Below are 57,671 nucleotides of genomic sequence, written 5' to 3'. Positions count from 1 at the left end.
CTTTATCTTTATTAGAAAATTTTTGATTAGCTTCTGTTTTGTTTGTAGTATAAACTTTTTGTAATGAAACGCCAACTGTAATTAATTGGTCAACATTCATTCGTTGATTATTGGCTCTGCAAAATTCTTCAAACATTATTGGAGCGCTTACAAAATATTCTGTTTGGCTGTTTCCTATAAACAATATACGTTGAGGTGCTTTTGTTTCTGGGGGTTTAGGATGTGGAATGTTTTTTTCAGATGTTGTTTTAGGTGAAGTATATTTATTGCAGGAAATAAAAAAATAGCTGCAATGCTGAAAATTAATATGTGTTTTTTCATTTTTAAACCAATTAAAAGTACTTTCAAATATTTTGTAGAAAATACCTGCAAAGATCTTTTTAATGGGTAGGATCAATTAGCTATAAAAGTTTTAAAATTTGTGTTTTAAGACAATCTTTTATTCGATAAATAATTAAAAATAAAAACAACAAAAATAGCTTCTTGTTACCCTTCCAAAAAATCAATTTCTAAAAGGTGTAACAAAAAGCTATCTTTAGTTAAAATTTAAGTCTACGCTGACTAATAAATATTATTTAATGCCAACGGCTTCTTCAGTATGCAAAATTTTGTCCAATTCATTATCTCTTTCATAAACATCCTGATAGAAACCAACTTCACCATTTTCATTTACCAATGAAGTAAAATAACTAATGTAGATTGGCACTTTTTTAGATAATTTAAAACTGTTTTCTTTTTGGCCATCCATAGCTTTATCAATTTTAGCAGGAGTCCATTCCGGGTAATCTGCAAGCATTGCAACCGCTAATTCTTTTGCTTTTTGTACATTTATACAACCATGGCTGAAAGTTCTTTTTTCAAAATCAAACAAAGTTTTAGATGGTGTATCATGCATATAGATATCATCCGGGTTTGGAAACATGAATTTTACCAATCCTAAAGAGTTGTCCGGACCTGGTTTTTGTCTTACCTGACCATTTACTATTTCCATATTTTTTTCAGCCAGATAATTTTTATCTTCAGCCATTTTACTTTTTAATTCATTGTTCACAATACTTTGCGGAATCGTCCAATATGGACTAAAAACAATTCTGTCAATTTCACCATTAAAAATGGTTGTTTTAGTTAATGGCGCACCAACAAATACATTCGAGGTCAATTGTATCTTTCCATTTTTAACATAAACTAATTCGTAAGAAGGAATATTTACCAAAACATATTCATCGCTGCTGGCAATTTGAGCCGAAATAGCGCGACATCTTTCCATGTTAAGTTTTAGCGTTTCCATTTTATCAGAAAGCGGCACATTCATTTCTTTAATATGTTCTTCTGCTAAAATATAGTTGGGTTTAAACCCGTTGCGAACTTTATATTTCATTACGGCATCCATCAGTTCACGATCGTAAACATTACTTTTAGAATCATTTTTTAAATCTCCTAATAAATACAAACGAGTTCTCACTTGTGCTATAGTGCTGGAAACAGCATCGGGACGCAAATCTTTATAAGGCACTTCTTCCGGAACAATAGGTTTCCATTTGTTTGATCGGTCTAATTTTTTATATTTTTTAAGAACGTCTTGTAATTTGTAATATTGATCATATTCTACCTTAACATTTTCTGTTGTTGAAGCAGTTGCCTGTTCGATAGTGCTATAGTTAAGGAAATCTTTTAGCGTATCATTATAGGATATTTTTTTCTTAGAATCTGAATTATTTTTTTGAGTATAAATAACATATAAAGAACTTAAGAGCATATCAGCATCTATTTTAGATAGTTTTGTTTCAGATGAAGAAAAAAGCTCGTCAATTTCTTTTTGATATGGAATATTCAAATCATTTGTTTTTTTTGCTTTTTCGTATAATACAGAACCAAATTCATTGATCTGATCTTCATCAAACCAAATTGTTCCCAAGGCTCTTTTTTTGTACAAAGACATGATATCAGATTTATACTTTTTTAAGTCCGAATATCTTTTAAAGAATTCCTTTGATAGCTTCTCCAGATTATCAGTATCTGAATTGTAAACAGCTGCAATATTTGTGGTGTTTTTAGAAGAATTAATGTCTTTTTCTGCTCTGTTAAAAGAAGATAGAAAAAAACTTGCAGCTATAATTAGTGATAGTGGATATAATGTTTTCATTGTGTTTAAAATTTTTACGTTAATTACTTGACGGTAAAAGTTTTGGGTAAAAATTTGGGGGATTTTTTACATTGCTAAATTACTTCAGTATGCTGGTAAACAGTTTGTTATATTAAATTTAAATCTTTCAAGATTGCCATGTTATTAACATTTTTATAAGACTTATATAAGATAAATACGATAGATATAAAAATTGTTACCCTTTGTGTGTGAAATGTTAAGTGTGAAATATGAAATGAAAAGAAAATGAGGAATGGATTTTTTTATTAACATAAAGCTTCAGGTATAAACAAATATTAAAATATTTTGTAAATTGCTCCCTTAAAATTATCATATTCATAAAATGGAACAACAAATACCATATATTCCTAAAAATAAAGTAAGAATTGTTACTGCTGCATCTCTTTTTGACGGACATGATGCTGCGATTAATATCATGCGACGCATTATTCAGTCAACCGGAGTTGAGGTAATTCACCTGGGACATGACAGAAGTGTTGAAGAAGTGGTCAATACCGCCATTCAGGAAGACGCCAATGCTATTGCCATGACATCCTACCAAGGTGGGCACAATGAGTACTTTAAATATATGTATGACTTGCTTCATGAAAAAGGAGCGGGGCACATCAAGATTTTTGGCGGTGGGGGCGGAGTAATCCTTCCAAGCGAAATTTCTGAATTACATGAATATGGAATTACAAGAATTTATTCTCCTGATGATGGCCGTTCTTTGGGTTTACAAGGAATGATCAATGATTTGGTAGAACGTTCTGATTATCCTATTGGAGATAAACTAAACGGAGAAATCGATCACATCGAAAATAAAATCCCAACGGCTATTGCGCGATTAATTTCGGCAGCAGAAAATTTCCCTGAAATTGCAAAACCTGTTTTTGATCAAATTCACCAAAATAATGCCGATTCTAAAATTCCTGTTTTGGGAATTACCGGAACGGGTGGAGCCGGAAAATCATCTTTGGTTGACGAATTGGTTCGTCGCTTTTTAATTGATTTCCCGGAAAAAACAATCGGATTAATTTCTGTCGATCCTTCGAAAAGAAAAACCGGAGGTGCGCTTTTAGGAGACAGAATCCGTATGAATGCCATAAATAATCCACGAGTTTATATGCGTTCACTGGCAACGCGTCAGTCAAATTTGGCATTGTCTAAATATGTTGCCGAAGCAATTCAGGTTTTAAAAGCCGCAAAATACGATTTGATTATTCTGGAAACTTCAGGAATTGGGCAATCAGATACCGAGATTATGGATCATTCTGATGTATCCTTATATGTAATGACACCGGAATTTGGAGCTGCAACACAATTAGAGAAAATCGATATGCTTGATTTTGCTGATTTAGTAGCTTTGAATAAATTCGATAAAAGAGGTGCACTTGATGCGATTCGTGACGTTAAGAAACAATACCAGCGCAATCATAATTTATGGGATAAAAATCCGGACGAAATGCCGGTTTTTGGAACCATTGCTTCGCAGTTTAACGATCCTGGAATGAATACGCTTTACAAGGCGATTATGGATAAAATTGTCGAAAAAACAGATTCAAATCTAGTTTCGACTTTTGAAATCACGCGAGAAATGAGCGAGAAAATCTTCGTGATTCCGCCACACAGAACGCGTTATTTATCTGAAATTGCAGAGAACAACAGAAGTTATGATGAAAGTGCGCTTTCGCAGCAAAAAGTAGCGCAGAAATTATACGGAATCTTCAAAACAATAGAATCTGTTTCAGGAAAAATTCCACAAATTACAAAAGCTGGGATTGACGATTCAACAGTTTTGCCAAGCGCAACCGAAGCACATGATGAAAATAGAATCTTCCTTAACCTTTTACTAAATCAGTTCGATAAAGTAAAAATGGATTTGGATCCGTACAATTTGGAAATTATCCTGAATTGGGACGAGAAAGTAAACAAATACAAAAATCCGGTTTACTCGTTTAAAGTTCGTGATAAAGAAATCAAAATCGCGACACATACCGAAAGTTTATCGCACATCCAGATTCCGAAAATAGCTTTGCCAAAATACGAAGCCTGGGGCGATATTTTACGTTGGAATTTACAGGAAAATGTTCCCGGAGAATTCCCGTTTGCTTCGGGATTATATCCGTTTAAACGAGAAGGCGAAGATCCGTCGAGAATGTTTGCGGGCGAAGGCGGACCGGAAAGAACCAACAAACGTTTTCATTATGTGAGCGCAGGATTGCCGGCAAAACGACTTTCAACCGCTTTTGACAGCGTAACTTTATACGGAAACGATCCGGATATTCGTCCTGATATTTACGGAAAAATTGGAAATGCCGGAGTTTCGATTTGTTGTCTGGATGATGCTAAAAAACTGTATTCAGGTTTTGATTTGGTTCATGCGTTAACCTCTGTAAGTATGACCATAAACGGGCCAGCGCCAATGTTGTTGGGCTTTTTTATGAACGCGGCAATCGATCAGCAATGTGAGTATTATATTAAGGAGAATGATTTAGAAAAAGAAGTTGAAGCGAAAATCAACAAAATATATAAAGAAAGCGGATTAGAACGTCCTAAATATCAAGGTGATTTACCGGAAGGAAACAACGGTTTAGGATTAATGCTTTTGGGCGTTACCGGAGATCAGGTTTTGCCTTTGGAAGTTTATAATGAAATAAAAGCCAGAACATTATCACAAGTTCGTGGAACCGTTCAGGCTGATATTTTAAAAGAAGATCAGGCGCAAAATACCTGTATTTTCTCAACTGAATTTGCGTTGCGATTAATGGGCGACGTTCAGGAATATTTTATTACTAAAAACGTTCGTAATTTTTATTCCGTTTCAATTTCAGGATATCATATTGCCGAGGCAGGAGCAAACCCGATTACACAATTGGCTTTCACGCTTTCAAATGGTTTCACTTACGTGGAATATTACTTAAGTCGTGGCATGAGCATCAACGATTTTGGACCAAATTTATCATTCTTTTTCTCAAACGGAGTTGATCCTGAATATTCGGTTATTGGTCGTGTGGCACGTAAAATTTGGGCAAAAGCCATGAAAAACAAATACGGAGCCAACGAAAGAGCGCAAATGTTGAAATATCATATTCAGACTTCTGGACGTTCGTTACACGCACAGGAAATTGATTTTAATGATATTAGAACGACTTTGCAGGCTTTGTATGCGATTTATGACAACTGTAATTCATTGCACACCAATGCGTATGATGAAGCGATTACAACACCAACAGAGGAATCTGTGCGTCGTGCTATGGCGATTCAGTTGATTATTAATAAAGAATTAGGTTTAGCGAAAAACGAAAACCCAATTCAGGGATCGTTTATCATCGAAGAATTGACAGATTTGGTAGAAGCAGCCGTTTTACAGGAATTCGACCGAATTACAGAACGTGGCGGAGTTTTGGGTGCAATGGAAACGATGTACCAACGTTCTAAAATTCAGGAAGAAAGTTTGTATTACGAAACCTTAAAACACAACGGTGATTTCCCAATTGTGGGTGTAAACACTTTCTTGAGTTCAAAAGGTTCTCCAACGGTAATTCCGGCAGAAGTAATTCGCGCCACCGAAGAAGAAAAACAATACCAAATTACAATGCTGGATAATTTACACCAGTTTCACGAAGCAAAAGTAAATGAGCATTTAAATAAACTGCAAGAAGCCGCCATTAAAAACGAAAACTTATTTGACCATTTAATGGAAGCTACAAAGGTTTGTTCGTTGGGGCAGATTACTTCGGCTTTGTTTGAAGTTGGTGGGCAGTATAGAAGGAATATGTAATTTTTACGGTTTTGTAGATTTTAGAAAACCTCTCAGAAATGGGAGGTTTTTTGTTATAAGTATTAAAAATGTTGTGCTTTATGGTTTTTCTCAATTTTGAAGGACAATCTTTATATATATTAGCTGACGTTTTAGAAGATTACAAATTAAATATTTATTAGATGGGTACTTTAAGGCTTATAATCGAATGTGATGACTGTTCAAAAAAATATAGAGTGAGATATGGACTCGGAAATAATTACCCTCAAAAAGCAAGTTTTAATTGTAAAGATTGTTCAAAGTTAATTGAATTAGGATATAAAGATTATGAAGATGGTTTTATTAATGGAGCTCAGTTTTTACATGATGAAAATTTAGTTAATGATGGTACTCTTACAGTTCAAAATCTTCATCCTGAAATAGCCACTAATAAAGAAAATGAAAATGATCCATACGTTTTTCAAACAATGGAATTATTTGCAAAACTTAATAAAAGTAAAATTGATATTAATGATTTTAAAGAAGAGCAATTTGTAATAAATCTTTTTTAGATCTTGGGATCTTATTGAAAAGCAACTTAGAGTTATTTCTACTAAGGATGAATTAAAACTAAAACAAATTTTTAAAATCAATTTAAAACAGTTTTCCTTTAATTTTGATAAATGGTCAAGCTTGTATCTAAAAGGCTATCAGTTGAATAATCTTATCAAAGTTGAGGAAGAGTTTTATGCAATTGATAACGCAGAAATTATTAATTATATAAAAGAAGAAAAACAGTTTTTAAAAAAATATATAATCTCTGCCACACTTACATGAGTTGTCGTGATCAATTGCAGTCGGCAATCTTCAATTTAAAATATAATTTAGATATTGAAAATGAATCCGTAGTAAATGTTAACTGGGATGAAATAAGTAAAGTATATGGAGATTTATATGAAATTATTGGCGACTTGTTTATTATTCCGACCATGATAAATAATGTAAGAGATGGAAGAAAGTTTAATGAGTTTAGTTCACAAGGTTTTGATTTGAAAAAGTATCTGGAAACAGACAAAGCAAATAGAGGAAAAAATTTTGAGAACAATAGTAATTTATCCTATTTACTTATAAGCTATCATTCCTGGTTAAGAAATGGGACACATCATAATAATTCAACTTTGGATATTGAGAATAATGAAATTGAATTAGGCATTGGTAAAGGTGGAGGAATAGCTAAAAAAATTAAGTTGGTAGAATATGTTAAATGTTGCAATGAGTTGTTTGGTATTGGGCTTTATATTGCAATGATGATTATTAATATTAAAAGTATCGATAAACCTTAAATATTAAAAATTTAATGGATAGAATAGAACCCAGCTCTTCAAAGTCTTCATTCGTAAAATTTGACGATCGCTGTGCGAAGTCTCCCGACTTCGTACCCACTCCAATAATCTACAAAGAGAATAAAAATAAATTTGGAATGAAATATAGCAACGTGTATGAAGTCAGGAGACTGCGCACAGTAAAGTAATGGTAACTAATGATGTAAAAAAGTGTAGATTAAGAAGATTTGTAATCAATGATATATAAAGGGTTTGAGTGGTTAAATTTAAGTTATTGAAAATTTTAAATTCTCCTAAAATAAATTTATTGGAAATAATTTGGAAAAAGAAACTTTTGATTAGCTGTTGTATTGTAAAATTCATTAGTTTTGATTTGTAAAGAATTCATTTATTGTATTTTATCAAGTAAAAAAATATGTTGCAATGTCTTTAAAATGTTGTATCTTTATAAGAATTAATTATGTACATTTGCACTCTTTTTAGAAAAGACTATATTTATATATTATGTTAGACAAAGAATTTGATTTTTATTTAGCCAATCAGAAGGATTTACTTATTAAGTATTTGAATAAATATTTAGTGATTAAAGACGAAATGGTTGTGGACGCATTCGATACAAAAGAAGAAGCGTATGACTTTGCTACATCAAAATTTACGTTAGGAACATTTTTGATTCAACAATGCTTACCTGGTGATTTAGGCCATTCGCAAATTTTTCACTCACAAGTTGTCTTTGCTAAAATCTAATATATGCCAATATCTGCTGTAACGGTAAAGTCAAATGTTGGCTTATTAAATCAACTTACCTCTATTGTTGAAATTAATGTACCAAATACTACTACAAAAAATGAATATAAAGCTATTTGGGATACTGGAGCATCTGGTACAGTTATTACACAGCGTATAGTAGATAATTTGGGACTTGTTCCGACAGGGATGTGTATGGCTTACACAGCTAATGGTCCCACTAGGCAGAGCACTTATATTATAGATATTTCATTAAGTGACGGTATAACAATCAAAGATGTAACTGTATCTTGCGCTACTAGTTTTAGTGGGGGAAGTGATGTTTTAATCGGTATGAATATTATATCTCAGGGTGATTTTTCGATCACAAATCTAAACGGTCTTACCTGTATGTCTTTTAGAAAGCCCTCTCTACATGAAATTGATTTTTGTAAAAACCCTAAAATGAAAGCAAATTCAAATCCAAATAGAGGAAATAATAATACTCCCAAAAAAAGAAAAGAAAATAATTTCTTATTTAAATAATTTAATTAAGTATATAAGAACTTTGTTTTTATTAATTTTTCCCGTCCACCTTGTTCATTAATAAAAATCGTGAACAACGTGAACATGAACATTTTATTTGTTGAAGTATTTAGATACTGCACTTAATGAGATACCTAACTCATCTCTAATTTGTCTCTGTGTTTTCCCACTAGCACTTAATTCTTTTATTTTTTTCAATAAGTTCCCGCTCGTTAACATCACTGTGCACACGAGCGGGACGCTCGCGTCAGCAAAATAGCAATATTTAATTGAAAGAGGGTTTTCCATTCACTCAAACTCCCCACCAAGCATCTCATTAATTTCAGTTATCAATTCAAATTCATCTGTAGGAAACAGTTCTAAAACCATTTCTAAAATTAGCCCGACATTAATAGGTGAATATTTTGTAGTTTCCGGTTTATGTGCATCATAATCTAATGCTATAATGCATAACTTTAGAATTTCGGTAATTGTTGCTGCAAGTTCATAATAATTTAGCATGTTTATTTTAGCCGTGTAAGTTCCTTTTTTGTCAGGAGATGGCGTTAGCGTATTGCAATATCGGGCAGTTAATATTTTTAGATTCTCTAGTTTTTTAATTTCATTTTCCATGGCGTGTATGTTTTTAAATTGTATCGATTAATCTTTTACAATTTCACTTTTCAAAATATATTATAGAAAGAAAAATCGTACTTTTGTTTGACTCGGCGAAGAAAGCAATAGATTGTACGGTACCAAATCATTTTTTGCCGTATTGTACAGCGCTAAATATGTTTTTTACATTTTGCCGGTTATGACACTTAATTATTATCTTTGAATTATGAGCACACTAACAAAACCAAATCATATAGGGCGAAAAATAAGCCGTATTCGTGAACTTCGAGATATGAAACAGGAAGCTTTGGCACAGGCTTTAGGAACCAACCAACAAGCAATTTCGGCTATAGAAAATAGCGAAACTATTGATGAAGAAAAATTGATTGAAGTTGCAAAAGCACTTGGTGTAACAGTTGAAGCCATTAAGAATTTTTCGGAAGAAGGAGTGATTAATTATTTCAATAGTTTTAATGAAGCTGTAAACAATAGCCATTTTGGAAATAATAATAATTGTACTTTTAATCCATTAGATAAATTAATGGAAACGGTTGAAGAAAATAAAAACCTTTACGAACGTTTGCTTCAGGCAGAAAAAGATAAAATCGAATATTTAGAAAAATTATTAAAAGGGAAATAATATTTTTAACTATTATTCATAAAAATAAAAAAGCATCAGCCGCGGCTGATGCTTTACGTTTGAGGCAAACAACGATTAACGACGAAATGCAGGACTTTCGTTTACTGACTCATCTAGCACAACTGTTTTTACCTTTTTAGTTGAAACTGTAATTTTGTGTTTTACTACTTTACCATTTTCGTTCAATTGTAAATAATAAGTTCCGGCTGGATAAGCCTCTAAACTTAAAGTTTTTGAAACCTCTAAATTGTCTTCATCAGAAGATGGAACTCCTGCATACAACAAAGTATTGTTTTCGCTTAAAATTGAAAAATTTGCTTTTTCAACGGTATTTAAAGTAAAGCTTACTACTTTTCCATTTCCGGTTTTTATATACAAGATATAATCTCCTTTTCCGTCAATTGCATAAGTAAAGATAGTTGTTAAAAATACGGCAACAACTAGGCCCATTTTGGTAAATTTTGTCATGTTTTTTTAAATTAATTATTAATCGTGGATGTGTAAAACTAACAAATACAATTTGAATTTTATGCAAAAAAATCTATTTTTTAAAGACATAAGTTGCTGAATTAAAACTCTTTCTGTGCTTTGTTTGAACTATGTACGTATTTGTTGGGGTTCTGGATGTTTTGTCCTGAACTTTTTTTTATGCCTCTTACAAGGCTTGTTTTCATTTATTAAGAATAATTTTTCAAAAAAAATGGAGTCGGTTTTTTTAGTAAAATTTAGGCATAAAAAAAACAGCTCAATATCCACAATGAGCTGTTTTTAAAACAATATCTTCAAATTAACTTCACAATTTTATACTAAATAGTATAACTTTTTTAGCGTGTTGCTACGCTTGTGTTTTTGGCAGAAAAACCTGCTTTATAAACTGATGAAACTGCTTTTGATGATAAAACATAAGTTCCGTCATTTATTGTAATTTCATGTCTCACTTTTTTTACATTATCTTCAATTTCTAAGAAGTAAGTTCCTTCCGGAAATTCTTCTAAACTAAAAGTTCTCAAAATTCCATCTTTACCAGAAGCGGTTTCAGAATAAATAAGAGTACCGTCTGTATCATAAATTGCTAATTTTGCTTTTTGTACTCTGTTAAGGGCAAACGTAATTAGCTTTCCATTTCCTTTTAATACATGAAGATTAAAATCCGCATTCCCATCGATTGCATAAGTACTCATTCCTGTAAAAAGTACTGCACATACTAAACTTAATTTTAAATTTTTCATAACATCAGTTTTTTTAGTTTATTAGCTTTAATTCTCTGATGCTAAATTACTTATGTAGTTGCTTTTTTCTCACAACTCTATTGGCTAATTTCGATGCTATATTCTCATTTACGAAACCGTTATAGGTTAAAATTTAAATTATATTTATCGGTTATGTTAATATGATAAATATTTTATAACATTTTGTTTAAAATTAGATATATTGTATTTTGATTTTTTCTTACAAATATAAAATGCCGGAAATAATCAAAACTGGTTTATAAAAGGCAAGAATTTACATAAAGCCGAATAAATAAAAGCTTTGTGCCTTGGTGTCTTCGAGGCAAAATATAAAGCATAAAAAAACAGGTCAATAACCACAAAGACCTGTTTTAAAACAATCACGTTTTTTACTTTACTAACTATCTAACCTCATTTTTATACTGTATGTAGAGTATAAAAGTTTTTTAGCGTACTGCTACGCTAGTATTTTTATCTGATGATTTGTATACTGTAGAAATTGCTTTTGAAGATAAAGTAGCGATAGCATTGTTTACAACAATTTCGTATCTCACTTTTTTTGCATTGTCTTCAACTTCAAGGAAATAAACTCCATCAGGAAAATCCTCTAAACTAAAAGTTCTTAAGATTCCTTCTTTACCTGAAGCAGTTTCAGAATAGAACTGATTTCCGTCCTGATCATAAATTGCCAGGTTTGCTTTTTGAACCTGATTAAGACCAAACGTTATTAATTTTCCATTTTTTAACACATGAAGGTTAAAATCGGCATTTCCATCAATTGCATAAGTACTCATTCCTGAAAGAAGCACTGCGCATACTAAACTTAATTTTAAATTTTTCATCGTATTAGTTTTTTAAATTAATAGTTCTAATTCTATGATGTAAAATTACTTTAGTATTACAGATTTTATCACAACTCTATTTGCCAATTTCGATGCTATATTCTCATTTACGAAACCGTTATAGGTTAAAATTTGAATTATATTTATCGTTTTTGTTAATATGGTTATTATTTTTTAATGTTTTGTTTAAATCATGGGAATGTAAATTTATTGTGATTTCTTACAAAAATATATTTGAGATTTTACCGCAAAGAGCGCAAAGATTTACGCATCCCGAAGCCTCGGGACGCAAAGCTTAATAATTAAACTTTGTGTCTTAGTGCCTTCGTGGCAAAAAAAGTATAAAACAAAAAAAACAGCTCAATAACCACAAAGAGCTGTTTCAAAACAAAAAATTGTTTTTTACTTTACTAACTATCTAACCTCATTTTTATACTGTAAAAGTATAAACTCTTTTAGCGTACTGCTACGCTTGTATTTTTATCTGATGACTTGTAAACTGAAGAAATTGCTTTTGGAGATAAAGTAGTAACATTATCATTTACAGTAATTTCATATCTTACTTTTTTTGCATTGTCTTCAATTTCTAAGAAATAAGTTCCGTTAGGGAAATCTTGCAGACTGAAAGTTCTTAAAATTCCATCTTTACCTGAAGCATTTTCAGAATAGAATAATGTACCTTCTTTATCGTATATAGCTAAACTAGCTTTTTGAGTTTGGTTTAAACCAAATGTAATTACTTTTCCGTTTTTCAATACATGAAGGTTAAAATCTTCATTTCCATCAATTGCATAAGTACTGATTCCTGAAAAAAGCACTGCGCATACTAAACTTAATTTTATAATCTTTTTCATGATTGTCTTTACTTTTAAATTATTAGTTCATTTCTGTGATGTAAAATTACTTCAGTTATCTGTTTTTTATCACAACTCTATTTTCCAATTTATGTGCTATATTCTCATTTACGAAACCGTTATAGGTTAAAATTTGAATTATTTTAGGTGTTTTAGTTAATTCAGTTATTATTTTTCAATGTTTTTTAAAAATTAACATTTTTACAGAACATGTAAAATTCTTACAATAATAGTATATATGTATTAAAAGAGAGAATTAAATACGATATATTGAAAAAAAGTCAATAAAAATATGGGTAGTGGAAAAAAGGGCTAAAAGCTGATAATTTTAAGTTTTGTAATTAGATCATTTTAATGCAATATCCTCAGTTACGAAACCGTTATAGGTTAAAATATGAATTATTGTAGGTGTTTTTGTTAAATTTGCTATTATTTTTTAAAGACTTTTATCATGAAGACAATCGCCCCAGCTCTCGAAGTGATATCCAACTCGTATGGAAGTTCTTTTACGTATACCAAACATGCTGAAAAGACGAACGTTAAGTCTCATTTGTGGCATTATCACCCGGAAATTGAATTGGTTTATATTAATGGTGGCGCAGGAAAGAGACAAATAGGTAGCCATGTTTCTTATTATACAAATGGCAGTTTGATTTTGATAGGTTCTAATTTACCTCATTGTGGTTTTACAAATGAACAAACAGGAAATGTAAATGAAACCGTGATTCATATTAAACCTGATTTTTTGGGTAGTGGATTTTTTGCAGCGCCGGAAATGAAAAAGGTTCAGAATATTTTGGCTCAGTCTAAAGGTGGAATCGCTTTTGGTGGAGAAACCAAAAAGAGAATAGGTAAAAAAATTGAGATGATGGATGATCAGCTTCCGTTTGAACGTTTGCTGACACTCCTGAGTATTTTAGACGAATTAGATTCATCAGAAGAATATACAATATTAAATGCCGATGGTTTTGCGATCGAATTAAATACGCAGGACAGTGATCGAATTAATGTGGTTTTTAATTACGTAAAAGATCATTTTCAGGAATCTATTGCTATAGATGAAGTTTCGAGTTTGGTAAGTATGACAACGCCTTCGTTTTGCCGATATTTTAAAAAAATATCAAACAAAACATTCACGGAGTTTGTTAATGAATATCGTTTGGTTCACGCCTCAAAACTTCTGGCCGAAAAACCAATAACAATCAACGAAGTCTGCTACGAAAGCGGATTTAATAATTTTAGTCACTTTAGTAAATCTTTTAAACAATATACAGGTAAAAGTGCGTCGCAATACCGTAACGAGCACAAGATTATTATTAAATAATTTTTTTGTTTGCCACGAATTGCACCAATTTTCACTAATCATCTAAATAGTGAATAATTTTAAAATACATAGAGACATAGATTCTTTCTTTGTCTAAATAAGTAAACAAGGCGTTTCACTTTGTAATAACACATAGTTATGTGTTTATACGCAAGTGAAACGCCTTTTGCAGTATTTTATGAATCTATGTTTCTATGTGTTTAAATAAAGACAACGAAATTAAATTAGTGAAAATTGGTGCAATTCGTGGCAAACAATTTTTAATCTTTACTCTGTGGTAGCAAAAAACATAGACTAAAGTTGATAATCAAACCTGTTGATAAACTAGTCGGATTTTTCATATATTTTATTCGGAAAAAGGTATATTTACAATCCCTAATCAGAAAAAAATATCAATATGAAAAACTTTAAATTCCTTGTATTTGCTGTATTCCTGTGTGTTTCTTCTATGAGTTATGCTGCAAAAGTAGATACATTGCAAATTGCCAGTACAGCAATGAGTAAAACCTATAAAGCTGCCATTGTATTGCCAAATTCTTATAGTAAAAGTAAAACTGCTTTTCCGGTAATGTATTTATTACATGGTGCTTACGGTCATTTTAGCGATTGGTTAAAAAACACTCCAAACAAAAAATTGGTTCAAAGCTTATCAGATCAATACAATATAATTATCGTAATGCCCGAAGGAGAAACTTTTAGTTTTTACTTAGATAGTCCGGTAAATAAAGGGAGTCAGTTTGAAACTTTTATTACACAAGAAGTGATTCAGAAAGTAGATAAAACATACAGAACAATTAGCAATAGAAACGGAAGAGTTATAACCGGACTTTCTATGGGCGGACACGGTGCTTTGTATTTATCTGCCAAACATCCCGATTTATTTTGCGCTGCCGGAAGTATGAGCGGAGCAGTAGATATGAGTGTAATGTTAAACAGAGATTCTTCTGCACAAGTTGTGAAATTAATGCAGCCCGTTTTTGGAGACAAAAGTGATAGTTCTGAAATGTATGAGCGTTATGCGGTTATCAATATGCTCGATAAAATAAAAGCAAACAAATTACCTTTAATAATAGATTGCGGTGTTGATGATTTTTTAATAGAACCCAATAAAGAATTACACCGAAGATTGGTATATAATAAGGTAGAGCATGACTACACAGAAAGACCAGGAGCACACACTTGGGATTACTGGGAAAATTCATTGCCATATCACGTATTATTTTTTAATAAAATTCTGCTTAAGAATCAGTTGGTTGCAAAAAAATAAGGAGATTTTTAACAAAGAATGATGTAAATATTTTTTTTGGTTTGATTTTTGAAATACCTTTATGTATATAACCATAAAAAATAAAAATTATGAAAAAGATATTTATACTTTTCGCAGTTGTTGGATTAGTTGCATTTTCAAGCTGTGAAGGAGATCAAGGGCCAGAAGGACCACAAGGGCCAGAAGGACCAGTTGCAGAAGTTTTTGAAGTGCAAATGGACTTTAATACGGGCAATAATTTTGGAAAAACGTTTCCTTTAAGTCCAAAGATATATTCAGGTGATAATTTATTAGTTTATGAATTAGTAAATACTAATAATGGTATTGACACTTGGGCACTATTACCGCAACTTTATTATTTTGCAAATGGTACTGCTCAATACAATTATGAATTCTCTTTTGATCAGTTTTCTATATTGATTGACGCTAGTTTTCCTTTGACTCAGTTACCATCTAGTTTTACGACAGCGAAAATTTTTAGAGTTGTTATTGTTCCTGGAGATGATGGAGTAAATACAGGAGGGCCAAATTCAAAATCAATAAATAAAGCAGATTATTCAGATTACAATACTGTAATTAAAAAGTATAATATTGATGACAGTAATGTTAAAAGAATCAACTAATTATTAGTTTGTAAATAAGAAAAAAGGAAATCGTAAGATTTCCTTTTTTTATGAATATATGTCTCAAAAAATTATTCCTGATCTAAATCTGTTAATTCTTTTTCTTCTCCAAATTTAAGAGAAACCAAGATTCCAACTAAAAGAGATAGCGCGATAAATCCTAAAGAAGCCCATTCCGGAACGTGAATCCAATCGTGAAGCAACATTTTTAATCCAACGAAACTTAAAATTGCGATTAAGCTGTATTCTAAATAACTGAATTTTGCCAACATATTTGCCAGGAAAAAGTACATAGAACGCAAACCTAGAATAGCAAAAATATTCGAACTAAATACTAAAAACGGATCTGAGGTAATAGCCAGAATTGCCGGAACACTGTCTACGGCAAAAAGCACATCCATGACTTCAATTACAATCAAAGCAACGAATAGAGGAGTAGCCGCTTTTTTTCCTTTTTCGGTTAAAATGAAGAATCTCTCTTTATCAAATTCAGAAGTAATCGGAATCACTTTTCCTAAAGCTTTATAAATAAAAGAATCTTTTGGATGAAAATCTTCATCATCACCAGAAAATAACATTTTTATCGCTGTAAATAATAAGAAGGCACCAAATAAATAAGTTGTCCACGTAAATTTATTGATTAGCATAACTCCGAAGAAAATCATTAATCCGCGGAACACTACGGCACCAATAATTCCCCAGAATAAAACGCGGTGCTGGTATTTTTGTGGTATTTTGAAAGAAGCGAAAATAATAGCAATAACAAAGATATTATCAACACTTAAAGAAAGTTCAATTAAATAACCTGTAATAAACTTCATAGAAGCAACTGCAGGTTTTAATCCGTCAGGGTTTGCAATATAATCTGTAGTATAAAGCCAGTAGATTACTCCGGAAAATAAAAATGAAAGTGTAACCCAGATCAGGGTCCATTTGCTTGCTTCTTTGGTACTAATAATATGAGGGTTTTTATTGAAAACTCCCAAATCTAAAGCAAGAATAAGTACAACGCCTACTAAAAATAAAATCCAAACCATTATAAGATAATTTTTAAATGATTTACAAAGATAAGTTTTGATGTTTAACTTAAAAATTAATTATTAGAAAATAACTTTCAATTTTAGTTAAGATTTAGGTGTTTTATGTCGCAATGGATTTGTGAAGCTAAACCCGACAGGTTTTTAAAACCTGTCGGGTTTAATTGCTCGTAAATCTTTGTCGATCAGCTAGTGTAATTTCTCGTTCCTCGCAATGACAAAATCAGCAAAAACATTCTTATGAAAAACGATTGCCCTAGCCCCGATAGATTCTGTGTTGATTTCAAAATTTAATCTATATTTTTTTTAATTTTACTATCAAGTCAGTTTAAAACTAGACTCCATAGCGTGTTAAGCCATTTGTGTTTGCACGCTATTTTTGTATTGTTTCTCATAAGTGGTTTTATTTTTATATAGTATATAGGTCATTTCAAGTAGTTTTCTTTGAATCGATACCAAAGCCTTCATTTTTATTCCTTGTTTAGATACCAATCTGGCATATGATTCTCTGTAATGATCATCCCATTTAACAGCTGACATTGCTGGAAAATACATTGCCTTTCTAATGCTTCTGTTTCCTCTTTTTGATATTCTGGGCTTTCCCTTTATTGATGTTCCTGATTGTTTTTCTTTCACATCTAAACCTACATAGCTAACGAGTTGTTTTTTATTTCGTATCAATTCAAAGCCATTGGTTTCTGCTAAAATAATAACAGCCGTTAGGGCTCCAATTCCAGGAATGGAAGTCATTCTCTCTATCTCAGCCATTAGTTCGGCATTGGCTTTTACAATTTCAGCAATATCTAACTTGATTTCCTTTTCCTGGCCATTCAAAAAATTGATTCTTAATTGTAGCCTTCCTATACTTTTTAAATTTGGAATGGCTTCGGATTGCTCTGCATGCAGTTGATTTTTCACAACAACTCTTTCATTTACAATCTGATCGCGTTCTCTGGTCAATTGCTGCAATTCCCTGTAAGCATCTTTTGGTTTTATCCAATACTCTAATTTTCTCTCTAAACCAAATCTTGCTATTGCCTCTGAGCAAGTCTTGTCAGTTATAGTTTTCAATTCTAAAGTCCGTATATAGTTACTTATTTTATTAGGTAAAACAACACTTACTTTGAATCCATTATCATTTAAATAATAGGCAAACTTTTGATGGTAAACACCAGTAGCTTCCATTACATAATGAACTTTAGAGGCTTCATCTTTCAATAGCTTTTGAACCCAATTTATAAGGGACAGGATTCCTGATTCGGAATTCCTAAAAACCTTATAGGCATATAAACTGATTGAAAAGTCTTCATACATTTTGCCTAGCGTAACGACTAGTTCTTTTTGGGCAACATCAACTCCTAATACATGTTTTAATTCTTTCATAAACCTAAATCCGATAAATAAAGTGATGAATCCTCCTTCGTCTTTTCTCCTGGCTGGATATTCTGGATATCGAATCTTGTCCGATTCCTTACATTCTGTTCAGACTCTAAAAGATAAAGGAAAATGAGGCTCTTTCTATCGGCGAATATGTCTCGAAGACTATTTTGAAGTGAACCTGCTCTCATTTTCTTTTCACTTAAAAGTCAAATTTATCAACTTAAAACATCAAACCAATAACTTTCGTAAACATAGGAGAAGTGGAAATCCTTTTATGCCGGGGTTCGGCATAAAAGATTGAAACGGATAGCGGGATTAGCTCCTGAAAAAAAAATGACTCTTATTATAAAACCAAAAGGATAAAAATACGTCAAAAAAAAGTGCCATCAATTAAGATGGCACTTTCTATATAATATAAGCTTAAAATTACAACGCTGATTTTACAGTTTTGATAATTCTTGCAGCGATTTTGTATGGATCACCGTTTGAAGCTGGTCTTCTGTCTTCTAACCAACCTTTCCATCCTTTTTGAACAGTCATTAAAGGAATTCTGATAGAACATCCTCTGTCTGAAACTCCGTAAGAGAAATCGTGGATAGATGCAGTTTCATGTTTACCAGTTAAACGTTGGTCGTTGTAAGCTCCGTAAACCGCGATGTGCTCAGCAGTAACAGGGCGGAAAGCCTCACAAATTCTTTCGTAAGTAGCTTGGTCTCCACATGTTCTTAAAACTTCGTTAGAGAAGTTAGCATGCATTCCAGAACCATTCCAGTCAGTATCTCCTAGTGGTTTTGGATGATATTCGATATAGTAACCATATTTTTCAGTCAAACGGTCTAATAAGTAACGAGCAACCCAAATTTCGTCTCCGGCTTTTTTAGCGCCTTTAGCGAATAATTGGAATTCCCATTGTCCGCAAGCAACCTCTTGGTTAATACCTTCAAAGTTAATTCCGGCAGCGATACATAAATCAGCATGTTCTTCTACTAATTTTCTTCCGTGTGTGTTTTTTCCACCTACAGAGCAGTAGTACATACCTTGTGGAGCAGGATATCCTCCAACAGGGAAACCTAATGGCAATAAAGTTTTAGTATCCATGATAAAATATTCTTGTTCGAAACCAAACCAGAAATCTTCATTATCATCATCAATAGTAGCTCTACCGTTAGAAGGGTGTGGAGTTCCATCAGCGTACATAACCTCAGACATAACTAAATATCCGTTAATACGTGTTGGATCAGGGTAAATTGCAACAGGAACTAATAAACAGTCTGAAGAACCTCCTTCGGCTTGTTTTGTTGATGAACCATCAAATGACCAGTTTCCAAGTTCTTCTAATGTTCCTTTGAAATTTTCGTGTTCTTCAACTTTAGTTTTACTTCTAAGATTTTGAGTTGGTTCATATCCATCTAACCAAATGTACTCTAACTTAATTTTAGCCATAATAATATAAATTTATTTTTTTTGTTTTTTCGCTGGGTCAAATATAGATTTATTTTTTTAGTCCTAAAAATTAGGGGGCTATTTTGTTGAGCGGACTATAATTTTTTAGAGAAGCGCAATTTTGATAGGGGTATATTTTGAAAAAAGTAATTTTTAACACCTTAAAAAAATAAATTCGTAAAAATAACGTGCTTTTCCTGAGTTTAAAGGTTATGTAATTATGAAAAAATGTTTATTTAATGAATAATACTGAGTTAATTTGTTATATTTCTTCAATTCAGATTAATTATTCTTTATAAAATTGATTATCTATTGAAAAATCCTTGTATAAAAATCTACTATTTATCTTTCAAACAGGCTTTTTTATTGTTTATCTTTGTCCTTCTTTTTTCAATAAAAATAATTACGAATTTTTAAAAATTATATACATGTCAACATTACGTTTCCAAGCTTTAAAAGAAGCTTCTACAAGAAAGCCGGTACATTTTGAAGAAATTGATAGAAAATCTAACATTTTTGGTTCAAATGTGTTTAATGAGAAAGCAATGAAGCAATTTTTAACTTCAGATGCTTTAAAAGGAGTTAGAGATGCCATTCAGCACGGAACTAAAATTGACAGAAAACTGGCAGATTATATTGCCATGGGAATGAAAGAATGGGCTTTGTCAAAAGGAGTAACACATTATACGCACTGGTTTCAGCCACTTACGGGAACAACTGCAGAAAAGCACGATGCTTTTTTTGAAACTTCGTATGACGGAAGTGATCCTGTAGAGAAATTTGGCGGAGCACAATTGGTTCAGCAAGAACCGGATGCATCTAGTTTTCCTAATGGCGGAATCAGAAATACATTCGAAGCCAGAGGTTATACGGCTTGGGATCCAACTTCTCCTGCATTTATTTACGGAACAACTTTATGTATTCCAACAGTTTTTATTGCTTACACAGGTGAAGCTTTAGATAATAAAATTCCATTACTAAGAGCGTTATCTGCAATGGATGAAGCTGCAACAGAAGTTTGTAGATACTTTGATAAAAACGTTAAAAAAGTTACAGCAACTTTAGGCTGGGAGCAGGAATATTTTTTGATTGATAAAGCGTTGGCAAATTCACGTCCGGATTTAATGATGACCGGAAGAACTCTATTAGGACACACATCTGCAAAAGGGCAACAGCTTGATGATCATTATTTTGGATCTATTCCAACTCGTGCATTAACGTACATGAGAGATTTAGAACAAGAATGTATGTTGCTTGGAATTCCGGTAAAAACGCGTCATAATGAAGTAGCGCCAAATCAGTTTGAGCTGGCACCTATATTTGAAGAAACGAATCTTGCCGTAGATCACAACTCCTTATTAATGGATGTGATGCAAAGAGTGGCAGAACGTCATGATTTTAAAGTGTTATTTCACGAAAAACCATTTAAAGGAGTAAACGGATCAGGGAAACACAACAACTGGTCGCTGGCCACAGATACGGGAGTTAATTTATTAAGTCCGAGTAAAACGCCAATGAGCAATTTACAGTTTTTGACATTCTTTATTAATACGATAAAAGCGGTAAACGATTACGAAACTTTATTAAGAGCTTCAATCGCAACAGCAAGTAACGATCATAGGTTAGGAGCAAATGAAGCGCCGCCGGCTATTATTTCGGTTTTCATTGGAGCGCAGTTAACCAAAGTTTTGTCTGAATTAGAAAGTGTAACAACTGGAAAATTATCTCCGGAAGAAAAAACAGATTTAAAACTAAATGTAGTTGGAAAAATTCCGGATGTACTTTTAGACAATACAGACAGAAACAGAACTTCGCCTTTTGCCTTTACAGGAAATAAATTTGAGTTCAGAGCCGTTGGTTCAAATGCGAACTGTTCCAATGCGATGACAACTTTAAACGCGATTGTAGCCAAACAATTAAAAGATTTTAAATTAGAAGTAGATACTTTGATCGAGTCGAAAGACATGAAAAAAGACGATGCAATTTTTAATGTTTTAAGAGAATACATCAAACAATCGAAAAAGATTCTTTTTGAAGGTGACGGTTATTCTGATGCCTGGGAACAAGAAGCTGCTAAAAGAGGTTTAAGTAATTTTAAAACGACACCGGAAGCGATTAAAGCTAAAATTTCTAAACAAGCACTAGATTTATTTGATGAATTAGGAATTTTGAATCATGTTGAAGCAGAAGCGCGTTACGAAATCGAATTGGAAGAATACACTAAAAAAATCCAGATTGAAGGAAGAGTTTTAGGTGATATTGCCAGAAATCATGTAATCCCGACAGCAATTCGTTATCAAAATACGTTGATTGAAAACGTAAAAGGACTTAAAGAAATCTTCGGAAAAGAGTTTGAAACTATTGCAAAAGAGCAAATTGTTTTAATTAAAGAAATCTCTGGTCATATAGAAGGAATCAATTTTAAAGTATTGGCAATGACCAATGAAAGAAGAATTGCAAATCACTTAACCGATGCTCAAAAAATGGCAGAGGCGTATTGCAATAAAGTAAAACCTTATTTTGAAGATATTCGTAATCACTGTGATAAATTAGAATTATTAGTAGACGACGAAAGCTGGACACTTACTAAATACAGAGAATTGTTATTTACTAAATAGTTTAAAATAGTTTTGCCACGAATTACACAAATTTACACAAATTCATTCTGATGATTTGGTAAATATTTTTGAAATATTCATAACAAAATCATCCGCTAAGGATGATTTTTGTTTTTAAGAAAAAAATTAGTGAAAATTAGTGTAATTCGTGGCAAAAACTTTTTTTACAATCAAACATCTCAATAAACCCAAGAATTAAAAAAGGGATTATCTTTGCACCACATCAACACAAACTAATTTTCATGAGTTCAGATTCTAGCAAAAGGTACGCACAAAGAGGTGTTTCGGCATCAAAAGAAGACGTACACAACGCCATAAAAAATATTGACAAAGGATTATTTCCTCAGGCATTCTGCAAAATTGTTCCTGATTATCTTACCCAGGATTCAGAACATTGCTTAATTATGCACGCTGACGGAGCCGGTACAAAATCGTCTTTGGCGTATATGTACTGGAAAGAAACCGGAGATATTTCTGTTTGGAAAGGAATCGCGCAAGATGCGTTAATCATGAATATTGATGATTTATTATGTGTTGGGGCAACAGATAATATCTTGCTTTCATCGACAATCGGAAGAAATAAAAACTTAATTCCTGCAGAAGTTATTTCGGCAATCATTAACGGAACCGAAGAATTAATCAACGAATTAAAAACTTTCGGAGTAACCATTCATTCAACAGGAGGTGAAACTGCCGATGTTGGAGATGTTGTTCGTACTATTATTGTAGATTCTACGGTAACAGCACGCATGAAACGAAGCGATGTTGTTGATAATGCAAACATTAAAGCGGGAGACGTAATTGTTGGTTTGGCGTCTTTTGGTCAGGCAACTTATGAAAAAGGTTATAACGGAGGAATGGGAAGCAACGGCTTAACCTCTGCACGCCATGATGTTTTCGGAAAATATTTAGCTAAAAAATACCCTGAAAGTTTCGATGCTCTTGTTCCGGAAGAATTGATTTATTCTGGTCAGGTAAACCTAACGGATGAAGTCGAGAACAGCCCAATAAACGCAGGTCAGTTGGTGCTTTCTCCAACAAGAACTTACGCGCCAATTATCAAGAAAATTTTAGATAAATATACACCAAACGATATTCACGGAATGGTGCATTGCAGCGGTGGAGCGCAGACTAAGATTCTACATTTCGTTCAGAATTTACATATTATAAAAGATAATTTATTCCCGGTTCCACCATTGTTTAAACTAATTCAGGAACAATCAAAAACAGACTGGAAAGAAATGTATCAGGTTTTTAATTGCGGTCACCGTATGGAAATTTATGTTCCCGAAAATATCGCACAAGATATTATTGCGATTTCAAAATCATTCAATGTCGATGCACAAATCGTGGGTAGAGTAGAAGCAGCAGATGCTAAGAAATTGACAATTATAAGCGAATACGGAACATTCGAATATTAATTTTTTTAAGTTACAAAGGTTCAGAGGTTCTGAGTTGCAAAGGTTTTTTATACTGGAGTTTCAACGGGACCTTTTTTATTAATAATTAGTTTTTTTAGGAGCTAATCCCGCTATCCGTTACAATCTTTTGTTTTTTAAAGAAAAAAACAAAAGGATTTCCACTGCTATCGGGGCTAAAAACCACAAGAGTTATGTACGAGTTACTTTTTTGGAGATATTTAGATGAGATTTATTTAAATCATCACGAAGTTTACGAAGCACTTCTTGAAAAAGAGGAAGTTGAAGGATTAGAAACACTTCCTGTAGAAGTAATTTTTAACCGAATCGCTTCTGTATTTTCTGAATGGGAAAAAGTCGATGAAAATAGCTGGCAAAATACTAAAGGAAAGGGTGCTTTTCAGGTAATTTCAACTCCACAAAGTATTAAAATTGACTGTTATGGAACCGAAGGAAAAACCATGAATAAATTAGTCAGTTTAATGGAAGAATTCAAATGTCCGTTGTATGATCCGCAAGTTCCGGAACGTTATGATGAAATGAGTGAGTAATTTTGTTTCATTAAAAGTGAAATTTTATTGATCATTTCAGTATATAAAATAAAAGCCTCTAATCTATTTAGAGGCTTTGTTTTTATAATCAAAAAGGAATAGTTTACTGTATATTCAACTATTTCCAAATAATATCGTTTTTCATAATCTTAAGTTTTAAAGTATAAATTTACAAATATAAATAGTAGGTTACATTTATATAATGTTAAAGTTTTCGCCCGAATCAAAGCGCCCATTTTTGATCGTGTTCTTTACATCTGTATACTTTTGTACATGTACAAGTCTTCTTCCACTTTTAGAATGTGTACAATCAATTTGTAATTCCAAATATTCTTTCCTTCCATCCCAAAGTTTTTCTAAATCTTCATCAATTAACATCTGTACGCAGTTATTGTGAATTTCCTTGTTTTTTCTCCGCTTACCAGGAATGTTTTTGAAATCATATCTTTTAAGTTTCAATTCTTTGCCAATAAAATTTTTACCACTTCCATGAATATAATCTTCGATAAGTAATAAATTTATAGATACATTTTCAATATCTGAATACGTTTTGTTTATAAATTTAAAATAATATCTTGTTTTAGTTTTGTCATCAAAAGTTTCAATTTCTTTGCAAAGAATACTGCAGGTTTTTATATTGGGTTTAAATATGCGAAGTGCCAAATAAAATATTAAACAAGATAATACTCCTGTAAATAAGGCAATTAATAAGTCGTACCAAAAAGTATCTCCAAAACTCTTTTCTAATACTATTTCTGTGGCTAATAAAATATTCAAAAATTTTAAACTTTAAATGATTGCAATAATACAAATAAAGAAAGAATAATCTTATATTTAATTCCGTAAACTATTTAAAATTTCATTAGTAGATGAGATTAATTTTTTAATCTTGAATTTTTTCAAATATCTTTACTAATCAGTACTTAATCAGAAAATTTTTTTCAAAGAATTTCAATTATGAATCCAACATCAAATTTCAATTTCTCAGACAACATTATTTTAGAAGACGATTTAGTTTTATTGCGCCCATTGCAAGAATCAGATGTCGATAATTTATTGGAATTTTCTATAAACGAACCAGAAACCTGGAAATACTCTTTAGTTGGTGCAGATGGAAAAGACAATTTGATCAATTATATTCAATCGGCTATAAAAGCAAGAGAAGATAAAAAAGAATTTCCGTTTATAGTTTTCGATAAAAAATCTCAAAAATATGCAGGCTCAACACGTTTTTACGATATTCAGCTTGAATATAAAACCGTGCAATTAGGTTACACTTGGTACGGATCTGCTTTTAGAGGAACCGGACTAAACAAACATTGCAAATTTTTATTATTGCAATTTGCTTTTGAAACTCTTGGAATGGAGCGAGTAGAATTCCGTGCTGATAATAATAACGACAGAAGTATTGCCGCAATGAAAAGTATTGGCTGCAAAGTCGAAGGTGTTTTGCGAAGCCACATGCCAACAGCAAATAGAGAAGTGCGCCGTGATTCGATTGTTTTAAGTATCCTAAAAGAAGAATGGTTTGCCGAGGTAAAAGAAAATTTAAAGCGAAAGCTTTAAAAATACTAACGGCAAAAAGAGCCATAGGCTCGACCAATATTGTAGGGCTGTCCCGACGCTTCGGGATTAATCCAGTTTAACCAAACAAGCAGATATATTGAATTTCAGTTTTGAAAAAATTGCTATTGAATTTTGACATTGACATTGAAATTGACATTTAAAACATTACCCATCTTTCAATAATAAATCTTGTTCTTTTCGCAGTTTTACAACTAATTGATCAACGTAAAGTTTTATTTTTTGAGGTAAGGAATTCCAGTTTGAGTCTTTCTTAAAACTTCTGCAAATATCAAGATCACATTCTACAGCACGAACTACATATTTCTTGTTTTTATACACGGTAATAATTTTAACCCGTCTTATTTCATCATTTTCATTTCTTGTTCCATATACAATAACAGGTTCTATATAGCCATCGCCATCAATATCTTTGATGCTGCAATATTTTGTCCAGAACCAAATGTTGGTTTCTTTAGGCTCGTAATCTTCAAGTAAATCGTTAATTCTCCATTTTTCAAGAAAACCGCCGTGATCGTTCATACCGCAAATCGCCTGGATTTTTGTATTTAATGTATCTTTTTTATTTGTTTGATTTTCACATAAAACCAATTCAAAAACTCCGCCTTTATCCTGATATTCATAAGCTCTGTAAATAGGGAAGTCAGAAAGATTCTCTAATTCTCTTTGTTTTATTTGTTCTTTATCTAAAATAGAACTTTCTGTTTTTTGCGAAAAACCAAAGATTGAATGTAAAAGGAAAAGGAATGAAATAAATCGTTTCATGTGGTATATAAATTATAAATCAAAGATATCTAAAAGCTTTTCAGTTTACGAACATTTATATTTTTTAAATTCCATTTTTGTCGTAATTTCCTAACGTGAAATTGAAATTGATTCAGTTTTACAAATAATATCAAATACACACCAATGAATATTATAAAAACAAAACATCTTCTTTTTGGATTATCAGTTTTGCTATTTCGTTTTACGAATGAAGTAAATGCTCAAAAGAAAGCAGACAACTTAAAAAACTTGATTCAATACGTTGACCCAATGATTGGTACAGCCAAAATGGGACATACGTATCCTGGCGCAACAGTTCCGTTTGGGAGTGTACAATTAAGTCCTGAAACAGATACAATTGCTTATAGTTTAAACGGAAAATACAATGGTGAAGTTTACAAATATTGTGCAGGCTATCAATATGAAGATAAAACGATTGTAGGTTTTAGTCATACTCATTTCAGTGGGACAGGACATTCTGATCTTGGTGATTTTTTAATTATGCCAACAACGGGAAAATTACAACTAAACCCCGGAGTAGCTTCAAAACTATTATCCGGATATCGATCTGCATTTTCGCATTCGACCGAAAAAGCAGAACCGGCTTATTACAGCGTTCTTCTTGAAGATCATGATATTAAAGCTGAACTTACGGCAACAACGCGCGTAGGAATGCATCAATATACCTTTCCAAAATCTGATGAAGCACATATTATTCTTGATTTAACTTCGGGAATTTACAACTATGATAAAAAGAATGTCTGGACCTTTGTTCGTGTAGAAAACGATACTTTAATTACCGGATATCGCCAGACAAATGGCTGGGCAAGAACAAGAACCGTTTATTTTGCTATGTCTTTCAGCAAACCAATTAAAAGCTACGGTCAGGCGGCGCAGGAAAAAAATGTGTACAGAGGTTTTTGGGGAAGGTTTGATCAGACCAAAAATTTTCCGGAAATGGCAGGTCAAAACCTAAAACTGTTTTTTGATTTTAATACCGAAGAAGGCGAAAAAATCAAAATAAAAATGGCTTTATCTCCGGTGAGTTCTGCCGGTGCGCTTGAGAATATGAAAAAAGAAGTTCCGGGTTGGGATTTTGAAAAAATAAAAAAACAAAGTCAGGAAATTTGGAACAAAGAATTGAATAAAATTCATATTGAAACTATTCAGAAAGAAGATTTAGTGAATTTTTACACGGCAATGTACCATGCATTTCTAGGTCCAACAGAATACATGGATCTTGATGGAAATTATAAAGGTTTGGATATGAATGTTCATAAAGCTGAAAACTTTAAAAATTATACAAGCTATTCATTATGGGATACATATAGAGCCTTACATCCTTTATTTAATTTGGTTCAGCCAACCCGAAATTCAGATATGATTAGCTCGATGCTGGCACATTCAGACCAAAGTGTACACAGAATGCTGCCAATCTGGTCGCACTATGCTAACGAAAACTGGTGCATGATTGGTTATCATTCTGTTTCTGTCGTTGCTGATGCGATTGTAAAAGGCAACACTAATTTTGATTCTGAAAAAGCACTTCAGGCATGTGTAAATACTGCGAAAGTTCCGTATTACGATGGTTTAGAATATTATATAAAAAAAGGATACGTTCCGGAAGATAAAAATGGATCTTCGGTTTCTAAAACTTTAGAGTACGCTTATGATGATTGGGCAATTGCGCAGGCAGCCAAAAAATTAGGCAAAACTGAAATTTATAATGAATTTATCGAAAGATCTAAAAACTACAAAAACGTTTATGATGAAAAAACAGGTTTTATGCGTCCTAAATTAGACGACGGAACTTTCAAAAAAGAATTTGACCCGCTAGACACGCACGGACAAGGTTTTATCGAAGGGAATTCATGGAATTATAGTTTGTATGTTCCGCAGGATCCTGCTGAAATGATTAAGATGATGGGTGGAAACGACAAATTTAATGTTCGTTTAGATTCGTTATTCAACATGCATTTGCCGGACAAATATTTTGAGAATACCGAAGATATTACAAGAGAAGGAATTATAGGTAATTATGTTCACGGAAACGAACCTTCGCATCACGTTGTTTATTTGTACAACTGGACAAATTCTCCATGGAAAGCACAGGACAAAATTAGAATGATCCTGAAAAAAATGTACCGAAATGGAGCCGACGGTTTAGGCGGAAATGACGATTTCGGGCAAATGAGCGCCTGGTATATTTTTAGCAGTTTAGGATTTTATCCGGTTGCACCCGGTTCTGATGAATATGCCTTAGGAAGTCCGTTAGTTAAAAAGGCGGTTTTTAATTTAGAAAATGGAAAAAACTTTGAAGTTGAAACCGTAAATCAATCGGATAAGAATGTTTTTGTGAGTAAAGTACTTTTGAATGGAAAAGGGCTTTCAAGACCCTTTTGAAACATTCGGACGTTGTGAATGGCGGGAAAATTACTTTTTATATGAGTTCGAAACCGAATAAGAGGAATTACTAGGTTGTGTTAAAATTAGGATTGATTTTTGACTTCCTGCAAGGTTTTCAAAACCTTGTAGGTCTATTTTGGTGATGGATATAAAATACCTACAAGGTTTTGAAAACCTTGCAGGATGCGTGGCGAAAAAATACAGCAAACAAAAACTCTAAACATAACCAACTTTATAAAAACTTCACGAAATTTGCACTTCAAATATTAGAACAATAATTATGAAAATAAATCTAAAATCAGGAATTGATAAATTGCTTTTCGGAATGAAGCAAAACGATGTAACGGCTGCTTTAGGAAAACCTGATAAAAATTATAAAGACGAAGATGATAATGTGATTTTTGTATATAATGCACAAAAAATCAGATTGACATTTTATCAGGAAGAAGATTTAAAATTAGGATATTTAGTAGCTTCAAGTACTGATTTGGAAGTTTTTGGATTCAAGTTAATTGATAGAAAAATTGCGGATGTAAAGAAAGATTTTGCTGCAAAAGGCATTACAAAATACACTCAGGAAACCTTTGATACTTTCGAAAATTATTTCAATGAAGACAATTGGTTTATTCTTCAAACAGAATTTGATGAAGTTGTGAAGTTTGAAGTAGGAGCTATCATTAATGATAAAGATGAATTTGACTGGAAGTTTCCGGTGAAGAAATAAACTCAATTTTGTCATTTCGAGGAACGAGAAATCAAATCCAGAGAGCGACGAACTGTATGTCCTTACTTTATGTGATTTCTCGTTCCTCGAAATGACAAAATGAGAATAAAAAAAGCTCCAATCTTTTGATTGGAGCTTTTTGTCTTTGTAACTAAAAAAGAAATTTACCCTTTCAACCACGCAGTTTTAAGTTTCTCTTTTGAAGCATCTGTAGCTTTAAAAGTTTCTTTTTCTTCGTATGGAAGTTTCACAGTTCCTTTTATAGTTTGCTCTTTTCCATCACGCTTTATTTGAAGAGTAATAGGATCATTTTCTTTCCAGTTTTCACTTTCTGTAATCAAATCGTAGATGTTGTCAAGGTTGTAAGTTTTACCATTTACAGTTGTTATACCATCACCAGCTTTAAGATTTAAGCTTGTAAAAAATACATTTAAGTCAACATCAGGGCGAATGCTTATTGCTTTTGTCGCTTTATCAACACCAATATATGGCTGCTGTCCTTTAATGAAAATTGTTCCAGGCGCTTTTTCAACAGATTTTGTTACGCCTACTTTTGCTAAATAAGTTTCATAAGGAATAGGAGTAGTTCCGGCAACATAAGTTTTTAAAAATTCACCAACTTCAGGATATGTCAATTGAGTAATTTTTGCAAAAAGCTCATTATCGTTAAATGGTTTTTCAACGCCATATTCGCTGGATAATTTATGCATTAAGTCAAGAATTCCTCTTTCTCCATTACTTTTTTCTCTAATAATGATGTCTATACACATACCAATTAAGGCTCCTTTTTGGTATACATTTAAATATTGGTCTTTGTAAGGTTGCTCTAAAACATTTTTGCTCATTACCGTAAACGACATTGTATCGTTCAATCCTTTAGCCTGTTCTATTTTATCAGCAATACGAGTATAGAATTCGGCTTCGTCAATTAAACCCTGATTAATTTGAAAAAGGTTTGCAAAGTATTCAGTTACACCTTCATACATCCATAAATGTTCTGACATTTTTGGTGCATTATAATCAAAATACTGGATTTCTTTTGAATGTACAGTTAGGGGAGTTACGATATGGAAAAACTCATGAGAAACTACATCTTTCATAGATTCAACCAATTTTTCTTTTGGCATTGATTCCGGCAAAACAACTGTTGTAGCAGTTGGGTGTTCTAAGGCACCAAAACCGTGTGCATCATCTTTTGCCATGCTTGATAAATACAATAAAACAGTATATTTTTTAGTCGCATTTACTTTTCCTAAAAAGTTTTTTTGCGCCGTCATCATTGTTTTCATTTCCGGTGTTATACTTTCGGCTGTAAATTTTCCTGTTGGAGAATAAACGGCGATTAAAATATCCATTCCGTTTACATTGAAAGTTGTATAGTCAGGTTTAGAATACATAATTGGATTTTCAACCAAAACAGCATAACGTGGAGTTGTAAAAACGTCACTTGTTTTGCTTGCATCTTCATCATTCATAGAAGTTGCTCCCCATAGTGTTTCAGGATGCGTAATGGTAACTTTATACGGAACATCTAATTTATCCTGAAAATACCCCACAAAACCGTGTGTATTGACCATAAAATTGATTCCTGCGTTGATATTAGTTCCTGCTGGTGAGAAAACGTCATCATTACCAAAGCCGGTTCCTTTTTCAGTATCAAAAGTATCACCAACTAAATAAGTTATTTTTGTTAATGTTTTGGCATTTGAAATGGACCATGAATTATCGTCGATTCTTTTTACTGTTAAAGCGTTTCCTTTAGCATCAAAAGCTTTAAAATCATCAGAATATTTACCGTAATTATCTGTAGAATAAGTTCCGGGAACTGTTTTTGGGATACTATAAATAATTTCATCTGTTTTTATTTCCGGCGGAGTAACGGTTACCAAAACTTTATCGTCTTTTACATCGACAAGATTAATAGTAACGGCCACGGTATTACTTTTTGCAGCTCCGGAACCCGTACCGGTTTTACAGCTCCAAAACGTTACCGCAAGAGCTAATGTGTAAAGTATTTTTTTCATTTGTTTATGTTTAGTTATGTGTATTTGACTTATAAAATGTAATAATGTTACATAAAATTAAAAATAAAAAAACTCCCGATTCACAGGAGTTTTATGCTAGTCAAGTTTGTTCTTTATGTAATATTTTCCATCCAAATCTTCATCAAAATCATCTATTTTAACGGGTTTTGGTTTTGGTTTATTTGCGATCGCCTTCTTTTTCCACATTTCAAATTTTTCGAGTGGCATTTTCTTTTTCATGATTTCCAGAACTTCTTTTTCTGCCAATCCAAATTCTTTTTTTATAATTTCAAATGGATTTCTTTCTTCCAATGCCAACGAAACAAGTTTTTCCGTTTGTTCCCAGCTCAACTCTTTGCGGTTACTCTTTTTCATCACGTGAAAATTAATTCAAAATAGGGGTTAATGATTAATAGATTGATTTTCAATTTAAGTATCAATATTAATAAAAAAATAATTAGTTGGTTCGATCAGGTGTGTTTTTTTTAATGATTTTGCTTGTTTTTTTCGGATCTTGATTTTTGAAACGGAATTTTTAATAAATTTTTCAATTTGTTATGCTCATCTGCTGCCATGTGCGTATCTACTCCGTATATTAATTCTTCTTTTGGCAACGTTGTAAAAGTGCCAAAAAGTCGATCCCAAACAGAAAAAATGTTTCCATAATTGCTGTCAGTATAGGGTAAAACATAATGATGATGTACTTTGTGCATATTAGGAGAAACGATAAAATAACTCAGAATATTGTCTAATTTAGGAGGCAGCGAAATATTAGCATGATTGAATTGAGAAGCTATGACAGATAATGATTGATAAAGAAAAACCATCCACATCGGACTTCCGACTATTAAAACGCCTGCAGTTGTAAATAAAAAACGAATGATGCTTTCTCCCGGATGATGTCTATTTGCCGTTGTAGTATCAATCCAGGTATCTGTATGATGAATTAAATGAAAACGCCATAAAAATTTTATTTTATGTTCGATAAAATGCGCCAAATAAGCACCAATTAAATCTAATAAAAGCAAACCAATAAGGGTATAAAGCCAAATTGGAATTTTTGGGAGCCATTGCAAAATTCCAAAATTATTTTCGGTTGTCCAGGCAGCAGTTTTAATTAGTATAAAAGCTAAAATGAAATTTACGATAATAGTTGTAATCGTAAAAAAGATATTTATTCCTGCGTGATGCCATTTTCTATATTGCATCCGGAATAGTGGAAATGTACTTTCGATAAGCCAAAAAATAGTTATTCCTCCAACCAAAATTAAACTTCGGTGTGAAGATGGAATCGTACTGAAATAAGCAATGATTTCATTCATAATAAACTATTAATTTAAAATAGAATAAACTTTGTCGCTTTATAAGCGTATTAAAATTACTGATATTTCATAAAAAAAGAGAAAATCAAATATAAATATATAAGATTTTCTCTTGAATAAATTATCTTAATAAAGATTTATTACTTTTTGATAAGGCTGATAATAAATAATAAAACCCAGGCTCCTCCAACAGCTATCAGTATTTGCCATAAAAGGCCGCCTCCGCCAATTCCAAGTTTACCGGCAATCCATCCACCGATGAATCCACCAATAATTCCAACGATGATATTACCAATTAATCCAAAGCCAGCACCTTTCCAAACCTGACCCGCTAACCATCCTGAAATTGCTCCAATAAGTAAGAAATATAAAAATTCCATATTTTAAATTTTAATGTTATTTGTAAATAATACTATTCTGTATCGTCTTGTTTTTGTAATAATGTTTTATAAATAAATCCGGCAACAATAGCTCCTAAAATTGGTGCAACCCAAAATAGCCAGACTTGCGAAAGCGGTTCTCCACCCACAAAAATTGCCTGAGACAATGATCTTGCCGGATTAACAGAAGTATTTGTGATCGGAATGCTTATTAAGTGAATTAATGTTAGGGCTAAACCAATTGCAATACCAGCAAAAGAGGTGTTTGCAAATTTATCTGTAGCACCTAAAATGATTAATAAGAAAAACAGCGTAAGCACAAATTCAGCAATAAAAGCTGCTGCCAAAGAATATCCGTCTGGAGAAAAAGCACCAAAACCATTTGATGCAAATGCTCCTGCTTTGGTTGCATCAATTACAAAACCTGCTTTTCCCGAAGCAATGGTATATAATGTACCTGCTGCTGCAATTGCACCTATACATTGTGCGATTATATAAGGGATCAAATCTTTTGCCGGGAATCTTCCTCCGGCCCACAAACCAAACGAAACAGCGGGGTTAAAATGTCCGCCTGAAATATGACCAACAGCATATGCCATTGTTAATACCGTTAAACCAAAAGCCAATGCAACACCTGCAAAACCAATCCCTAATTCAGGAAATCCTGCCGCAAAAAGTGCACTTCCACAACCACCAAAAACCAGCCAATAAGTTCCGAAGAACTCTGCAAATAATTTTTTCATAGTAAATAAATTTAATTAATAGTTTGTTTGTTAAAGGGTATATTTATATGCCCATAAAATCAATACAATTTGTAAGGGCAAACGTATTAATAAAATAATTTTTAACAAAGAAAAACTTCCTTTTTTCTTACAAAACATATGAACATTTGCAGGAAAAACAGCAATTAATAATGCTATAATTCCCCAGGCAGCCAATTTTGTCGTAAAAGGAACTATTAGCAGGATGCCTAAAATAATTTCGGCAGCTCCACTTAAAATATTTAATAGTTTGGGGTTTGGCAGATAGGAGGGAATGATCTTAATGTACATTCCCGGATTTTTGAAATGATTAATTCCTGCAATTATATAAAGAAAAGCCATTAAATATAAATGCCAGGGTAGGTTCATGATATGATTATTTATCACGAAATTATAAAAAAAATTAACAAAAATTGATTTACAATTACTTTATTTTTAATAGAACGTAAATTTGTTAATTTTTACGTTTGAAATTTATATTCATTATAATAATGGCAAGAATGATTAAAACAATTCCAACCCATTGTAAAAAGATAACTTTTTCATTTAATAAAACATATGCCATCATTACTGAAACTGGTAATTCGAGAGCAGAAACAATGCTTCCTAAACCAATTCCCGTTAACGGAAACCCTGCATTCATAAGCATCGGAGGAATTATTGTACCAAATAAAGACAAAATGATTCCCCATTTCATGAAAATGGCAAGATTAAAAGCAGTTGTCTGAGTAGCAAATGCAAATGAAAATACAATTACTGCTCCTCCTAATAACATATACAGACTACGCTGTGCAGATGAAATTTCAGTCGCAACACGATTTGCAGTAAACATAGTTGTCGTAAAAGATGCTGCTGCCATAATTCCCCATGCAATACCCCTCCAATCCAATTTTATATCATTATTGATAATATTGGTCGCCAAAACAGTTCCGATCAAAACAATAAATACGGCAATGACTTTTTGTTTTGAAGGTAATTTTTTTCCAGAATCATTTCCAGCAAAACACCCATCCAGACGGTTTGCATTAATAAAACGATACCAATAGAAACCGGAATATATTTTACAGCCAGATAATAGAATAAACTGGTCATTCCTAATGAAGTTCCCGCAAGCATTAAGCTAAATATGTTTTTTGGTGTTGCTTTTACAACATTATCTTTATGCTTTATTTTTTGAAATGTATTAATTAATAAGATACCAATAATTCCCAATACAAATTGAGATGTTGTTACTTCGGCAGTAGTATATCCTTCAGAATAAGCCATTTTTACAAAAGTAGCCAGCATTCCATAAGTTGTAGCACCAATTGCAACTAAAAATACTCCCTTTAATACATTGTTTTGTGACATCTTGAATTGTTTTAATTAAAAATAAAAGCCGGCAAAGGTAAGCTATTTTGTTTAGGATTTAATAGAAAACAGTTGTAAACATTATTAGTGTTGCGATTTTAGGTTTAATTTTAGACGTAAAATTATGAATTTGTTAGATTTATGTTTGATTTAATAAAATAAAAAACCCATCAATAATGATGGGTTTTTATATCTAAAATTTAAAATAAATTATTTTAAAGCTGGTTGATTTTGATAAGTTTCGATTTCAAAAACCAAAGTTGCGTTTGGCGGAATTACCCCTCCTGCACCTTTTTCTCCGTAAGCTAAATTTGAAGGAAGAAAGAAAATTGCTTTTTCTCCATCGGTCATCATACCTAATGCTTCTAAAAAACCAGGAATCATTCCGTCTTTTTTACCAACTGTAAAAGGAAAAGCCTGATATCCTTTTTGAGCATCTCTGTTAGCATCATATTTACCATATGCTTTTGCTACCTGAGACATGCTGCTGTCAAAAAGATTTCCGTCTTCAAAATATCCTGCATAGTGAAAATAAATTGTAGATCCGTCAGCTCCTTTTACGCCGGTTCCTTTTTGTGTAATAACATATTGTAGACCAGATGGTGTTGCAGTTGCTTTGGCTTTAGTAGCAGCAAAATAAGCCGCCTTTTCAGCAATTACTTTTTTACTTTCCGCTTTTTTAGCTTCATCTTTTTTCGCATCATCAGCTATAACTTTTAAAGCATCAAATTTTTTAGCCGCAGCACCTTTACGAGTAATAGTAATTTTTGTCATGATATCGTCCTGAACAATTTTATTTACATTGTCCATTCCTGAAACTACGTGACCAAAAATAGTATGTTTTCCATTTAACCAAGGTGTTTCTTTATGTGTGATGAAAAACTGGCTTCCGTTTGTTGCCGGACCTGAATTTGCCATGGCTAAAACACCGCCTTTTTCAAATTTTAATTCTTCAACAAATTCATCTTTAAATGAATACCCTGGTCCTCCGGAACCGTTTCCATCAGGATCTCCACCCTGAATCATAAAATCATTGATAACTCTGTGAAATTTCAAGCCGTCATAAAATGGTTTTCCTTTTAGTCTTTCTACTTTTACATTAGGATTTGTACCTTCTGCCAAAGAAATAAAATTAGCCACAGTAACTGGCGCTTTTACATATTCTAAAGACAAAACAATATCACCTTTAGTTGTAGAAATAGTGGCAAAAATTCCCTCATTAGGATTGGCCTGTGCAACTGCTTTTGTTGTAGCTGGTTTTTTTGCAGTAGTTTTTTTTGTTGCTTGTGCCTGAACATTGATTATTGCAAGGCAAAATAAAAATAGAAATTTAAATTTCATCGTGTTTTAGAATTTAAGTCTGTAATAATGTTTCAAAAATAAGAATATTATTACGGTTTTTCCAGTAATTGTACTTCAAAAATAATATTAGCATTTGGAGGAATAACTCCACCAGCTCCCGCAGCTCCGTAAGCTAAATGAGAAGGGATAAAAAGAACAGCTTTATCACCAAAAGAAAGCTTTTCAATACCCTCAATAAATCCGGGAATCATACCGTCTTTTTTACCTGCCTGAAAAGGAATTGGCGAATATGCTTTTGCTTCGGCTCTTGCAGGATCAAATTTTCCAAAAGTTTTGGCAACGTCTTCAATACTTGTGTCAAACAAAGTTCCGTCTTCTAAAAATCCTGCGTAGTGAATGTATAACTGTGTTCCTATTGCAGGTTTTTTACCAGCCCCTTTTTCAGTAATTACATATTCTAAACCTGTTGAAGTTTTAGTTGCTTTTGCTTTTTGAGCAGCATAATAGTCAATTTTTTCTTTTTGAACTCCTGCAAATTTGCTTTTTTCTTTTGCTATATCTGAAAAATAATCATTAAAAACTTTTACAGCATCAAATTTTTTAGCAGCTTCTCCATTTCTGATAATAGTAACAGAAACGATAGTATCGTCTTGTTTTACCTGATTGACAACTTCTTGTCCTTTTTCAACCACATGACCAAAAATAGTATGTTTTCCGTTTAACCACGGTGTCTCAACATGTGTGATGAAAAACTGACTGCTGTTTGTTCCCGGACCATTGTTTGCCATTGCCAAAACACCGGCTTTGTCAAATTTTAAATCAGTGAATTCGTCTTTAAATTTATATCCTGTATCACCAGAACCTGTTCCTTCAGGATCTCCTGTCTGAATCATGAAATCTTCGATAACTCTGTGAAACTTTAATCCGTTGTAAAACGGTTTTCCTTTTAGATAATCTTTGGTTACAAATTCATTTTTCCCTTCGGCCAAAGTCACAAAATTTGCAACAGTAACAGGTGCTTTTTTATAATCTAATTCAACAATAATATGACCTTTGTTGGTTTCAATATCTGCATATAAACCGTCAGGCAAATTGCTATGCTCGTCTTTACAAGAATAAAATGAGGAAACGGCTAATAGTAATAATAAAATACTTTTTTTCATTTTTAAAATATTGTTTTATGGTTTTACAGTGTCTTTTTTAGTTTCAGTGGCTGCTTTTTTAACTGCCGGTTTTGTTGGTTGAACCGCTGGATTTTTTGTTGCAGCTGCAGTTGTTGTACCTGTAGTTGCAGGAGTTGCTGTTGAAGTTGTTGCAACGGCCGGATCCGGAACAAAATTTCTTAGTGTAACAGTACAAATCAACGATTCATTGGTTCCGATTTTTTTATTATCGCCATGATATCCGTATGCAATATGTGATGGGAATAAAAAAGTAACGGTTTCATTTTTATGCATTAGCTTAATACCGTCGCGTAATCCCATCATGATATCTTGTTTGTCAACATAATAAGTTTGCGGGCCAAGCTCTGCTTCAGAATAAATAATTTTACCTTCAATATCTTTTATTTCTAAATTAAAATAAGCGATATCTCCTTTTTTGGGAGTTTGTGTATCGGTTAGATTTTTTTCATCATAAGAAAGCCAGTAACCTTTTCTGGTTGCATAATATTTTACTTTCGGGTTGCTTTTGATGATTTTTTTAATAACATCTTCTTCGCTTGCAACCAGTTTTTTATTACGGTCAGCCGATTTTTTCATAAAAGAACCTGAAGATCTCGAAATAGGTCTTCTTGCTTCTTCGTGTTGTTTACAGCTAACCAATAAAACAGCAAAAAGTAGGGTGTAAATGCTTAGTTTTAAGTAGTTCATTTGGGTTATATTTTTAGTTTTGTTACTAAATCTTCAAATTTTTTCACCGTTTCTTCCATAGAAACTTCAGATCTTCCTCCGGCGGCGTTGCTGTGGCCTCCTCCATTAAAATGATCTCTGGCGAATTGATTTACGTCAAATCCTCCCTGCGAACGGAAAGATATTTTAATAATATTTTCGTCTTTATTTTCAATAAAAATAGCAGTAAAACAGATGCCTTTTATGCTTAATCCGTAATTAACAATTCCTTCTGTATCGCCTTTTACATAATGAAAAGTATCTAATTCTTGTTGGGTAAGTGTTGTATAAGAAGCTTTATATTCTTCAAAAACTTTCATGTTTTGCAATGCGCGACCCAATAATTGCAAACGGCTGTAAGAACTATTATCAAATAAAAGAACCGGAATTTGAGTATTTTCAACACCCAAATCTATCAATTCGGCAATAATGCGGTGTGTATTTCCTGTTGTTCCCGGAAAACGAAATGATCCGGAATCAGTTAATATTCCTGTATAAATGCAAGTTGCAATGGTTTTATCTAAATCTTGTTTTTTATCTAAAAAAGAAATGAAATTATAAACCATTTCGCAAGTAGAACCAAACGCGGTATCAGAGTACATATAAGTAGCATAATCATCAGGTTTTTGGTGATGATCAATCATGATAAATGGCGCAGTTAGTTTTGCTAAAGTATGTTCCATTTCGCCTGTACGATGAAAAGCATTAAAGTCAAGTGTAAAAATCAACTCAGCTTCTTCTAATATTTTGGTACAGTTTTCAGTGTCTTTTTCGAATATTTTTACGGTTTCAGAACCTGGTAACCAGGCTAGGAAATCAGGAAAATCATTAGGCGCAATCACCGTTGGCTGATGATTGTTTTTTAATAAAAAATGGTATAAACCTAACGTAGATCCCATGGCGTCGCCATCTGGACCTCTGTGCGGAATTATGGCGATTTTCTTTGGGGTTGCGAGCAACAATTGTATCGCTTGAATATCTTGTATTTTCATAGTGTGCGAATTTACATTTTTTTAATGTAATGTTGAAATCATTTTGCAGATTAACACACTTTTATAAATTAGAAGTTTTGAGTTATGAATTATGAGTTTGAAATTTATTACTGAATGATTTAAATTGTGAAATAGTGACACGGATGACGCGGATTTATTTTAGATTTTGATGGTATTCCGCAGAGATTCTCAAAGGATTCGCAGAGATTCACGAAGATTTTGGATTTTGAGATTTATTTTTTGGAATTTAATTGAAACGAGGATTTATTTAGATTTTGATATTCCGCAGAGATTCACGAAAGTTTTGGAATTTGGAATTTAATTTTTGGAATTTCGTTTCCTATTGGATTTTGGAATTTAAAAATTGGAATTTAATCCCCGATAAAGTCTGTATTTTGCCCCTTTTACAATCTGAGATTTATAAATTCCAACAGAACCCGAAGAAAAATAAGCAACAATACAAGCAATTGCAATAAAAATTCCGGGTTGAAGACCAAATAATTCCAGCCCCATAATGGTGCAGGCAATAGGAGTGTGGGTCGCGCCCGAAAATACGGCTACGAATCCTAAACCTGCCAAAAGTGCAATTGGCATTGGAATAATTGGAGATAAAGCACTTCCTAAAGTGGCACCTACAAAGAATAACGGAGTTACTTCTCCGCCTTTAAACCCGGCTCCTAACGTAAATCCGGTAAATAATATTTTGAGTAAAAAATCATACCATTGGTTTTGATTTGAAAATGAATCAACAATTTCAGGAACTCCTAATCCTGAGAATTTTGTAAATCCAAAACCTGCTATGGCTATGGCTAAAATGATTCCGCCAATGAAAGGTCTTAAAGGTGGAAATTTAATTTTTGAAAAAAGCGAACCCCAAAAGTGTGTGCTTCTCGAAAATAATAAAGCAGCAAGTCCGGATAAAACGCCAATGATAATGGTATAAAATATGGTGGAAATTGAAATTTGTGGAATCTCAGGAATACTATAATGTGTATGTTTTACCTGCCAGAATTCTACCGTAAAATAAGCGGCATAAGCTACTAAAAAGGATAGAATAATGCTTTTGAGATTTATTTTACTGAAATATAAAACTTCTAAAGCAAATATAGCGCCCGCCAAAGGTGTTCCAAAAACAGATGCAAAACCAGCGCTGATACCGAGAATAATTAAGATTTTGCGTTCGGAGTTGTCTAGTTTGAAAATTTTCGTGAATTGATCTGCAATTGCGCCGCCCATTTGTACAGCCGTGCCTTCGCGGCCTGCAGAACCTCCGAATAAATGAGTAATTAAAGTTCCAAAAAGAACTAACGGAGCCATTTTAAACGGAATTATTTTTTGCGGATTTTCGTATTCTTCCAGCAATAAATTATTGCCTTTTACAACCGATTCTCCCCAATAATAATAACTCAGTCCGACTAATAATCCGCCGAAAGGCAAAAACCAGACAATCCAGTCGTGATGAATTCTAAATTGAGTAACAAATTCTAATGAAACTAAAAAAAATGCCGACGCAGATCCTGAAAAAATACCTATCAAAACGCAGATCAAAATCCATTTGAAAGTGGTAAGGAATATTTCTTTTAGTTTTTGAGAAGTCATTAATGTAAATGCGGGCAGATTTTTCGCCACGAATTCACGAATTTAGAAAAAAATATCTGTTTTGATCTTTTTAGAATAGTAATTCGTGAATTCGTGGCTAAAAAAATATTATTTTATCACAGCTGTAAATTCAATTTCAACTAAATATTCAGGAGCAACCAGTTTGCTGATTTCATAAAAACCGGTTGTAGGTTTTACATCTTTAAAGAAAGCAGAATGTGCTCTTGCAACATCTTCAAAAGTTGAAATGTTGGTTGTAAAAATACGCGTTCTGATTACATCTTTCATTCCAACATTCAAATCTTCAAGAACTTTTTCAACACGTTCCAAAATATTATACGTCTGAGCATAAGCATCGTCAGCTTTTACTTTTTCGCCATCAACAATTGCCACAGTTCCTGAAACTTCGATAATATTACCAATTCTTACAGCACGGCAATATCCCATTTTATCTTCCCATGGTGATCCTGTCAAGATGTTTTCTCTTTTCATTTTGTTAGTTTTTCTGAATCGTTTTTGTCAGTTTTAAAAACAAATTCGGGTTAATTAATTCTGCTGCAATTTATAAAATATGTAGCTGAAAAGGAGGTTTTTTATTTAAAATCCATCTGTGAATTATTGTTTTTTGTGATATTTTAAATCGTAAAATTGAAATGATTATTCGATTTGATGCTGTTTAAAAAGGCGAAGCTTATTTTGTGTTGCCGTTAAGTTTTGCTGTAAAGTTTCAATTTTATTCAGCAAATGATAAATAGCATCAATTCCCTCCAGATTGATTTTAAGATCATAATGCATTCGTATCATTTTTTCTATTGCAGGCAATTGTTCCGGCTGTAAATATTCATCTTCTTCCTGAATAATAATTTCAACTAAACCATAATTATTCAGCTCTGTTATAAAAGTATTTTCAATTTCGTGATACAGGCAAAATTGTTTTATCTGGATTAAATTTTTACTATTCATGATTTTTGATTTTAGCTAATTCTGCGAATAATTCTTTTTCTTTCTGAGATAATTTTGTTGGTGTTTTTACATTATAAGTAATGTATAAATCGCCAAATTGATTCTCTTTTTTATAAACCGGAAATCCTTTTCCTTTCAGTTTCACCTTCGTTCCGGTTTGGGTTTCTGCAGGAACTTTAATTTTTACTTTTCCATCAAAAGTATTCACATAAATTTCTCCGCCTAAAATTGCGGTATACAAATCAAGATCAACATCTGAGTATAAATTATTTCCTTCGCGTTTAAAATCAGAATTGTTTTCGATATTAAAAGTAATATACAAATCACCATTCGGGCCACCGTTTGCACCGGGTCCGCCATGACCGGGAATTTTTATAATCTGACCATTTTCGACACCTGCCGGAATTGTGATTCGGATATTCTTTCCGTTCACAGCCAAATTTTGTTTGTGTGTGGTATATGCCGAGGCTAAATCTAATTGTAATTCTGCATTAAAATCCTGGCCTCGATATTTTGCCTGACTTCTGGAACTTCTTCCTGCAGATCCGTACATGGAATTGAAGAAATCTGAAAAATCACTTCCCGAAAAATCGCCACCAAAACCAGAAAAGTCTCCGCCCGAAAAATCAGAACTGCTTTGTTGTCCTGATCGTTGTTGATTTGGGTTGTAACCCGCTTTCTCAAATTCGTCTGCATGTTGCCAGTCTTTGCCGTATTTGTCGTATTTTTTTCGATTTTCGGGATTGCTTAAAACCTCATTAGCTTCGTTGATTTCCTTAAATTTTTTCTCCGCTTCTTTATCATTCGGATTCAAATCAGGATGGTATTTTCTGGCCAGTTTTCGATACGCTTTTTTAATCTCAGTTTCTGTGGCTGATTTTGAAACATCTAATGTTTTATAATAGTCTATATAATCCATTTTCTGTGTTTTTTTAGTGGAATAATTAAGGTATTGAAGTTAGGAATAAGTTGATGATTTTCAAAATTTTATTTTGGTACTTTCTTAAAAAAAATAATTTCTCATTACGTTAAAATAAAATAATTCTTACAATTTAGTTTTATTAATATAGGATTTTGTCTATTATTGCAAAATAATATAGACTATTGTCTATTTTTTTAAGGCAATTAAAAAATTATAAAGAAAAATAAAATCTAATATTTTAGCTATGAGAAAATTATCTTTTCAAAAAACAATTTGGAATGTTGTGCTATTAGTTACAATGTCGTTATTATTTATTAATTGCAGTTCAAGCCATGATGACGAAGTTATTCCATCAAATAATGCAGCGTTTAATGTAGCCGATTTTTCTTTGAACATAACAAGAAAACAACTTTATGGTGATTATCTCGCCATAGATTTTGATGTAAAAAACATTTCAAAAACATCATATAGTGTTTATGAACAAGGAACATTCTCTGTAAAATTCACTGCTAAAAGTACTGATGGTGAGGTGTTTCAACGAACTACGTATGTAGATTATTTGGAAACCGGAGTTACTTATTCTGATTATGTCCATCTGACTTTTAGTGCAAATAAAACCTTAGATGTTTCTACGCTAACAGCCGTAATTGTTAAAGATTGAAGCAAAATAACAAATCCGACTTATGAAAATGAGTCGGATTTTTTTATTTATATAATTTGAGAGAGTAAAATTACGATCGCTTTTTTTGGCAGGTTTTTTGATTCTAAAAATTAGCCTAATATATTGTTATAAAAATCTTAAAGCTGTAGTGCCTAACTAAATTATGCTATTTTTGTGAAGCTACTTTTTGGGTTTGTAAAATTTTAAAAGCCGATTCGATAATACTATTTCAATGAAACATATTTTATTTTTCATATTATTTTTTACTGCCGCAGCAATGTCGGCACAAACTGAATTTAGTACTAAATACAAAAGTATTCCTGCACCAAAGTTTAGTGCAAAGCCAAAGAAAATTCCTGAAGTAAAAGATCCTCAGGGAGAAAATTCAGATATTCCGAGTATAAAAACACCCAACGTTTTTGAGAATACAAGTATAACTCCAAAATCAAAATTTCAGATTGGAGAAGAAAAAAGTAAATTCACCATGTCTACAGAAAACGATTTTGCCAATCCCGGCGATCGTTATGTGCCGAAAATGGAGAAAGAACTGGATAAAGCCTTAAAAGATGCCGGACTAAAAGAAGGAAGGGGAGAATTGGTTAAGAAAAATATTTCCCTTGGAGATTTCAGAACCAAATCTGAATATTTTATTGTGAAATTCAGGGATTTTGGTGCCATTGACGGCGATTTAGTTCGCGTTTCATCCAATGATAGAGTTATTGCAAATCAATTATTTCTTGATGCCAGCTTTAAGCAAGTAAAAATCGACCTTGTTAATGGTTTTAATAAACTCGATTTTGAAGCCTTAAACATTGGAACATTAGGAGGAAATACTGCAGAAATTCAGGTATTCGATGATAAAGGAGCTTTAATAACCAATGATTACTGGAACAACCTTGCTGCAGGTTTTAAAGCTTCGATTGTTGTTACGAAAGAGTAAAAAGGTCAAAGCGACAAAGGTTCAAAGGAACAAAGTGCTGTACTTTGAAACCTTTGAACCTTAGTTACTTTGCAACTTTGAACCTTATAGGCCTTCTTTCAAATGTTTATAATTTGATTTAACGGTATCTAAAACTTCATCCATTTTACCGCCCAGCATTAATTTTGTCATAGATTTTGCCATACCCACAACTTGTTCCCATTCTACTTTTGGAGGCATTGCCAGCGCATTCGGATTCGTAAAAATATTTAGCAAAATAGGACCATTATGTCGGAATGCATTTTCAATTGCTCCTTCAACTTCTTCGGGTTTATGTACGTTTACACCCTGAAAACCCATCGCCTGAGCTATTAAAGCAAAGTCAGGATTAGTCATATCCGTTTCGTTATCCGGCAATCCCTGAACTTCCATTTCGAGTTTTACCATTCCTAACGCACGATTATTAAAAACAATAATTTTGATCGGAATATTATATTGATGAATGGTTGCTAAATCACCCAATAACATAGACAAACCACCATCGCCACACATGGCAATAACTTGTCTTTCAGGATGTGCGAGAGCTGCACCAATAGCCATTGGCATTGCATTTGCCATCGATCCGTGATTAAAAGAGCCCAGCATTTTTCGTTCTCCGGTTCCTTTAATAAAACGAGCTCCCCAAACACAGGTCATTCCCGTATCTACGGTAAATATGGCATCTTTATTGGCTAATTTATCGATAATATGAGCGACGTATTCGGGTTGAATTGTGTCTTCTCCGCCATTGTCATCGATATAAATGTTCATGTTTTCTTTTACACTCGCATAAATTTTAAGCTGAGCCTGTAAAAAACTGTCGTCTGTTTTGTTTTCCAGCAAGGGCAGCAAAGCTTCTATTGTATCGGCAACATCACCGCATAATCCCATGTAAAGATTGGCTCTTCTTCCTAAACGTTCAGTACTGGTGTCTATTTGAATGATTTTATTATCATTAGGCATGAATTTATCGTACGGAAAATCAGTTCCTAATAATAATACCAAATCTGATTCGTGCATACTATGATAGGCAGAAGGCTGACCAAGTAATCCTGTCATTCCAATTTCATTAGGATTATTGGGCTGAATACTCATTTTTCCTCTAAACGAATATCCTACAGGAGCTTTAATATGTTGTGATAATTGTACCACCTGATCGTGTGCTTTTTCAGCTCCAATTCCGCAGAATAAAGTGATTTTTGTACTCTCATTTATGGCTTTTGCCAAATGCTGTAATTCATTATCAGAAGGGCGGATAACGGGATTACAATGAAAAAACTGAGTCGATATATTACTTTCAACGGCTTTTAATTCAGAAACGTCGCCGGGCAGACCAATAACAGCAACGCCTTTTTTGCCTAAAGCGTGTTGTATGGCAGTTTGTATGATTCTTGGAGCTTGTTCAGCCGTCATAATCATTTGATTATAACAACTGCAATCATCAAAAAGTTTGATGGTATTGGTTTCCTGAAAATAATCCATCCCCATTTCTCCTGTATTTATTGTGGATGCAATGGCTAACAAAGGCACATGTGAGCGATGTGCATCATATAATCCATTAATTAAATGAACATGTCCCGGGCCGCAACTTCCTGCACAAACAGCAAAACCGTCTAATTCGGCTTCGGCAGCAGCTGCATAAGCGCCCACTTCTTCATGGCGAACATGAATCCATTTTATTTTTCCGTTTCTTCGTATCGCATCATTAAAATGATTTAAGCTATCACCGGTAACTGCGTAAACACGTTTTACTCCAGCTTCTACCAACATTTCAACTAATTGTTCTGCAACTATTTTACTCATCGAATGTGTTTTTTAGAATTCCTCTTAAAGGTAACACTCATTTCGATTGGGTTTGTTTTATATTTAAAGAATTATATTTTATAATCTACATTAATTTAGGTTCAAAGTGGCAAAGGTTCAAAGGAACAAAGCTGTAAAAGCCACTACACTTTTTAAACTCTGAACCTTTGGCGCTTTGTAATTTTAGATGCTAACAGAAAACTTAGAATCTTAGCATCTTAGAACCTTAGAAATTTAGAACGGATCCGCAGTAACTCCAAACTTCATATCTGCTTTTACGGTTACATCTTTTGTAAGTGTTTCTTTTAGGGTAACTTGTGTTCTAATTTTATATTGATCAGCTTTTATGTATTTGTCTAATTTGGCGTTGGTGCTAATTAGTTTAATCATATTCGTTGTTTCGGTGATATTATCCTGATACGCCAATTCTATTTCATCAGAATCTGTAGTTGAAATATAAAGGTGAATAGATTTTAGAAATGTAAAAGTTTTTCCGTCAGGATTTGTGATCGTTAGGTTGAGCGATTTTAGTTTTACATCTTTCACTAAACCCGCTTCCGTTTTATTGTTTTTAAATTCTGCCGATGAATTTGTTGTAACATCCGGCGTAATAATTTCCGTAGGTAAATTAATAGGCGAAGTACTTTTTATCTGAATTGAGGCTTCGTTTGAAATTGTAAATGACAATAAATCGTCAATAGCATCGCAGGAAGTGAAAAATAAGGATAATAAAAGGGTTGAGGCAATTAGTTTTGATTTCATACTTGAATGGTTTTTTGCATAGATACGAAGTTTTGGGATTATTGGATTTTTGTTTTTTAGATACAAAGTTTCAAAGACACAAAGGTTTAAAGGAAAAATCCTTCAAATCATAAATTTTAAAATCTTCCAACCTTTGTAAATCAGATTCTTTCAATTTAAAATTGAAAATAAAAGAAATATATATTTTAAGGCAAAAAGATTAAAATTAATAAAGAGATAAAGAAAAATCTTTCAAATTATGAGATTTAAAACCTCAGAACCTTTGAATCTCAGAACCTTTGAACCTAAAATCGGAACTGTGAAAAAAAAATATTTTTTTTTCACAGTTCCGATTTTTCAATTTCGAATATAAAAAGTATTTTTGCGCATGCAACACAACGTACTTATTTTAGATTTCGGATCGCAATATACACAGCTTATTGCGCGTAGAGTTCGCGAATTAAATATATTCTGCGAAATTTTTCCTTACAATCACTTTCCTAGTGATTTATCACCTTATAAAGCCGTAATTTTAGGAGGAAGCCCATTTTCTGTTCGTGCAGAAGATGCTCCACATCCTGATTTATCTCAAATTCGAGGCAAATTGCCAATGTTGGCAGTTTGTTACGGAGCACAATATTTAGCGCATTTTAGCGGAGGTGAAGTAGCAGCTTCAAACACCAGAGAATATGGTAGAGCAAATTTGTCTTATATTAAAGACAATGAAACTTTCTTTGAAGGTGTTTCAGAAAATAGCCAGGTTTGGATGAGCCATAGCGATAGTATCAAAGCTTTGCCAACCAATGCTGTGAAATTGGCGAGTACTCACGATGTAGAATATGCAGCTTATAAAATTGATGGCGAAACTACTTATGCTATTCAATATCATCCAGAGGTTTTCCATTCTACAGATGGATCAAAAATGCTGGAGAACTTTTTAGTAAAAATTGCCGAAGTTCCTCAAAACTTTACACCAAATGCTTTTGTTGAAGAAATGGTGGGAGAATTAAAAGAGAAATTAGGAAACGATAAAGTTGTTTTAGGACTTTCTGGCGGAGTAGATTCTACTGTTGCTGCAGTTTTATTGCACCAGGCAATTGGAAAAAACCTGTATTGTATTTTTGTAAATAACGGTTTACTTCGTAAAAACGAATTCCAAAATGTATTAGATCAATACAAAGGAATGGGATTGAACGTAAAAGGAGTAGATGCCGGAGATCGTTTTCTTGGTGAATTAGCCGGAATTAGCGATCCTGAAACCAAACGTAAAACAATTGGTCGTGTATTTATCGAAGTTTTTGATGATGAATCACACTTGATCGAAGATGTAAAATGGTTGGCACAAGGAACTATTTATCCAGACGTTATCGAATCGGTTTCTGTAAAAGGACCATCGGCAACTATTAAATCGCACCATAATGTGGGTGGATTGCCGGATTATATGAAATTAAAAATTGTAGAACCGCTTAGAATGTTGTTTAAAGACGAAGTTCGAAGAGTTGGTGCTACTTTAGGAATAGATCCTGAATTATTAGGAAGACACCCTTTCCCAGGACCAGGATTATCAATTAGAATTCTTGGAGATATTACTCCGGAGAAAGTTCAGATTTTGCAAGATGTTGACGCCGTTTTTATTGACGGATTAAAATCATGGGGATTATACGATAAAGTCTGGCAGGCAGGAGCAATCCTGCTTCCGGTAAATTCTGTTGGTGTGATGGGCGATGAGCGTACTTATGAAAAAGTAGTAGCACTTAGAGCTGTTGAATCTACAGACGGAATGACTGCTGACTGGGTTCATTTACCTTATGAATTCCTGATGAAGGTCTCAAATGATATTATCAACAAGGTAAAAGGCGTGAATCGTGTAGTTTACGATATAAGTTCAAAACCACCTGCAACAATTGAGTGGGAATAGTACCATTTTTAAAATTAAGGTCTTACATTTGTAAGGCCTTAATTTTTTATAACCTACTATTTATGAGAGAACTTTTAACGATTTCTCTTGTGTTTATTTTGTCTTTTAACAAAATAACTGCGCAAGATTCAATTATTGAACACAAAATTCAAAAAGGAGAAACGGCTTATTTTATTGCCCAAAAATATAAGGTTTCTGTTGATGAAATTTACAAACTCAACCCCGAATCGCAAAGCGGAATAAAAGACAACCAGATTCTTAAAATTCCGGTTCATGCTGCAGAAAAACCAAACCAAAACCAAACAACTCATATTGTTGGTGCAAAAGAAACTCTTTTTGGTTTATCAAAACAATACGGGATTTCTGTTGAAGCGCTTCAAAATGCAAACCCAATTCTTGCCAACGGACTTCAGATTGGTCAGGAATTAGTTATTCCGCAAAATGCTTCAAATATTTCAAAAACTGAATTTACAAGTTCTTCAAAAGCAACCCATTTGGTTGTGGCCAAAGAGTCTTTGTTTAGCATTGCCAGACAATACAATGTTTCGGTTCAGGATTTAGAAAATTTAAATAAAGATTTACTGCAAAACGGATTACAGATTGGTCAGACAATTGCAATTCCGAATAAAAGAAAAACCCTTGACGGCAGAGTTCGTGTAATTAATCAGGAAACTGTTTTTCATGTGGTTGAACCAAAGGAAACCAAATTTTCGATTGCTAAGAAATACGGAATTTCAATTGATCAGTTAGAATCTCAAAATCCCGAAATTGTAAACGGATTGGTTGTTGGCAATAAATTGGCCATCAATACAAAAGAAATAAAACCGGCAAACGAGAGTGAAGAATTGATGCTGGCTCTTGCCGAAAAACAAGTTGTTGTCGAAAAAACAAAAGCCAAAACGGTTGAAATTGATGATTTAAAAGACAGATTGGTTGTTCAGAAAGAAATGAATCAGAAAATTATAAAAATTAATGATTTGAAACTGAATCTTGATGATATGAGTGGTTCTAAGGATAATTCGGTCGAAAAACTGAGATTGGTTTTAGAAGCGAATAAAAATGTTCAGGATATTTTAATGGGAAAATTAGATTCTTTGGTTAATACAATGAACAATGATTTGGTTGAATTGAAAAGAATGGATGTTTTAAATATTGACCAATCAAAACGATTAGAAAAACAATCGTATGAAAGCATCGGAAAAACAAACGAATTATCTTCTCAATTAAAGAAAGAACTGGCTGAAAATAGAAAAGCATATGCCGGTTTAATGAATAAAGTAGAAAGAATCGCTGTCGAGGAAAATCAGGAGTACAAGAAGAAAATCCGCGAAAGCGAAAAAAACACCAACAAAACAGGATTGCAGCAACGACTTTCGCTTGACGAAATAAAAAGATATAAAATTGAGCAGGAAAAAGGCGATGCCCAAAATCAATTACTGATTTCTAAAATTGATTCTTTGGATACTCAAAAAACAATCGAAATAAAACGTCATATCAGTAAAGCCTCTTATTATAGCATGGAAGCCAGAAAATTTGATGATAAAGTAGCTTTGATTAAACTGAAAAAATATCAGGATGAAGCGATTAAAAATCAGAGTAAAGAAAATTCAGCTGTAGTTTCTAAATCAGTTTCAACAGAAGAAATGAGACAGGAATTAAAAGAAAACCCGCTGAAAAATGTAAAAAATGTTAAGATTGAAGTTTTTGATAATCTTAAAGAAGTTTCAAATGGCTATTACTTAGTTTTAGGTATATTTACCGATGCAGCGCCAAGAGATAAGTTTATTATGCAACTTATTGATTCTGGTGATTTTAATGCTAGTTTTTTCTTTAATATAAACAGTCTTTCCTATTATGTTTACTCGGATAAGTATCAAAATATGGAAGAAGTTTTATATCAATGCAAGAAAAAGGAAGAAGATGAGTTATATAAAAACATCATTATTGCTAAGGCCGAAATAGATCTTAGATAATTATTGTGTAAAAATTAACACTGGCCCGAATCTTGCTTTAAGCAAAATTAGTATCTTGTTTTTGAATTAAAAATTAAATTGTTTTAGCCATATTATGAAATATTATTTAGCATTATTATCTCTTGTTTTTTTATCAATACTTCTGCCTTTTCGCAGGAGAAAGTGGTAAAATATAAAGTTTCTGCTGGAGAAACCATCAATCAGATTGCAGAGAAATTTAAGGTTACACCTTATGATATTTATTCATTAAATCCTGATGCGCGTACTGGAATTTCGCCAAATTCTGTTTTGTTGATTCCAACGAAAGCAGGAAAAGCAGTAGCTAAAGCAGAATCTGTTTCTAAAAATGTTGTTTCAGAAAATGGTAAAACGCACGAAGTTCAGCCAAAAGAAACATTATTTGGAATCGAAAAAAAATATGGTGTTTCTGATGAAGCTTTAAAAGCGGCAAATCCGTTCCTGGTTACAAATGGTTTGCAAATTGGGCAAACGTTGGTGATTCCTTCAAAAGGATCAGCCGCAAAATCAGTAACTGCAAAAACAGAAAAACCGGCAAAATCATCTGCTGCTGAAAAATATGTCTATCACGATGTTGTGGCAAAAGAAACGAAGTATTCTATTGCTAAACAATATAAAACGACAGTTGAGGATTTAGAAAAACGTAATCCCGAAATTGTAACAAGTTTACCAGTTGGCTACCGTTTAACGATAAAAGGTACGGCGCCAAAAACAGAAACTTCGGCTGTAGCTACTGTTGCGAAACCTTCTGAAACTGCTAAAAAAGGAACCACTTACATGGATTATCAGGTAAAACCAAAGGAAACTTTTTATAGTTTAACACATACATTTCACATTACTCAGGAAGAATTAACAGAATTAAATCCGTCGCTTTCTGAAGGTGTTAAAGAAGGAATGGTTTTAAAAGTGCCGTCTGGATATGTGGCTCCAGTGCCAATTATTGCACAGCAACAACCAGTAATTGAAAAATCGGTTGAAAAAACGGCTGATAAGCCAGTTGAAAATACAGGCGGAGGAATCAGAATTCTTGAAAAAGTAAAATCTGAAGAAGTTTCTGTTAATCCGGAAGTAGTTGAGTTAACTAAAAAAAGAGGACAAACGGAACGTCAAAAATTGGTTTTACTGCTGCCATTTAATATTGCTAAAATGCAAAATGACACAACAAGTACAGCAACTCGCCTGAAAAAAGATAAGTTTTTGAATATGACACTTGATTTTTATTCGGGAGCTATGATGGCAATCGATTCGGCGAAAGTTTTAAAATTACCAATTGATGTTGCTATATACGATTCGCAGGAAACAAAAAACACGTCGAATATTTCGAGCCTGATTTCACAAAATAAACTTCAAAATGCAAATGCTGTTATCGGACCATTTTATCAAAGTAATGCCGAAGCTACAGCTAATTCATTGCGTTTGTATAATGTGCCTGTAATTTCGCCTTTATCAAAAGATACGGCAAACCCAATTGATAATTTATATCAGTCAATACCAACAAATGATGTAGTTAGAAACGCTATTTTTGACTATATGCGAAATAAAAACGGAAACATTGTTGCTGTTGTAGATAAGAAGAAAGAATCGGTTATAAATTATATCAAGCAAAATCAAAAAGGAGTTGTATTTGCAGCTTTGTCTGAAACCGGAGGTTTGGGTGTGGCGAATTTAAAAAGCCTATTATTGCCAAACAGGCTTAATTATGTTGTAATGGAAACGGCAAATACAGCGATGATTAAAACGACTATAAAAGCTTTAATCGATGCTCAAAAAACCTGTCAGGTTCAATTGGTTATTTTAGAACCAAACAGCACACTTGATACAGATGAAATTAGTTTTGATAATTTGGTAAAATTAAATTTAATGTATCCTTCTGTAACTCGTGAAAGTGATGAGCAGCCCGTTTTAATTTTTGAAAAAGAATACAGACTGAAAAATAAAGTGAATCCAAATTCGTATGCTACTCGTGGTTTTGATGTTACTTTTGATACGATGATGCGTTTGGTACAAGGAAAAACCTATCAGGAAACGACAGATTTAATGACAACGGAACAAGTTGACAATAAATTTCAATACTATAAAAAAGATGATGGCGGACACGCAAACAAAGGTGTCTACATTTTATATTACGACTCAGACTTAACTTTAAAAGTAGCAAATTAATGACATCGAAAGTAACCTATTTAGGCGATTTAAGAACAAAATCAATTCATGTGCAATCAGGAAGCGAAATTATTTCGGATGCACCACTAGATAATAACGGAAAAGGAGAAGCTTTTTCTCCTACAGATACAGTTGCCAATGCTTTAGCAAGCTGCATGTTTACCATTATGGGAATTAAAGCCCGTGATATGAACATTGATTTACAGGATTCAACAGCAGAAGTAACTAAAATAATGAATGCGGAACCAAGAAGAATTGGTGCAATCGAAATTGTTTTTGAATTGAAAGGCGCAGCTGATCAAAAAGACAGAACTATTCTTGAACGTGCAGGAATGACTTGCCCGGTATTTTTAAGTTTGAATCCGGATATTGAAAAACGAATTACTTTCAATTGGAAATAATGTCATAAATACAATTTAAAAGCCGTCAAGAAATTGACGGTTTTTTTATGACAATAGATTTTTTTTGTTTTTCAGCTGAGAAATCAAGAATTAACAAAATTTTCATTGCCGGATATTAGTTATAAAGAACTAATTGGAGTAATTTTGTTATGCAAAAAAAATGCAGATTAATGCGTAAAAAATGCAAAATATACACTTATTATTTTTTTAAGTTATCATGTTCTCTCACAATGATTTACTTTAAAAAGTCAGATAATAATCTTTTTGTTATTCAAATTTAAAGATGTTATCTTTATATGGAATTGATTATAAGTGTTTTATCTTAAAATAAACGACCAAAAAAGAATTTAAAAAAACTATATCATGTTAAAAAGTAAAATCGACAAAGCAACAGGATTCGAAAAACGATTCGAAAACATCAATACTGTTGTTTTTGAAAATTCAACAGATGCCTCAAAAGCTGTTGCACAACAAATTGCAGCTTTAATTCAGGAAAAACAAAAAGAAAACAAACCTTGTATTTTAGGTTTGGCGACAGGATCTTCTCCAAAAGGGTTGTATGCTGAATTGGTGCGTTTGCATAAAGAGGAAGGTTTGAGTTTTAAGAACGTAATTAGTTTCAATCTGGATGAATATTATCCGATGGAACCAAACTCAATCAACAGTTATGTTCGTTTTATGAAAGAATTATTGTTTGATCATGTCGATATTTTACCTGAAAATTACCATGTTCCGGACGGGCTTTTAACCAAAGAACAAATTGCGGATTATTGCCATGATTATGAAGCTAAAATAGAAGCTCTTGGCGGAATTGATCTTCAAATTCTTGGAATTGGTGGTAACGGACACATTGGTTTTAATGAATCTGGCTCACTTCAAAATTCAAAAACGCGTTTGGTAGCTTTAGATCATATTACAAGAGTAGCAGCGAGCAAGGATTTCTTCGGATTGAGCAATACGCCAAGAACGGCAATTACTCTTGGAGTGAAGAAAATTATGGAAGCCAAACAAGTTATTCTTTTGGCTTGGGGTGAAGGTAAAGCCAATATTGTAAAAAAATCTGTAGAAGATGAAGTTACGAATCGTGTACCCGCTTCATTTTTGCAGGAACATAATAATGCCGTTTTTGTTTTAGATAAAGAAGCGTCTTCTAAACTAACCAGAATCAACAAACCGTGGTTAGTTGAAAAAGTAACATGGACAGATAAACTTAGCCGTAAAGCGGTTTTAGGATTAGCACTTCAGCTTAAAAAACCAATTTTAATGTTAACAGATGCTGATTATATCGAACACGGAATGAGCGATTTATTAGCAGATTCAGGTCCGGCATACGACATCAATATAAAAATATTCAATAAGTTACAAAACACAATTACGGGCTGGCCAGGCGGAAAACCAAATGCCGACGATTCAAACAGACCGGAAAGAGCAGAGCCTGCTAAAAAACGTGTCTTGATTTTTAGTCCGCATCCTGATGATGATATTATTAGTATGGGAGGAACTTTCATGCGTTTGCAGGAACAAGGACACGAAGTGCATGTTGCATATCAAACTTCTGGAAACATCGCTGTTGCGGATGATGAAGCGTTGCGTTTTGCAAGATTCGTAATTGATTATAATGAGAAATTCGGAATCAAAAGTGCAGAAGCCGATAACATTTACCAAAAAGCACAAACGTTTTTAGAGAACAAAAAGAACAGTGAAATTGATATTCCCGAAGTTCGTTACATCAAAGGATTAATCAGAAAAGGAGAGGCGAGAGCTACAAGTCATTTTGTTGGTTTGAGCGATGATCAGATTCATTTTATGGAATTGCCTTTTTATGAAACCGGAACAATTGAGAAGAAACCTATTGGACCAGAAGATATTCAGTTAACAGTTGATTTAATTGAAAAGATAAAACCACACCAAATATATGCAGCGGGAGATTTGGCAGATCCACACGGAACGCACAAAGTTTGTCTGGATGCTATTTTTGAAGCTGTAAAAGTGTTGAAGCCAAAATCGTTTATGGATGATTGCTGGTTATGGTTATACAGAGGAGCTTGGCAGGAATGGGGAATTGACGAAGTTGAAATGGCTGTACCAATGAGCCCTGATCAGGTTTTAGCAAAACGTCATGGAATTTTCAAACATCAATCTCAAAAAGATGGTGTTGTTTTTCAAGGAACTGACGCCAGAGAATTTTGGCAAAGAGCCGAAGACAGAAATGCAGAAACTGCTGATTTGTACCAACAATTAGGTTTGGCAACGTATGCAGCGATGGAGGCTTTTGTAAGATGGCATTACTAGAAAAAGTTGCTAAGCTTCATAGGTTTTAGCACTTTGAAATATTCGCCACGAATTCACGAATTATATTTAAAACTAATTCGTGAATTTGTGGCGAAATCATTTAAATCTTTTATCCCGATAGCTATCGGGAGTGGCAAAAAAATAATAGCTTTGCATATTAAGAAGCAAGAAAGAGAATCAGTCTATATTCTTTTCTCTTGCTTCTTTTTTCTTTAAACTATGGAACAAGACAAAAAACTTCTCATAAAATTAGCTCACACCAAAATGCCTTTCGGGAAATACGAAGGACGTTTTTTAATCGATTTACCAGAATATTATGTGGTTTGGTATCACAACAAAGGTTTTCCTAAAGGAGAATTAGGCCAGCAATTACAGCTTATTTACGAGTTAAAATTGAATGGATTGGAAGAATTGATTCGGAATATTAAGAAACAATATCCAAAACCAAATTAAATAGTAAGAAAAATCTTTTGTTATTTAATTTTTTTGTATATATTTGAAGTACAAAATATTATAATTTCCAAAAACAAAGTGATACCACAGAATTCAAGACTGAATTTATAAATGTGTACAAGTCAGTGTTTTGAAATTAGAGTATATAAATAAAAAATATTATAATTTTTAAAAACAAATTGGCACCACAGAATTCAAGACTGAATTTATAAATGTGTACAAGTCGATGTTTTAAAATTATAATATTTTTTTTATGCCAAAAAAATACCTTTATAAACGGATAATTTAAGACATAAAGTAAATTAACTTTTTCAATTATTAGTAAATTAAAAAAAGTAATTAAGTTAGATTTAAAGACATTCCTCAAAAAAAATCCTAATAAATCCTTAAAATTATCGATTACAAAACCAAGTAATCGTTCTGTTTAAAAATTTGCAAATTATCTCAATCTCTAATTGATAAATTGTCTAATTAAATTTGTACTTTTGCCAAGTTTTTTACACAACTACAATACAAACAACAACAGAATGAATCAAACAAAATATATTTTTGTTACAGGCGGTGTGACTTCTTCTTTAGGAAAAGGAATTATCGCAGCATCTTTAGCAAAATTGTTACAAGGAAGAGGATATCGTACAACTATTCAAAAATTTGACCCGTATATCAATGTAGATCCGGGAACATTAAATCCTTATGAACACGGAGAATGTTACGTTACGGATGATGGTGCAGAAACAGATTTGGATTTAGGTCACTACGAACGTTTTTTGAATGTTCCGACTTCTCAGGCCAATAACGTTACTACAGGAAGAGTTTATCTTTCGGTTATTGAGAAAGAAAGAAGAGGAGAATTTTTAGGAAAAACAGTTCAGGTTGTTCCTCATATTACAAACGAAATCAAAGACAGAATGCAATTGCTTGGGAAATCAGGCGATTATGATATTGTAATTACTGAAATTGGTGGAACTGTTGGGGATATTGAGTCATTAC

The 57,671-nt window shown here is 32.8% G+C and carries 51 protein-coding genes and 2 pseudogenes (2 of these 53 running past the window's edge); 24 read left to right on the top strand and 29 right to left on the bottom strand.

Translation table 11 applies throughout. From position 1 onward, the window contains the following. Positions 1-397 carry the beginning of an SGNH/GDSL hydrolase family protein gene (locus tag ACZZZT_RS20415; protein ID WP_463461723.1) on the bottom strand. It extends 545 nt beyond the left edge of the window, so only the first 397 of its 942 coding nucleotides appear in the window; its start codon is at positions 395-397; the stop codon falls past the left edge of the window. A gap of 174 nt (positions 398-571) precedes the next feature. Continuing rightward, positions 572-2,143, bottom strand: a complete 1,572-nt coding sequence (locus tag ACZZZT_RS20410; protein WP_463461722.1) for a L,D-transpeptidase family protein — start codon at positions 2,141-2,143, stop codon at positions 572-574. A 343-nt stretch (positions 2,144-2,486) separates the two neighbouring features. Here ACZZZT_RS20410 and ACZZZT_RS20405 point away from each other — a divergent pair, with 343 nt between their 5' ends. From ACZZZT_RS20405 to ACZZZT_RS20385, 5 genes are all read left to right on the top strand, one after another. Beyond that, a complete protein-coding gene (locus ACZZZT_RS20405; RefSeq protein ID WP_463461721.1) occupies positions 2,487-5,927 on the top strand; it encodes a methylmalonyl-CoA mutase family protein in 3,441 nt (1,146 codons plus the stop codon). Positions 5,928-6,088: 161 nt separating this feature from the next. Beyond that, entirely contained in the window at positions 6,089-6,457 is a 369-nt protein-coding gene (locus ACZZZT_RS20400) for a hypothetical protein (protein WP_463461720.1), read from the top strand. 261 nt (positions 6,458-6,718) lie between these two features. Continuing rightward, a complete protein-coding gene (locus tag ACZZZT_RS20395; RefSeq protein ID WP_463461719.1) occupies positions 6,719-7,228 on the top strand; it encodes a hypothetical protein in 510 nt (169 codons plus the stop codon). Between the two features lie 504 nt (positions 7,229-7,732). Continuing rightward, a complete protein-coding gene (locus ACZZZT_RS20390) occupies positions 7,733-7,975 on the top strand; it encodes a hypothetical protein (protein WP_463461718.1) in 243 nt (80 codons plus the stop codon). 3 nt (positions 7,976-7,978) lie between these two features. Beyond that, positions 7,979-8,500, top strand: coding sequence for a retroviral-like aspartic protease family protein (locus ACZZZT_RS20385; RefSeq protein ID WP_463461717.1), 522 nt, complete (start codon positions 7,979-7,981; stop codon positions 8,498-8,500). 288 nt (positions 8,501-8,788) lie between these two features. On the opposite strand, the gene ACZZZT_RS20380 is transcribed toward ACZZZT_RS20385, so the two are convergent. Further along, positions 8,789-9,112, bottom strand: coding sequence for a hypothetical protein (locus ACZZZT_RS20380; protein WP_463461716.1), 324 nt, complete (start codon positions 9,110-9,112; stop codon positions 8,789-8,791). A gap of 208 nt (positions 9,113-9,320) precedes the next feature. On the opposite strand from ACZZZT_RS20380, the gene ACZZZT_RS20375 reads away from it, so the two are divergent. Continuing rightward, on the top strand, positions 9,321-9,734 hold the full coding sequence (locus ACZZZT_RS20375) for a helix-turn-helix domain-containing protein (protein WP_463461715.1): 414 nt from the start codon (positions 9,321-9,323) through the stop codon (positions 9,732-9,734). 75 nt (positions 9,735-9,809) lie between these two features. Here ACZZZT_RS20375 and ACZZZT_RS20370 read toward each other — a convergent pair whose 3' ends face one another. The 4 genes from ACZZZT_RS20370 to ACZZZT_RS20355 all read right to left on the bottom strand — a co-directional run bounded on the left by ACZZZT_RS20370 (position 9,810) and on the right by ACZZZT_RS20355 (position 12,659). Further along, entirely contained in the window at positions 9,810-10,202 is a 393-nt protein-coding gene (locus ACZZZT_RS20370) for a secretion protein (protein WP_073393271.1), read from the bottom strand. A gap of 356 nt (positions 10,203-10,558) precedes the next feature. Then, a complete protein-coding gene (locus tag ACZZZT_RS20365) occupies positions 10,559-10,963 on the bottom strand; it encodes a T9SS type A sorting domain-containing protein (RefSeq protein ID WP_463461714.1) in 405 nt (134 codons plus the stop codon). A 446-nt stretch (positions 10,964-11,409) separates the two neighbouring features. Then, positions 11,410-11,805 (bottom strand): T9SS type A sorting domain-containing protein, encoded by a 396-nt coding sequence (locus ACZZZT_RS20360; RefSeq protein ID WP_302095280.1) that lies wholly within the window; start codon positions 11,803-11,805, stop codon positions 11,410-11,412. Positions 11,806-12,260: 455 nt separating this feature from the next. Then, on the bottom strand, positions 12,261-12,659 hold the full coding sequence (locus ACZZZT_RS20355) for a T9SS type A sorting domain-containing protein (RefSeq protein ID WP_463461713.1): 399 nt from the start codon (positions 12,657-12,659) through the stop codon (positions 12,261-12,263). 451 nt (positions 12,660-13,110) lie between these two features. Here ACZZZT_RS20355 and ACZZZT_RS20350 point away from each other — a divergent pair, with 451 nt between their 5' ends. From ACZZZT_RS20350 to ACZZZT_RS20340, 3 genes are all read left to right on the top strand, one after another. Then, positions 13,111-13,983 (top strand): AraC family transcriptional regulator, encoded by an 873-nt coding sequence (locus ACZZZT_RS20350; RefSeq protein WP_042563179.1) that lies wholly within the window; start codon positions 13,111-13,113, stop codon positions 13,981-13,983. 397 nt (positions 13,984-14,380) lie between these two features. Continuing rightward, the gene (locus ACZZZT_RS20345) at positions 14,381-15,250 is read left to right on the top strand and encodes an alpha/beta hydrolase (protein WP_463461712.1); all 870 of its coding nucleotides are present in this window, start codon (positions 14,381-14,383) and stop codon (positions 15,248-15,250) included. 89 nt (positions 15,251-15,339) lie between these two features. Beyond that, positions 15,340-15,873: a hypothetical protein gene (locus ACZZZT_RS20340; protein ID WP_073393281.1), complete on the top strand. Its 534-nt coding sequence runs from the start codon at positions 15,340-15,342 to the stop codon at positions 15,871-15,873. Positions 15,874-15,944: 71 nt separating this feature from the next. On the opposite strand, the gene ACZZZT_RS20335 is transcribed toward ACZZZT_RS20340, so the two are convergent. The 3 genes from ACZZZT_RS20335 to ACZZZT_RS20325 all read right to left on the bottom strand — a co-directional run bounded on the left by ACZZZT_RS20335 (position 15,945) and on the right by ACZZZT_RS20325 (position 19,733). Next, complete coding sequence (locus tag ACZZZT_RS20335) at positions 15,945-16,913, bottom strand: TerC family protein (RefSeq protein ID WP_042563182.1); 969 nt, start codon at positions 16,911-16,913, stop codon at positions 15,945-15,947. A 348-nt stretch (positions 16,914-17,261) separates the two neighbouring features. After that, positions 17,262-18,293 carry an IS110 family RNA-guided transposase gene (locus tag ACZZZT_RS20330; RefSeq protein ID WP_463461711.1) on the bottom strand — a complete coding sequence of 344 codons (1,032 nt, stop codon included), beginning with the start codon at positions 18,291-18,293 and terminating at the stop codon, positions 17,262-17,264. A gap of 423 nt (positions 18,294-18,716) precedes the next feature. Beyond that, entirely contained in the window at positions 18,717-19,733 is a 1,017-nt protein-coding gene (locus ACZZZT_RS20325; RefSeq protein ID WP_072971733.1) for a glutamine synthetase beta-grasp domain-containing protein, read from the bottom strand. Between the two features lie 428 nt (positions 19,734-20,161). Here ACZZZT_RS20325 and ACZZZT_RS20320 point away from each other — a divergent pair, with 428 nt between their 5' ends. From ACZZZT_RS20320 to ACZZZT_RS20310, 3 genes are all read left to right on the top strand, one after another. Then, positions 20,162-22,351 carry a glutamine synthetase III family protein gene (locus ACZZZT_RS20320; RefSeq protein WP_463461710.1) on the top strand — a complete coding sequence of 730 codons (2,190 nt, stop codon included), beginning with the start codon at positions 20,162-20,164 and terminating at the stop codon, positions 22,349-22,351. A 242-nt stretch (positions 22,352-22,593) separates the two neighbouring features. Continuing rightward, positions 22,594-23,772, top strand: coding sequence for an AIR synthase related protein (locus ACZZZT_RS20315; RefSeq protein WP_463461709.1), 1,179 nt, complete (start codon positions 22,594-22,596; stop codon positions 23,770-23,772). A gap of 191 nt (positions 23,773-23,963) precedes the next feature. Then, entirely contained in the window at positions 23,964-24,320 is a 357-nt protein-coding gene (locus ACZZZT_RS20310) for a hypothetical protein (protein ID WP_073393284.1), read from the top strand. Between the two features lie 195 nt (positions 24,321-24,515). Here the strand turns inward: ACZZZT_RS20310 and ACZZZT_RS20305 are convergent, their stop codons facing one another. Further along, entirely contained in the window at positions 24,516-25,097 is a 582-nt protein-coding gene (locus tag ACZZZT_RS20305) for a hypothetical protein (protein WP_073393286.1), read from the bottom strand. A gap of 180 nt (positions 25,098-25,277) precedes the next feature. Between ACZZZT_RS20305 and ACZZZT_RS20300 the strand changes: the two genes are divergently transcribed. Further along, entirely contained in the window at positions 25,278-25,886 is a 609-nt protein-coding gene (locus ACZZZT_RS20300) for a GNAT family N-acetyltransferase (RefSeq protein WP_463461708.1), read from the top strand. Between the two features lie 165 nt (positions 25,887-26,051). On the opposite strand, the gene ACZZZT_RS20295 is transcribed toward ACZZZT_RS20300, so the two are convergent. Next, positions 26,052-26,669 (bottom strand): M949_RS01915 family surface polysaccharide biosynthesis protein, encoded by a 618-nt coding sequence (locus ACZZZT_RS20295; RefSeq protein ID WP_463461707.1) that lies wholly within the window; start codon positions 26,667-26,669, stop codon positions 26,052-26,054. 144 nt (positions 26,670-26,813) lie between these two features. Here ACZZZT_RS20295 and ACZZZT_RS20290 point away from each other — a divergent pair. Further along, positions 26,814-29,146, top strand: a pseudogene (locus ACZZZT_RS20290) (GH92 family glycosyl hydrolase). 209 nt (positions 29,147-29,355) lie between these two features. Continuing rightward, positions 29,356-29,799: a hypothetical protein gene (locus ACZZZT_RS20285; protein ID WP_073393292.1), complete on the top strand. Its 444-nt coding sequence runs from the start codon at positions 29,356-29,358 to the stop codon at positions 29,797-29,799. A 164-nt stretch (positions 29,800-29,963) separates the two neighbouring features. On the opposite strand, the gene ACZZZT_RS20280 is transcribed toward ACZZZT_RS20285, so the two are convergent. The 15 genes and pseudogenes from ACZZZT_RS20280 to ACZZZT_RS20210 form a co-directional block, all read right to left on the bottom strand. Then, a complete protein-coding gene (locus ACZZZT_RS20280) occupies positions 29,964-31,823 on the bottom strand; it encodes a M61 family metallopeptidase (RefSeq protein ID WP_463461706.1) in 1,860 nt (619 codons plus the stop codon). Between the two features lie 96 nt (positions 31,824-31,919). Further along, positions 31,920-32,198: a DUF2805 domain-containing protein gene (locus ACZZZT_RS20275; RefSeq protein WP_042563191.1), complete on the bottom strand. Its 279-nt coding sequence runs from the start codon at positions 32,196-32,198 to the stop codon at positions 31,920-31,922. A 110-nt stretch (positions 32,199-32,308) separates the two neighbouring features. Continuing rightward, positions 32,309-33,145 (bottom strand): sterol desaturase family protein, encoded by an 837-nt coding sequence (locus ACZZZT_RS20270; protein WP_073393295.1) that lies wholly within the window; start codon positions 33,143-33,145, stop codon positions 32,309-32,311. A 140-nt stretch (positions 33,146-33,285) separates the two neighbouring features. Further along, positions 33,286-33,525, bottom strand: coding sequence for a GlsB/YeaQ/YmgE family stress response membrane protein (locus tag ACZZZT_RS20265; RefSeq protein ID WP_042563193.1), 240 nt, complete (start codon positions 33,523-33,525; stop codon positions 33,286-33,288). Positions 33,526-33,557: 32 nt separating this feature from the next. Continuing rightward, the gene (gene aqpZ / locus ACZZZT_RS20260) at positions 33,558-34,268 is read right to left on the bottom strand and encodes an aquaporin Z (RefSeq protein ID WP_073393299.1); all 711 of its coding nucleotides are present in this window, start codon (positions 34,266-34,268) and stop codon (positions 33,558-33,560) included. A gap of 30 nt (positions 34,269-34,298) precedes the next feature. Beyond that, positions 34,299-34,655 (bottom strand): DoxX family protein, encoded by a 357-nt coding sequence (locus ACZZZT_RS20255; RefSeq protein WP_463461705.1) that lies wholly within the window; start codon positions 34,653-34,655, stop codon positions 34,299-34,301. Positions 34,656-34,740: 85 nt separating this feature from the next. Further along, a pseudogene (locus tag ACZZZT_RS20250) lies at positions 34,741-35,636 on the bottom strand (EamA family transporter). 210 nt (positions 35,637-35,846) lie between these two features. Next, positions 35,847-36,977, bottom strand: a complete 1,131-nt coding sequence (locus tag ACZZZT_RS20245) for a peptidylprolyl isomerase (protein ID WP_073393305.1) — start codon at positions 36,975-36,977, stop codon at positions 35,847-35,849. A gap of 50 nt (positions 36,978-37,027) precedes the next feature. Continuing rightward, positions 37,028-38,101, bottom strand: coding sequence for a peptidylprolyl isomerase (locus ACZZZT_RS20240; RefSeq protein WP_073393307.1), 1,074 nt, complete (start codon positions 38,099-38,101; stop codon positions 37,028-37,030). A 15-nt stretch (positions 38,102-38,116) separates the two neighbouring features. Then, the gene (gldI, locus tag ACZZZT_RS20235) at positions 38,117-38,809 is read right to left on the bottom strand and encodes a gliding motility-associated peptidyl-prolyl isomerase GldI (RefSeq protein WP_042563199.1); all 693 of its coding nucleotides are present in this window, start codon (positions 38,807-38,809) and stop codon (positions 38,117-38,119) included. A 5-nt stretch (positions 38,810-38,814) separates the two neighbouring features. After that, positions 38,815-39,819 carry a DHH family phosphoesterase gene (locus ACZZZT_RS20230; RefSeq protein WP_073393311.1) on the bottom strand — a complete coding sequence of 335 codons (1,005 nt, stop codon included), beginning with the start codon at positions 39,817-39,819 and terminating at the stop codon, positions 38,815-38,817. A gap of 357 nt (positions 39,820-40,176) precedes the next feature. Beyond that, on the bottom strand, positions 40,177-41,418 hold the full coding sequence (locus ACZZZT_RS20225; RefSeq protein WP_463462474.1) for a voltage-gated chloride channel family protein: 1,242 nt from the start codon (positions 41,416-41,418) through the stop codon (positions 40,177-40,179). A 108-nt stretch (positions 41,419-41,526) separates the two neighbouring features. Continuing rightward, on the bottom strand, positions 41,527-41,910 hold the full coding sequence (locus ACZZZT_RS20220; RefSeq protein WP_463461704.1) for a RidA family protein: 384 nt from the start codon (positions 41,908-41,910) through the stop codon (positions 41,527-41,529). Positions 41,911-42,075: 165 nt separating this feature from the next. Next, on the bottom strand, positions 42,076-42,381 hold the full coding sequence (locus ACZZZT_RS20215) for a chaperone modulator CbpM (protein ID WP_463461703.1): 306 nt from the start codon (positions 42,379-42,381) through the stop codon (positions 42,076-42,078). Further along, positions 42,374-43,300 (bottom strand): DnaJ C-terminal domain-containing protein, encoded by a 927-nt coding sequence (locus ACZZZT_RS20210; RefSeq protein ID WP_463461702.1) that lies wholly within the window; start codon positions 43,298-43,300, stop codon positions 42,374-42,376. Before ACZZZT_RS20210 ends, ACZZZT_RS20215 begins: the two co-directional genes overlap by 8 nt. A gap of 247 nt (positions 43,301-43,547) precedes the next feature. On the opposite strand from ACZZZT_RS20210, the gene ACZZZT_RS20205 reads away from it, so the two are divergent. Further along, entirely contained in the window at positions 43,548-43,964 is a 417-nt protein-coding gene (locus ACZZZT_RS20205) for a hypothetical protein (protein ID WP_463461701.1), read from the top strand. A 232-nt stretch (positions 43,965-44,196) separates the two neighbouring features. Beyond that, complete coding sequence (locus ACZZZT_RS20200) at positions 44,197-44,904, top strand: hypothetical protein (protein WP_463461700.1); 708 nt, start codon at positions 44,197-44,199, stop codon at positions 44,902-44,904. Positions 44,905-44,988: 84 nt separating this feature from the next. Here the strand turns inward: ACZZZT_RS20200 and ACZZZT_RS20195 are convergent, their stop codons facing one another. Then, complete coding sequence (locus ACZZZT_RS20195) at positions 44,989-46,725, bottom strand: thiamine pyrophosphate-dependent enzyme (protein WP_463461699.1); 1,737 nt, start codon at positions 46,723-46,725, stop codon at positions 44,989-44,991. A 234-nt stretch (positions 46,726-46,959) separates the two neighbouring features. Further along, positions 46,960-47,487 (bottom strand): hypothetical protein, encoded by a 528-nt coding sequence (locus ACZZZT_RS20190; protein ID WP_463461698.1) that lies wholly within the window; start codon positions 47,485-47,487, stop codon positions 46,960-46,962. 367 nt (positions 47,488-47,854) lie between these two features. On the opposite strand from ACZZZT_RS20190, the gene guaA reads away from it, so the two are divergent. The 7 genes from guaA to ACZZZT_RS20155 form a co-directional block, all read left to right on the top strand. After that, positions 47,855-49,384 (top strand): glutamine-hydrolyzing GMP synthase, encoded by a 1,530-nt coding sequence (gene guaA, locus ACZZZT_RS20185; protein WP_042563209.1) that lies wholly within the window; start codon positions 47,855-47,857, stop codon positions 49,382-49,384. Between the two features lie 62 nt (positions 49,385-49,446). Next, the gene (locus tag ACZZZT_RS20180) at positions 49,447-51,357 is read left to right on the top strand and encodes a LysM peptidoglycan-binding domain-containing protein (RefSeq protein ID WP_463461697.1); all 1,911 of its coding nucleotides are present in this window, start codon (positions 49,447-49,449) and stop codon (positions 51,355-51,357) included. 162 nt (positions 51,358-51,519) lie between these two features. Beyond that, positions 51,520-53,535 (top strand): muramidase family protein, encoded by a 2,016-nt coding sequence (locus ACZZZT_RS20175; protein ID WP_463461696.1) that lies wholly within the window; start codon positions 51,520-51,522, stop codon positions 53,533-53,535. Beyond that, positions 53,535-53,936 carry an OsmC family protein gene (locus ACZZZT_RS20170; protein ID WP_042563212.1) on the top strand — a complete coding sequence of 134 codons (402 nt, stop codon included), beginning with the start codon at positions 53,535-53,537 and terminating at the stop codon, positions 53,934-53,936. The genes ACZZZT_RS20175 and ACZZZT_RS20170 overlap by 1 nt, the downstream gene beginning before the upstream one ends. 363 nt (positions 53,937-54,299) lie before the next feature. Next, on the top strand, positions 54,300-56,228 hold the full coding sequence (nagB, locus tag ACZZZT_RS20165; protein WP_463461695.1) for a glucosamine-6-phosphate deaminase: 1,929 nt from the start codon (positions 54,300-54,302) through the stop codon (positions 56,226-56,228). Between the two features lie 219 nt (positions 56,229-56,447). Next, positions 56,448-56,681, top strand: a complete 234-nt coding sequence (locus ACZZZT_RS20160) for a DUF3820 family protein (protein ID WP_035631770.1) — start codon at positions 56,448-56,450, stop codon at positions 56,679-56,681. A 527-nt stretch (positions 56,682-57,208) separates the two neighbouring features. Beyond that, positions 57,209-57,671, top strand: the start of a protein-coding gene (locus ACZZZT_RS20155) for a CTP synthase (RefSeq protein ID WP_073393342.1). It continues 1,151 nt past the right edge of the window; the window shows 463 of its 1,614 coding nt (coding positions 1-463); its start codon is at positions 57,209-57,211; its stop codon lies beyond the right edge, outside the window.

It is taken from the genome of Flavobacterium sp. AC274 (genome assembly GCF_979258275.1).
The sequence above is the reverse complement of the archived record's forward strand: the minus strand, read 5'-3'. Positions and strand labels throughout refer to the sequence as shown.

Excerpts from the sequence above, each read along its gene's own strand:
- ACZZZT_RS20330 (WP_463461711.1), bottom strand. The coding sequence starts at position 18,293 with ATGAAAGAATTAAAACATGTATTAGGAGTTGATGTTGCCCAAAAAGAA.
- ACZZZT_RS20190 (WP_463461698.1), bottom strand. The coding sequence starts at position 47,487 with ATGAAATCAAAACTAATTGCCTCAACCCTTTTATTATCCTTATTTTTC.
- ACZZZT_RS20220 (WP_463461704.1), bottom strand. The coding sequence starts at position 41,910 with ATGAAAAGAGAAAACATCTTGACAGGATCACCATGGGAAGATAAAATG.
- ACZZZT_RS20210 (WP_463461702.1), bottom strand. The coding sequence starts at position 43,300 with ATGGATTATATAGACTATTATAAAACATTAGATGTTTCAAAATCAGCC.
- ACZZZT_RS20380 (WP_463461716.1), bottom strand. The coding sequence starts at position 9,112 with ATGGAAAATGAAATTAAAAAACTAGAGAATCTAAAAATATTAACTGCC.
- ACZZZT_RS20280 (WP_463461706.1), bottom strand. The coding sequence starts at position 31,823 with ATGAAAAAAATACTTTACACATTAGCTCTTGCGGTAACGTTTTGGAGC.
- ACZZZT_RS20300 (WP_463461708.1), top strand. The coding sequence starts at position 25,278 with ATGAATCCAACATCAAATTTCAATTTCTCAGACAACATTATTTTAGAA.
- ACZZZT_RS20365 (WP_463461714.1), bottom strand. The coding sequence starts at position 10,963 with ATGAAAAATTTAAAATTAAGTTTAGTATGTGCAGTACTTTTTACAGGA.
- ACZZZT_RS20385 (WP_463461717.1), top strand. The coding sequence starts at position 7,979 with ATGCCAATATCTGCTGTAACGGTAAAGTCAAATGTTGGCTTATTAAAT.
- ACZZZT_RS20400 (WP_463461720.1), top strand. The coding sequence starts at position 6,089 with ATGGGTACTTTAAGGCTTATAATCGAATGTGATGACTGTTCAAAAAAA.
- ACZZZT_RS20285 (WP_073393292.1), top strand. The coding sequence starts at position 29,356 with ATGAAAATAAATCTAAAATCAGGAATTGATAAATTGCTTTTCGGAATG.
- ACZZZT_RS20315 (WP_463461709.1), top strand. The coding sequence starts at position 22,594 with ATGAGTTCAGATTCTAGCAAAAGGTACGCACAAAGAGGTGTTTCGGCA.
- ACZZZT_RS20295 (WP_463461707.1), bottom strand. The coding sequence starts at position 26,669 with ATGAAACGATTTATTTCATTCCTTTTCCTTTTACATTCAATCTTTGGT.
- ACZZZT_RS20275 (WP_042563191.1), bottom strand. The coding sequence starts at position 32,198 with ATGAAAAAGAGTAACCGCAAAGAGTTGAGCTGGGAACAAACGGAAAAA.
- nagB (WP_463461695.1), top strand. The coding sequence starts at position 54,300 with ATGTTAAAAAGTAAAATCGACAAAGCAACAGGATTCGAAAAACGATTC.
- ACZZZT_RS20340 (WP_073393281.1), top strand. The coding sequence starts at position 15,340 with ATGAAAAAGATATTTATACTTTTCGCAGTTGTTGGATTAGTTGCATTT.
- ACZZZT_RS20405 (WP_463461721.1), top strand. The coding sequence starts at position 2,487 with ATGGAACAACAAATACCATATATTCCTAAAAATAAAGTAAGAATTGTT.
- ACZZZT_RS20195 (WP_463461699.1), bottom strand. The coding sequence starts at position 46,725 with ATGAGTAAAATAGTTGCAGAACAATTAGTTGAAATGTTGGTAGAAGCT.
- ACZZZT_RS20370 (WP_073393271.1), bottom strand. The coding sequence starts at position 10,202 with ATGACAAAATTTACCAAAATGGGCCTAGTTGTTGCCGTATTTTTAACA.
- ACZZZT_RS20395 (WP_463461719.1), top strand. The coding sequence starts at position 6,719 with ATGAGTTGTCGTGATCAATTGCAGTCGGCAATCTTCAATTTAAAATAT.
- ACZZZT_RS20180 (WP_463461697.1), top strand. The coding sequence starts at position 49,447 with ATGAGAGAACTTTTAACGATTTCTCTTGTGTTTATTTTGTCTTTTAAC.
- ACZZZT_RS20310 (WP_073393284.1), top strand. The coding sequence starts at position 23,964 with ATGTACGAGTTACTTTTTTGGAGATATTTAGATGAGATTTATTTAAAT.
- ACZZZT_RS20325 (WP_072971733.1), bottom strand. The coding sequence starts at position 19,733 with ATGGCTAAAATTAAGTTAGAGTACATTTGGTTAGATGGATATGAACCA.
- ACZZZT_RS20255 (WP_463461705.1), bottom strand. The coding sequence starts at position 34,655 with ATGAACCTACCCTGGCATTTATATTTAATGGCTTTTCTTTATATAATT.
- ACZZZT_RS20390 (WP_463461718.1), top strand. The coding sequence starts at position 7,733 with ATGTTAGACAAAGAATTTGATTTTTATTTAGCCAATCAGAAGGATTTA.
- ACZZZT_RS20320 (WP_463461710.1), top strand. The coding sequence starts at position 20,162 with ATGTCAACATTACGTTTCCAAGCTTTAAAAGAAGCTTCTACAAGAAAG.
- ACZZZT_RS20170 (WP_042563212.1), top strand. The coding sequence starts at position 53,535 with ATGACATCGAAAGTAACCTATTTAGGCGATTTAAGAACAAAATCAATT.
- ACZZZT_RS20230 (WP_073393311.1), bottom strand. The coding sequence starts at position 39,819 with ATGAAAATACAAGATATTCAAGCGATACAATTGTTGCTCGCAACCCCA.
- ACZZZT_RS20410 (WP_463461722.1), bottom strand. The coding sequence starts at position 2,143 with ATGAAAACATTATATCCACTATCACTAATTATAGCTGCAAGTTTTTTT.
- ACZZZT_RS20270 (WP_073393295.1), bottom strand. The coding sequence starts at position 33,145 with ATGAATGAAATCATTGCTTATTTCAGTACGATTCCATCTTCACACCGA.
- guaA (WP_042563209.1), top strand. The coding sequence starts at position 47,855 with ATGCAACACAACGTACTTATTTTAGATTTCGGATCGCAATATACACAG.
- ACZZZT_RS20160 (WP_035631770.1), top strand. The coding sequence starts at position 56,448 with ATGGAACAAGACAAAAAACTTCTCATAAAATTAGCTCACACCAAAATG.
- ACZZZT_RS20200 (WP_463461700.1), top strand. The coding sequence starts at position 44,197 with ATGAAACATATTTTATTTTTCATATTATTTTTTACTGCCGCAGCAATG.
- ACZZZT_RS20355 (WP_463461713.1), bottom strand. The coding sequence starts at position 12,659 with ATGAAAAAGATTATAAAATTAAGTTTAGTATGCGCAGTGCTTTTTTCA.
- ACZZZT_RS20350 (WP_042563179.1), top strand. The coding sequence starts at position 13,111 with ATGAAGACAATCGCCCCAGCTCTCGAAGTGATATCCAACTCGTATGGA.
- ACZZZT_RS20360 (WP_302095280.1), bottom strand. The coding sequence starts at position 11,805 with ATGAAAAATTTAAAATTAAGTTTAGTATGCGCAGTGCTTCTTTCAGGA.
- ACZZZT_RS20245 (WP_073393305.1), bottom strand. The coding sequence starts at position 36,977 with ATGAAATTTAAATTTCTATTTTTATTTTGCCTTGCAATAATCAATGTT.
- ACZZZT_RS20205 (WP_463461701.1), top strand. The coding sequence starts at position 43,548 with ATGAGAAAATTATCTTTTCAAAAAACAATTTGGAATGTTGTGCTATTA.
- ACZZZT_RS20265 (WP_042563193.1), bottom strand. The coding sequence starts at position 33,525 with ATGGAATTTTTATATTTCTTACTTATTGGAGCAATTTCAGGATGGTTA.
- ACZZZT_RS20345 (WP_463461712.1), top strand. The coding sequence starts at position 14,381 with ATGAAAAACTTTAAATTCCTTGTATTTGCTGTATTCCTGTGTGTTTCT.
- aqpZ (WP_073393299.1), bottom strand. The coding sequence starts at position 34,268 with ATGAAAAAATTATTTGCAGAGTTCTTCGGAACTTATTGGCTGGTTTTT.
- ACZZZT_RS20225 (WP_463462474.1), bottom strand. The coding sequence starts at position 41,418 with ATGACTTCTCAAAAACTAAAAGAAATATTCCTTACCACTTTCAAATGG.
- ACZZZT_RS20215 (WP_463461703.1), bottom strand. The coding sequence starts at position 42,381 with ATGAATAGTAAAAATTTAATCCAGATAAAACAATTTTGCCTGTATCAC.
- ACZZZT_RS20375 (WP_463461715.1), top strand. The coding sequence starts at position 9,321 with ATGAGCACACTAACAAAACCAAATCATATAGGGCGAAAAATAAGCCGT.
- ACZZZT_RS20240 (WP_073393307.1), bottom strand. The coding sequence starts at position 38,101 with ATGAAAAAAAGTATTTTATTATTACTATTAGCCGTTTCCTCATTTTAT.
- gldI (WP_042563199.1), bottom strand. The coding sequence starts at position 38,809 with ATGAACTACTTAAAACTAAGCATTTACACCCTACTTTTTGCTGTTTTA.